Annotated in this window: 59 protein-coding genes, 1 tRNA gene and 1 riboswitch; of the genes, 27 read left to right on the top strand and 33 right to left on the bottom strand. The window is 66.2% G+C overall.

The genetic code is table 11. The features are described 5' to 3' along the window. Positions 1–216 precede the first annotated feature (216 nt). Entirely contained in the window at positions 217–483 is a 267-nt protein-coding gene (locus OXC99_02330) for a hypothetical protein (GenBank protein ID MCY4623834.1), read from the top strand. 60 nt (positions 484–543) lie between these two features. Here the strand turns inward: OXC99_02330 and OXC99_02325 are convergent. Continuing rightward, positions 544–631, bottom strand: a tRNA-Ser gene (locus OXC99_02325). Between the two features lie 173 nt (positions 632–804). Between OXC99_02325 and OXC99_02320 the strand changes: the two genes are divergently transcribed. Beyond that, entirely contained in the window at positions 805–1,080 is a 276-nt protein-coding gene (locus OXC99_02320; GenBank protein MCY4623833.1) for a hypothetical protein, read from the top strand. A 13-nt stretch (positions 1,081–1,093) separates the two neighbouring features. On the opposite strand, the gene OXC99_02315 is transcribed toward OXC99_02320, so the two are convergent. Then, entirely contained in the window at positions 1,094–1,351 is a 258-nt protein-coding gene (locus OXC99_02315) for a hypothetical protein (GenBank protein ID MCY4623832.1), read from the bottom strand. A 188-nt stretch (positions 1,352–1,539) separates the two neighbouring features. Between OXC99_02315 and glmU the strand changes: the two genes are divergently transcribed. Next, the gene (glmU, locus tag OXC99_02310; GenBank protein MCY4623831.1) at positions 1,540–2,925 is read left to right on the top strand and encodes a bifunctional UDP-N-acetylglucosamine diphosphorylase/glucosamine-1-phosphate N-acetyltransferase GlmU; all 1,386 of its coding nucleotides are present in this window, start codon (positions 1,540–1,542) and stop codon (positions 2,923–2,925) included. A 6-nt stretch (positions 2,926–2,931) separates the two neighbouring features. After that, entirely contained in the window at positions 2,932–4,176 is a 1,245-nt protein-coding gene (locus OXC99_02305) for a hemolysin family protein (protein ID MCY4623830.1), read from the top strand. A gap of 877 nt (positions 4,177–5,053) precedes the next feature. Here OXC99_02305 and OXC99_02300 read toward each other — a convergent pair. Together OXC99_02300 and OXC99_02295 are read right to left on the bottom strand one after the other, a co-directional pair. Continuing rightward, positions 5,054–5,635 carry a hypothetical protein gene (locus tag OXC99_02300; GenBank protein ID MCY4623829.1) on the bottom strand — a complete coding sequence of 194 codons (582 nt, stop codon included), beginning with the start codon at positions 5,633–5,635 and terminating at the stop codon, positions 5,054–5,056. Positions 5,636–5,795: 160 nt separating this feature from the next. Beyond that, positions 5,796–6,053: a hypothetical protein gene (locus OXC99_02295; GenBank protein ID MCY4623828.1), complete on the bottom strand. Its 258-nt coding sequence runs from the start codon at positions 6,051–6,053 to the stop codon at positions 5,796–5,798. A 581-nt stretch (positions 6,054–6,634) separates the two neighbouring features. Between OXC99_02295 and rsfS the strand changes: the two genes are divergently transcribed. Continuing rightward, positions 6,635–6,988 carry a ribosome silencing factor gene (rsfS, locus tag OXC99_02290; GenBank protein MCY4623827.1) on the top strand — a complete coding sequence of 118 codons (354 nt, stop codon included), beginning with the start codon at positions 6,635–6,637 and terminating at the stop codon, positions 6,986–6,988. Between the two features lie 19 nt (positions 6,989–7,007). On the opposite strand, the gene ndk is transcribed toward rsfS, so the two are convergent. The 4 genes from ndk to thiL are packed head-to-tail and all read right to left on the bottom strand — an operon-like array spanning position 7,008 to position 9,681. Then, complete coding sequence (ndk, locus tag OXC99_02285; protein MCY4623826.1) at positions 7,008–7,457, bottom strand: nucleoside-diphosphate kinase; 450 nt, start codon at positions 7,455–7,457, stop codon at positions 7,008–7,010. Positions 7,458–7,497: 40 nt separating this feature from the next. Next, positions 7,498–8,190 (bottom strand): tRNA (adenosine(37)-N6)-threonylcarbamoyltransferase complex dimerization subunit type 1 TsaB, encoded by a 693-nt coding sequence (gene tsaB / locus OXC99_02280; GenBank protein MCY4623825.1) that lies wholly within the window; start codon positions 8,188–8,190, stop codon positions 7,498–7,500. A 1-nt stretch (position 8,191) separates the two neighbouring features. After that, on the bottom strand, positions 8,192–8,677 hold the full coding sequence (tsaE, locus tag OXC99_02275; protein MCY4623824.1) for a tRNA (adenosine(37)-N6)-threonylcarbamoyltransferase complex ATPase subunit type 1 TsaE: 486 nt from the start codon (positions 8,675–8,677) through the stop codon (positions 8,192–8,194). Next, positions 8,674–9,681: a thiamine-phosphate kinase gene (gene thiL, locus OXC99_02270; GenBank protein ID MCY4623823.1), complete on the bottom strand. Its 1,008-nt coding sequence runs from the start codon at positions 9,679–9,681 to the stop codon at positions 8,674–8,676. Before thiL ends, tsaE begins: the two co-directional genes overlap by 4 nt. Here thiL and OXC99_02265 point away from each other — a divergent pair. From OXC99_02265 to OXC99_02240, 6 genes are all read left to right on the top strand, one after another. Beyond that, the gene (locus OXC99_02265; protein ID MCY4623822.1) at positions 9,680–10,462 is read left to right on the top strand and encodes a metallophosphoesterase family protein; all 783 of its coding nucleotides are present in this window, start codon (positions 9,680–9,682) and stop codon (positions 10,460–10,462) included. The genes thiL and OXC99_02265 overlap by 2 nt on opposite strands. A 153-nt stretch (positions 10,463–10,615) precedes the next feature. Beyond that, positions 10,616–11,401, top strand: coding sequence for a hypothetical protein (locus OXC99_02260; protein MCY4623821.1), 786 nt, complete (start codon positions 10,616–10,618; stop codon positions 11,399–11,401). Further along, complete coding sequence (locus OXC99_02255) at positions 11,388–12,083, top strand: site-2 protease family protein (protein ID MCY4623820.1); 696 nt, start codon at positions 11,388–11,390, stop codon at positions 12,081–12,083. Before OXC99_02260 ends, OXC99_02255 begins: the two co-directional genes overlap by 14 nt. A gap of 75 nt (positions 12,084–12,158) precedes the next feature. Further along, positions 12,159–13,154, top strand: coding sequence for a prephenate dehydrogenase/arogenate dehydrogenase family protein (locus tag OXC99_02250; protein ID MCY4623819.1), 996 nt, complete (start codon positions 12,159–12,161; stop codon positions 13,152–13,154). Between the two features lie 105 nt (positions 13,155–13,259). Then, positions 13,260–13,892: a guanylate kinase gene (locus tag OXC99_02245; protein ID MCY4623818.1), complete on the top strand. Its 633-nt coding sequence runs from the start codon at positions 13,260–13,262 to the stop codon at positions 13,890–13,892. A gap of 140 nt (positions 13,893–14,032) precedes the next feature. Further along, the gene (locus OXC99_02240; GenBank protein ID MCY4623817.1) at positions 14,033–15,181 is read left to right on the top strand and encodes a glycerate kinase; all 1,149 of its coding nucleotides are present in this window, start codon (positions 14,033–14,035) and stop codon (positions 15,179–15,181) included. 28 nt (positions 15,182–15,209) lie between these two features. Here the strand turns inward: OXC99_02240 and OXC99_02235 are convergent, their stop codons facing one another. Genes OXC99_02235 through OXC99_02225 form a run of 3 tightly spaced genes read right to left on the bottom strand, consistent with a single transcriptional unit; the run spans position 15,210 to position 18,080 of the window. Beyond that, the gene (locus OXC99_02235; protein MCY4623816.1) at positions 15,210–15,905 is read right to left on the bottom strand and encodes an LUD domain-containing protein; all 696 of its coding nucleotides are present in this window, start codon (positions 15,903–15,905) and stop codon (positions 15,210–15,212) included. Beyond that, the gene (locus OXC99_02230; GenBank protein ID MCY4623815.1) at positions 15,895–17,331 is read right to left on the bottom strand and encodes a LutB/LldF family L-lactate oxidation iron-sulfur protein; all 1,437 of its coding nucleotides are present in this window, start codon (positions 17,329–17,331) and stop codon (positions 15,895–15,897) included. The genes OXC99_02235 and OXC99_02230 overlap by 11 nt, the downstream gene beginning before the upstream one ends. Then, positions 17,328–18,080, bottom strand: coding sequence for a (Fe-S)-binding protein (locus tag OXC99_02225; GenBank protein MCY4623814.1), 753 nt, complete (start codon positions 18,078–18,080; stop codon positions 17,328–17,330). The genes OXC99_02230 and OXC99_02225 overlap by 4 nt, the downstream gene beginning before the upstream one ends. A 168-nt stretch (positions 18,081–18,248) precedes the next feature. On the opposite strand from OXC99_02225, the gene OXC99_02220 reads away from it, so the two are divergent. Further along, positions 18,249–18,641: an OadG family transporter subunit gene (locus OXC99_02220; protein ID MCY4623813.1), complete on the top strand. Its 393-nt coding sequence runs from the start codon at positions 18,249–18,251 to the stop codon at positions 18,639–18,641. Between the two features lie 97 nt (positions 18,642–18,738). Continuing rightward, positions 18,739–19,791 carry a sodium ion-translocating decarboxylase subunit beta gene (locus OXC99_02215; GenBank protein MCY4623812.1) on the top strand — a complete coding sequence of 351 codons (1,053 nt, stop codon included), beginning with the start codon at positions 18,739–18,741 and terminating at the stop codon, positions 19,789–19,791. 71 nt (positions 19,792–19,862) lie between these two features. Here OXC99_02215 and OXC99_02210 read toward each other — a convergent pair whose 3' ends face one another. Both OXC99_02210 and OXC99_02205 read right to left on the bottom strand, forming a co-directional pair. Further along, positions 19,863–22,235 carry a hypothetical protein gene (locus tag OXC99_02210; GenBank protein ID MCY4623811.1) on the bottom strand — a complete coding sequence of 791 codons (2,373 nt, stop codon included), beginning with the start codon at positions 22,233–22,235 and terminating at the stop codon, positions 19,863–19,865. 228 nt (positions 22,236–22,463) lie between these two features. Continuing rightward, positions 22,464–24,518: a sodium-translocating pyrophosphatase gene (locus tag OXC99_02205; protein MCY4623810.1), complete on the bottom strand. Its 2,055-nt coding sequence runs from the start codon at positions 24,516–24,518 to the stop codon at positions 22,464–22,466. Between the two features lie 184 nt (positions 24,519–24,702). On the opposite strand from OXC99_02205, the gene OXC99_02200 reads away from it, so the two are divergent. Both OXC99_02200 and OXC99_02195 read left to right on the top strand, forming a co-directional pair. After that, positions 24,703–25,056 (top strand): hypothetical protein, encoded by a 354-nt coding sequence (locus OXC99_02200; protein ID MCY4623809.1) that lies wholly within the window; start codon positions 24,703–24,705, stop codon positions 25,054–25,056. A gap of 13 nt (positions 25,057–25,069) precedes the next feature. After that, a complete protein-coding gene (locus OXC99_02195; protein ID MCY4623808.1) occupies positions 25,070–25,486 on the top strand; it encodes a VOC family protein in 417 nt (138 codons plus the stop codon). Positions 25,487–25,491: 5 nt separating this feature from the next. On the opposite strand, the gene OXC99_02190 is transcribed toward OXC99_02195, so the two are convergent. The 5 genes from OXC99_02190 to OXC99_02170 all read right to left on the bottom strand — a co-directional run bounded on the left by OXC99_02190 (position 25,492) and on the right by OXC99_02170 (position 30,346). Continuing rightward, a complete protein-coding gene (locus OXC99_02190; GenBank protein ID MCY4623807.1) occupies positions 25,492–25,824 on the bottom strand; it encodes a hypothetical protein in 333 nt (110 codons plus the stop codon). Between the two features lie 44 nt (positions 25,825–25,868). Then, a complete protein-coding gene (locus OXC99_02185) occupies positions 25,869–26,411 on the bottom strand; it encodes a GNAT family protein (protein MCY4623806.1) in 543 nt (180 codons plus the stop codon). Positions 26,412–26,424: 13 nt separating this feature from the next. Then, positions 26,425–27,354: a fumarylacetoacetate hydrolase family protein gene (locus tag OXC99_02180; GenBank protein MCY4623805.1), complete on the bottom strand. Its 930-nt coding sequence runs from the start codon at positions 27,352–27,354 to the stop codon at positions 26,425–26,427. A 29-nt stretch (positions 27,355–27,383) separates the two neighbouring features. Next, positions 27,384–29,981: a M1 family metallopeptidase gene (locus tag OXC99_02175; protein ID MCY4623804.1), complete on the bottom strand. Its 2,598-nt coding sequence runs from the start codon at positions 29,979–29,981 to the stop codon at positions 27,384–27,386. Between the two features lie 122 nt (positions 29,982–30,103). Further along, positions 30,104–30,346, bottom strand: a complete 243-nt coding sequence (locus OXC99_02170; GenBank protein ID MCY4623803.1) for a hypothetical protein — start codon at positions 30,344–30,346, stop codon at positions 30,104–30,106. A 173-nt stretch (positions 30,347–30,519) separates the two neighbouring features. Between OXC99_02170 and OXC99_02165 the strand changes: the two genes are divergently transcribed. Then, a complete protein-coding gene (locus OXC99_02165) occupies positions 30,520–31,791 on the top strand; it encodes a Rieske 2Fe-2S domain-containing protein (protein MCY4623802.1) in 1,272 nt (423 codons plus the stop codon). Positions 31,792–31,902: 111 nt separating this feature from the next. Here OXC99_02165 and OXC99_02160 read toward each other — a convergent pair whose 3' ends face one another. Further along, complete coding sequence (locus OXC99_02160; protein MCY4623801.1) at positions 31,903–32,289, bottom strand: RidA family protein; 387 nt, start codon at positions 32,287–32,289, stop codon at positions 31,903–31,905. Positions 32,290–32,394: 105 nt separating this feature from the next. On the opposite strand from OXC99_02160, the gene OXC99_02155 reads away from it, so the two are divergent. The 4 genes from OXC99_02155 to acsA all read left to right on the top strand — a co-directional run bounded on the left by OXC99_02155 (position 32,395) and on the right by acsA (position 38,064). Continuing rightward, positions 32,395–33,546: a hypothetical protein gene (locus OXC99_02155; protein ID MCY4623800.1), complete on the top strand. Its 1,152-nt coding sequence runs from the start codon at positions 32,395–32,397 to the stop codon at positions 33,544–33,546. Positions 33,547–33,721: 175 nt separating this feature from the next. Beyond that, a complete protein-coding gene (locus OXC99_02150; GenBank protein MCY4623799.1) occupies positions 33,722–35,770 on the top strand; it encodes a dihydrodipicolinate synthase family protein in 2,049 nt (682 codons plus the stop codon). Positions 35,771–35,783: 13 nt separating this feature from the next. Beyond that, on the top strand, positions 35,784–36,152 hold the full coding sequence (locus OXC99_02145; GenBank protein ID MCY4623798.1) for a PaREP1/PaREP8 domain-containing protein: 369 nt from the start codon (positions 35,784–35,786) through the stop codon (positions 36,150–36,152). Positions 36,153–36,315: 163 nt separating this feature from the next. Beyond that, a complete protein-coding gene (acsA, locus tag OXC99_02140) occupies positions 36,316–38,064 on the top strand; it encodes an acetate--CoA ligase (GenBank protein ID MCY4623797.1) in 1,749 nt (582 codons plus the stop codon). Positions 38,065–38,299: 235 nt separating this feature from the next. Here acsA and OXC99_02135 read toward each other — a convergent pair whose 3' ends face one another. Next, positions 38,300–38,509 (bottom strand): hypothetical protein, encoded by a 210-nt coding sequence (locus OXC99_02135; protein MCY4623796.1) that lies wholly within the window; start codon positions 38,507–38,509, stop codon positions 38,300–38,302. Between the two features lie 100 nt (positions 38,510–38,609). Between OXC99_02135 and OXC99_02130 the strand changes: the two genes are divergently transcribed. Then, positions 38,610–40,181 (top strand): hypothetical protein, encoded by a 1,572-nt coding sequence (locus tag OXC99_02130; GenBank protein ID MCY4623795.1) that lies wholly within the window; start codon positions 38,610–38,612, stop codon positions 40,179–40,181. A 288-nt stretch (positions 40,182–40,469) separates the two neighbouring features. On the opposite strand, the gene OXC99_02125 is transcribed toward OXC99_02130, so the two are convergent. Continuing rightward, positions 40,470–40,619: a hypothetical protein gene (locus OXC99_02125; protein ID MCY4623794.1), complete on the bottom strand. Its 150-nt coding sequence runs from the start codon at positions 40,617–40,619 to the stop codon at positions 40,470–40,472. Between the two features lie 58 nt (positions 40,620–40,677). On the opposite strand from OXC99_02125, the gene OXC99_02120 reads away from it, so the two are divergent. Next, positions 40,678–42,498: a hypothetical protein gene (locus OXC99_02120; GenBank protein ID MCY4623793.1), complete on the top strand. Its 1,821-nt coding sequence runs from the start codon at positions 40,678–40,680 to the stop codon at positions 42,496–42,498. Positions 42,499–42,768: 270 nt separating this feature from the next. Here the strand turns inward: OXC99_02120 and recJ are convergent, their stop codons facing one another. From recJ to OXC99_02060, 12 genes are all read right to left on the bottom strand, one after another. Next, entirely contained in the window at positions 42,769–44,418 is a 1,650-nt protein-coding gene (gene recJ, locus OXC99_02115; GenBank protein MCY4623792.1) for a single-stranded-DNA-specific exonuclease RecJ, read from the bottom strand. 65 nt (positions 44,419–44,483) lie between these two features. Continuing rightward, positions 44,484–45,728 carry a beta-ketoacyl-ACP synthase II gene (gene fabF / locus OXC99_02110; protein MCY4623791.1) on the bottom strand — a complete coding sequence of 415 codons (1,245 nt, stop codon included), beginning with the start codon at positions 45,726–45,728 and terminating at the stop codon, positions 44,484–44,486. Between the two features lie 175 nt (positions 45,729–45,903). Beyond that, positions 45,904–46,788 (bottom strand): DegV family protein, encoded by an 885-nt coding sequence (locus tag OXC99_02105; GenBank protein MCY4623790.1) that lies wholly within the window; start codon positions 46,786–46,788, stop codon positions 45,904–45,906. Between the two features lie 79 nt (positions 46,789–46,867). Beyond that, a complete protein-coding gene (locus OXC99_02100; protein MCY4623789.1) occupies positions 46,868–47,323 on the bottom strand; it encodes a hypothetical protein in 456 nt (151 codons plus the stop codon). A gap of 86 nt (positions 47,324–47,409) precedes the next feature. Next, the gene (locus tag OXC99_02095) at positions 47,410–47,859 is read right to left on the bottom strand and encodes a hypothetical protein (protein ID MCY4623788.1); all 450 of its coding nucleotides are present in this window, start codon (positions 47,857–47,859) and stop codon (positions 47,410–47,412) included. 36 nt (positions 47,860–47,895) lie between these two features. After that, positions 47,896–48,111, bottom strand: coding sequence for a hypothetical protein (locus tag OXC99_02090; protein MCY4623787.1), 216 nt, complete (start codon positions 48,109–48,111; stop codon positions 47,896–47,898). A 29-nt stretch (positions 48,112–48,140) separates the two neighbouring features. Further along, positions 48,141–48,401 carry a YggT family protein gene (locus tag OXC99_02085; protein MCY4623786.1) on the bottom strand — a complete coding sequence of 87 codons (261 nt, stop codon included), beginning with the start codon at positions 48,399–48,401 and terminating at the stop codon, positions 48,141–48,143. Beyond that, positions 48,401–49,207, bottom strand: a complete 807-nt coding sequence (gene proC, locus OXC99_02080; protein ID MCY4623785.1) for a pyrroline-5-carboxylate reductase — start codon at positions 49,205–49,207, stop codon at positions 48,401–48,403. The genes OXC99_02085 and proC overlap by 1 nt, the downstream gene beginning before the upstream one ends. A gap of 92 nt (positions 49,208–49,299) precedes the next feature. Further along, on the bottom strand, positions 49,300–50,334 hold the full coding sequence (pdxA, locus tag OXC99_02075) for a 4-hydroxythreonine-4-phosphate dehydrogenase PdxA (GenBank protein MCY4623784.1): 1,035 nt from the start codon (positions 50,332–50,334) through the stop codon (positions 49,300–49,302). A gap of 174 nt (positions 50,335–50,508) precedes the next feature. After that, complete coding sequence (locus OXC99_02070; protein MCY4623783.1) at positions 50,509–51,123, bottom strand: hypothetical protein; 615 nt, start codon at positions 51,121–51,123, stop codon at positions 50,509–50,511. Positions 51,124–51,221: 98 nt separating this feature from the next. After that, positions 51,222–51,683, bottom strand: a complete 462-nt coding sequence (locus OXC99_02065) for a hypothetical protein (GenBank protein MCY4623782.1) — start codon at positions 51,681–51,683, stop codon at positions 51,222–51,224. Positions 51,684–51,774: 91 nt separating this feature from the next. Further along, positions 51,775–52,530: a glucose 1-dehydrogenase gene (locus OXC99_02060; GenBank protein ID MCY4623781.1), complete on the bottom strand. Its 756-nt coding sequence runs from the start codon at positions 52,528–52,530 to the stop codon at positions 51,775–51,777. 191 nt (positions 52,531–52,721) lie between these two features. On the opposite strand from OXC99_02060, the gene OXC99_02055 reads away from it, so the two are divergent. The 5 genes from OXC99_02055 to OXC99_02035 all read left to right on the top strand — a co-directional run. After that, positions 52,722–53,477, top strand: coding sequence for an intradiol ring-cleavage dioxygenase (locus OXC99_02055; protein MCY4623780.1), 756 nt, complete (start codon positions 52,722–52,724; stop codon positions 53,475–53,477). 152 nt (positions 53,478–53,629) lie between these two features. After that, a riboswitch (SAM riboswitch) is annotated at positions 53,630–53,738 on the top strand. Positions 53,739–53,832: 94 nt separating this feature from the next. Continuing rightward, the gene (mtnA, locus tag OXC99_02050) at positions 53,833–54,858 is read left to right on the top strand and encodes an S-methyl-5-thioribose-1-phosphate isomerase (GenBank protein MCY4623779.1); all 1,026 of its coding nucleotides are present in this window, start codon (positions 53,833–53,835) and stop codon (positions 54,856–54,858) included. After that, on the top strand, positions 54,851–55,711 hold the full coding sequence (gene mtnP / locus OXC99_02045) for an S-methyl-5'-thioadenosine phosphorylase (protein MCY4623778.1): 861 nt from the start codon (positions 54,851–54,853) through the stop codon (positions 55,709–55,711). The genes mtnA and mtnP overlap by 8 nt, the downstream gene beginning before the upstream one ends. Positions 55,712–55,758: 47 nt before the next feature. Then, on the top strand, positions 55,759–56,115 hold the full coding sequence (locus OXC99_02040; GenBank protein ID MCY4623777.1) for a rhodanese-like domain-containing protein: 357 nt from the start codon (positions 55,759–55,761) through the stop codon (positions 56,113–56,115). A gap of 22 nt (positions 56,116–56,137) precedes the next feature. Next, positions 56,138–56,496 (top strand): hypothetical protein (locus OXC99_02035; protein ID MCY4623776.1); only part of this gene is annotated, 359 nt, incomplete at its 3' end.

Raw genomic sequence — 56,496 nt, 5'->3', positions numbered from 1 at the left:
TTGCTCCCGGCTCTCCGATCAAGGTCGGCGGCGGCCCGTGTCTCCCTTCGAACCGGGAACGCACAGACCCAGCAAAAACTATACTCAACCACCTATCGCCTCTACGTGGTTTTCAACCCTTCTTTTGTGGAAAATGGTATATAATTCTGTGAAGAACTCCCAGTGCATCCGGGCCGGAAACGGCTCCGTTACTCCCAACCCAGGAGGTGAGATTCGGTGAGTGCAGACCGGCGGGACCGGGAGATAGAGGCGCTGCGGGAGCGCCTGTCGCGCCTGAGTGCGGCCAGCCTCCGCATCAACGAGAGCCTGGACTTCGACACGGTGCTGCGTGCCGTGATGGGAGTGCGCCCGCGTTTGTTTGCCGTGGGACGACAGCGACCACCCGACAAAGTGGAGACCCCCACCACTACGGCAGGGGTCTCAGCCTTGTGCATCTGCCCTCGCCCTATCGGCGCGTTCGACACACCAGAGGGGCGAAGGTAAAGGACAGGACTACAGCGCCAGCGCGAACCTGATCTGAAAAGTTCTTGATTTTATCAAGTCTGGTGGAGAGAGTGGGATTCGAACCCACGATGGGTTGCCCCATACCGCATTTCGAGTGCGGCGCATTCGTCCGCTCTGCCATCTCTCCGCGCGGCCTGCACCTTCTAGGGTAGCCAGCACACCGCCCGCTGGCAATCGGCCCGATGTTAATCGGCTCGCCGTAAACTCCCGTTGCACACGCTCTGCGCACTCTTGCACCGAGATTCGCGTCCGCGTACAGTGCGAGTGTTCCCGCTTACTTGATTTTCGAGAGGACCCCCTATGCCAAAATCCCTGACCAGGCTTGAGTTTGACCAATTGCTGCAGACCAACGTCGAGTGGATCGCGGAGTCGCGGGTGATGCGTCTGATGGAGCTGCAGTTCCCCGACCTCGATCTCGCGCCCGCCGACATCGTGGAGCGCTCCGACGGCACGCTGTCGCTCAGCACGGCACGGCTGCGCGCTTACGTTGGACTCGTGGCGGGCGAGGTTTTGGCGGCCTTCGACGAGGTGTTGCTGGACGTTGTCTACGCGGAGGACGAGGCTCCTCCGGCGTAACGCAGATCCCGCGTTAACCCTCGGCGCAGGGCGACAGCTCGGCGAGGTCAATCATCCTGGCGTCTGTGCGGTTGCTGACCAGCTCGCCGTCCTGCAGCGGCGTGGCGAGAACGTAGAGCAGTTGGTTGCGATCGATGGGAATGGGGTCCGTCTCGGCGGGAACAGTGACGTCGATGCGGCGTCGGCGGTACGCATAGCCGCACGACTCGCCGGGGGCGGTCTTCGTCTTGATGACGCGCATGCCGTCGCCAGTGAATTCGGAGATTTCCATGTCTTCCTCCATCCTTGCGTTTCGCTGCCATTATACCCAGCAGGTGGGCCTCATGGCCCACCCGTGCTCCTTGACAATGGGAACAGTATTTCCCTAGCATATGTGCGCAACAGCATGCCCATGGAGGCCAACCCTTTAGTAGTCCTTTCAAGGAAGAGCCCTTCTTAGCCGGCGCCGAAACATCGGCGGTGGACGGCAGACCTGTGAGCGCCTGGCAAGCAGTCGTTCTGGCCGCGGGAACCGGCGCCCGGATGCGTTCTGCCCTTCCCAAGCCCCTCCATCCCGTCGGCGGTCTGCCCATCATCGACCACGTTTTCTCCGCGCTCGCCGCCGCCGGTCATGATGCCCCCGTCGTCGTCGTGCCGCGGGACGCCGGCGCGCTGCCGGCGCATCTGGCGGGCCGAGCGCGGTTTGCCGTGCAGGAATCCCCCACCGGTACGGGCAGCGCTCTCCTTGCGGCTGAGGGCAGCGTCGATAAGTCCACCGGGCACGTCCTCGTCATGAACGGCGACACCCCCCTCATTCCCCCCGGCGTCATCGAGCGGTTGATGGCCGCCCACGAGGCGACGGGCGCGAGTATGACCCTGCTGACTGTCGAAAATCCCCTGCAGCCCGGCCTCGGCCGCATCCTGCGAGGGGACGACGGCTGCGTGGAGGCCATCGTCGAGGAGCGCGACGCCACGCCGGAGCAGCGCGCGGTGAACGAGGTCAACGGCGGCCTGTACGCGCTCCGCACCCAGGGCCTCTGGGACGCGCTCTCCCTGCCCTCGCCTGCGCCCAACGGCGAGCTGTACCTGACGGCCCTGGCAACCCTCTTCCGCGCTAGGGGCGAGATCGTCCACGCCGTCGCAGCAGACGACCCGCGCGACGTCATCGGCGTGAACACGCGCGATGACCTCGCGCTCGCCGAGACTTCCCTGCAGGAGCGCATCCGCGAGCGCTGGATGCTGGAAGGCGTGACGCTCGTCGATCCTTCCGCCACATACATAGACATCGGCGTGACGCTTGGGCGTGACACGGTCGTGCACCCCAACACGCACCTGCGCGGCTGCACCCGCATTGGCGAGCGGTGCGTCATTGGACCGAACGCCGTCATCCGAGACTCCGTCATTGGCGACGGCTGCACGGTGGTCGCGTCGATGCTGGAGGAGGCGACGCTGGAGACAGGCGCGGACGTTGGCCCGTTCTCCCACCTGCGGCCCGGCGCGCACGTCGGCACGGGGGCGCATGTGGGCAACTTCGTCGAGATCAAGGACAGCTCCCTCGGCCGCGGCGTCAAGGCGGGCCATTTCAGCTACATCGGCGACGCCACCGTCGGCGACGGCGCGAACATCGGCGCCGGCGCCGTCACCGCCAACTACGACGGCGCCGGCAAGCGCCGCACGGAAATCGAGGCGGACGCCTTCGTCGGCTCGGACACGGTGCTCGTGGCTCCGGTGCGCGTCGGCAAGGGCGCGCGGACAGGCGCGGGCGCCGTCGTCACCCGCGACGTTGCTGACGGCGAGACCGTTGTCGGCGTCCCCGCAAGACCCATCGACGCCGGCGGCGGCGATTCGACCGAACAAGAAAGGTAGCCCTTGTTGGAAAACAACGTCCTCATCCCCCTGGTCATCTGGCTGGTCACCCTGCCGCTCTCCGCGGCGGTGATCCTGTACCGGCATGCGCTGACGCGGGTGGAGTCCCGCAACGGCGCGGCAAACGGTGAGCACACCGGCCTGTCGCGGAGCGCATTGCAGGCCCTGATGCGGAAGCCGATGGAGACTGCATTTACGCTCTTGATGGTCTGTGTGGCGCTCCACGGCATCGGCATTGTGGCTCTGACGGCGTACCTGCTGGCCCGGGACCCAAACACGTGGCTCTTTGTGCTCTCGCTGCTGGGCGGGCTCGGCATCGCGCTGCTGCTCCCGCTGGCCTTCTACCCCGTGCTCAGGGGCCGCTGGCAGCGCATGGCGTTGGCCGGTGCGCCCGTCGGCGTCGTCGTGGCGGTCGTCTGTGGGCCGGTCACCGTCCCCCTCTACCGGCTGCTGCAGTCGATCGTCGGCCGCCCCGAGACACTGCCGCAGATCACGTCCGAGCTGGCGGCACGCTTTGACCGGGTCTTCATCCCGCTGCGCAAGGAGGTGAACCCTCCCGACGAGCGCGAAATGGCGATGATCCACGCGATCCTGAGCCTTGAGGAAACGGCCGTACGCGACATCATGGTGCCGCGGCCCGACCTGGTGGCCATCGACGTCAAGGCGCCCATCACGGAGGCGCTTGCGCTGATGCGGGAGGCGGGCCACAGCCGCATCCCGGCCCACGACAACGGCATTGACCACGTCCAGGGCATCCTGCACGCCCGTGACCTGCTGCGGTACGCCGAGACCCCCAACGGCGCGGCGCTCCGGGACTACCTGCGGCCCGCCCTCTTTGTGCCGGAGGGGAAGCGCGTCGACGAGCTGCTGGTGGAGTTCCAGCGGCGCCGCGGCCACATGGCCGTCGTCGTGGACGAGTACGGCGGCACCGTCGGCCTCGTCACGCTGGAGGACATCCTGGAGGAAATCGTCGGCGACATCGTCGACGAGTTCAACCAGGAGGAGCAGGAGGTCGAGGTCATCAGCAACGATGAGGTGGTGCTGGACGCGCGGGTGAACCTGAGCTTCCTGAAGGAGCACTTCTCCGTAGACCTGGAGGGCGACGGCTTCGACACTATGGGCGGGCTCGTCTACAACAAGCTCGGCAAGATCCCCAGCCAGGGCGACCAGGTCGTCGCCGGCGGCCTCCGCGTAGAGGTCCTCAGCACCTCCGGCCGCCGCATCACGCGAGTGCGGGTGCAGCGCCAGTAGGGGTGCTGAATTAGCGCCTCCGAACTGCTTTTCTGCGGGCGGTCTGCTTCCTCAGATCAACCAGGGTTTTGAGCCTCAGATTGCGTCATACCTAACAGACTATTAGAGAATCCGGATCGTAATCAGGCCACCAGCAGTATGGCCAGTCAACCCATAGTGGTGCAGTGGCGTTGTTGCCGTTGGTGTCCCGCACAAAGAGCGTGTAGACGCCAGGCGAGAGTAACTCAGCTACTGACAGGCTTAGGCTGACAACTGTAGTGAAGGCGCTGTTTCCGTTTGCCGTCAACCCCAGTACTCCAGTGGCCCCGTCTTCGCTCAGTAGTTCGCCGTAGATTGCGTCCCCCGGCTCAAATCCAGCTCCAGTGACACGGAAATGGAACCCATCGCGATTCCAATTCCCGCGATCAACTACAATGCTCGCTGCCGTGCTTGGCCCCTCAGTCCCAGCAGGCCCAGGTGGGCCCTGCAAACCCGGGAGCCCGGAGTTACCTGGTAAACCGGGTTCGCCTTGAATGCCGGGATCGCCGGGATTGCCTGGGAGTCCTGGAAGGCCGGGGACTCCGGGCTCGCCCGGCTCGCCCGATGGTCCCTGCGGACCCTGCGCGCCGCACGCTGCCAGAGTAAGCGTTGCCATCAACAGCATGGTCCACGCGATTACGCCAACTCGCTGAAGATCAAACATGGCCTTCGGCCTTCTTTACTGCCCGCACCTGGCTTCGCAGCAACATAGTAGCCATCCTGGAATAGCTGCCTTCGCTTGGGTAGCTACAGGCAAAAATCGAGGGTTTCCGGTTGTCGCCTTTGCCGTCGTACAAACAAGAGGCCCTGGCACAATCGTGCGCACCGGGGCCTCTACGTCCAGCCCGCTGCAAACGGGCTACTTCGCCGCCGTGATCGCCAGGGGAGCGGTCGCGTTGTTGCCGCTGTTGTCGCGGACGAAGAGCGTGTACACGCCCGGCCCCAGCGCCGTGAGACGCCTGAGGTCTATGCTTGCCATGGCCGAGAATGCGCCCGATTCCGTAACCGTGCCGCCGACCATGGAGAGGGGTTCATCCCCAGTGAACAGCTCGCCGTAGATGGCGTCGCCCTTGGCAAAGCCCGCGCCGATGACCGTGAAGCTGTTCTCAGCCCCCACAACGATAGGGCCGCCGTCCAGCGAGATCACGACGCTCGCGACGGTGCTGGGGCCGACGGGTCCCCGCGGGCCCTGGAGGCCGGCGAAGCCGGGGTTGCCCGGCTGGCCGGGATCTCCGGCTGGCCCCTGCACGCCTGCGTCACCGGGGTTGCCGGGGAGGCCGGCAAGGCCCGGCTCGCCGGGTGGGCCCTGCGGCCCCTGTGCGCCCTGGGCCCCCTCAGGCCCGCACGCCGCCATGACGAGAGCCGCCAGCATCGAGAGGATGAGGGCCATGCCCACGATGCGGCTGCTCGGCTGCCATGTCGATGATCGGTTGCTTGCCATGTTTGACTCCTTGACGGGAGGATAGTGGCGCTACCCTAACAGAACGCCCTGGCAGGCGCAAAGGGGCGGCGGAGTGGTTGCCGGGATGCGCCGCCTTCCGCGCAAACAAAAGAGGCCCCCGGGAAATCTTCCCGGGGGCCTCTTGGTTGACCTTGTTCTTCTATTCCTTGGGCTTCGTCACCACGATGGGGTAGGTGGCGTTGTTGCCGCTGGTGTCGCGGACGTGGAGGGTGTAGACACCCGGCGTGAGGGTCGCCAGCGATTCGAGGTCGAGGCCGGACGTGCTCATGAACGCGCCGGACCCGTTGGCGGTTGCGCCAACGACGGCCACCGTGTCCTCGCCACCGATGGCGATCTCACCGAAGATCACGTCGCCGGCCGAGAACCCGGAGCCCATGACGGTCAGAGAGTGCTCCATACCGTCCTCAAACGAGTTCACCGGAACTGCAATCGAGGCAGCGACGGACGGGCCGGGCGGGCCCTGCTCACCCTGTGGGCCCTGGACGCCGGGGAGACCGGGGTTGCCGGGGAGACCGGGCTCGCCCTGGACGCCCTGGACGCCCGGAAGACCGGGGTTGCCCGGGAGACCGGGAAGACCTGGCTCACCCTGGGGACCTTGTATGCCTTGCGGGCCGGCGGGACCTTCGCAAGCGGCGATCAGAAGGGCCAGCATAAGTACTGCGATGATAGCAATCCCACTGATGCGCCTGGGTGAATACCGTTCCATGAGATCCCCTTTCGTTTTACGAGGTGTTTGGGGCCTTGCTGCATTCACAGCAACCCATTCAGAATACCGCACCCTATAGTAGGGGCGCGTGTAAGGCGTGTCAACCCCTGCTATGCGCACCTTGCAACCGGTTTTGCCGCAGATACGCAGCCTTACTTGAAAGAACGAAACGCGGGCCCCGGATGTTCCCTTGCCCCCGCTTCCAATCTTCTCTGTGAGCGATGCCGCCGGTTCCACTGGACGTACTGGTGAAGCGTACTATAATGCCTGTGATGGCTAACGCAGGACCGCTACACATTGCACAGCGCGCAGTGGAAATTGCCAGCGACAAGCAGGCGTCGAACATCGTGTTGCTGGACATCCGCGAGATCGCGGACTTCGCTGACTACTTCGTGCTGCTGAGCGCCGATAACACACGGCAGATCAACGCCCTCATCGAGGACATCACGTTCGCGCTCAAGGGCGAGGGCATCCCGGTAAACCACCGCGAGGGCACCGTGCAGTCCGGCTGGGTGCTGCTGGACTACGGCGACGTCCTCATCCACGTCTTCTCGCCCCAGGAGCGTGAGTACTACCGCCTCGAGCAGCTCTGGCGCGAGGCCGTGCCCCTCGTGCACGTGCAGTAAGGCGATTCGCGAATCGCCCCTACTCGACGATCCACCCCTCGACGTTGCGCTCCCAGTCGACGACCTCCTCCGGCGCGAAGAAGAGCGCGACCTCGCGCACCGCCGCTTCCGGCGAGTCCGACCCGTGGATGAGGTTGCGCCCGATGTCGATGCCGAGGTCGCCGCGGATTGTGCCTGGCGCCGCTGCCGCGGGGTTCGTCGCGCCTACCGTCTGCCGCACGAGCTCGACGCTGTCCGGCCCGCGCACCGCCATCGCGATGATCGGGCTTGACGTGATGAACTGCACGAGTCCCGGGAAGAAGGGCCGTTCCACATGGGCCTCGTAGTGCAGATGGGCCAGCGCCTCGTCCACGCGCATGAGCTTCATGCCCACCAGTTGCAGCCCGCGGCGTTCCAGCCTGCTGATGATCTCCCCCGCCAGCCCGCGCTGAAGCCCGTCCGGCTTGATGAGCACAAGGGTTGTCTGGATGTCTGCCAAGTCGTTCCTCCTGGTGCTTGTTGTTCTCAGCCTATTGTATATTTGTCCGCCCGGACGGCATGGTGATGCTTGGCGGGCGCAGGTAGTTGGGCTCCAGCGTCTGCCGGTCCGGCGCGCCGCCGGATGCCAGCGCCGCGTGCCCCAGCGCCGCCAGCACGGCCGGCGACCGCGTCGGCGGTTCCAGCGCGATGACCCGCTCGTCCGGCGCGAGCTCCCGCAGGCGATCGGCCGTGTGCCATGCACCCTCGCCGCAGTAGACGGCGTCCGGCAGCGCGGCCTCGACCATTTCTGCGACCGTTGTGACCCGCTCCTCCGTCGTGCGCCGCCAGCCGTCGCCGTCGTGCTGGTACACGCACCACGCCACGCGGTCGCGCCCGACCTCCAGCAGAGGCAGCAGCGGCCCTGGCTCGGCCTTGAAGTGCCGTGCGGCCTCGACCTCCAGCGCGCTCACCGGCGCGATGGGGATGTCCAGCGATTCAGCCATCCCCTTTGCGAAGCCGAGGCCGACGCGCAGCGCGCTGAACCCGCCCGGCCCGATGATTGCCGCGATGCCGGTGATCTGCTTGGCGTCGGCGCCCGCATCCTTCAGCAGCTTCAGGACGGTGGGCGCGAGCTCCGCCGTGTGGTTGTTGCGGCTGTGCCACGAGGTCTCGGCGATGACGACGCCGTCCACGGAGAGGGCAACGCCCGCGTAGCGCGTGGCGGTGTCGATGCAAAGCTCCACGCTAGACGCTCCTCGCGGCGGACGTCTGCTCCAGCCACTCGGCGACTGCCGGGTTGCGCGGCTCGGCGCACGAGACGGTAATGTCCCTGCCGTCCTCGCCTGATGCCTGCAGGTCGACCCAGAGACTGTGCGCGGGGAAGGCGTGGGGCGCGCGGTCGGCCCACTCGACCACCGTGACGCCGTCGCTGATCAGGTACTCGTCCAGGCCCAGTTCGCCCAGCTCGCCGAGGTCTTCCACGCGGTAGAGGTCGAGGTGGTAGAGCGGCAGCCGCCCCTCGTACTCGGTCGCCATCACGAACGTCGGGCTGCGCGGCCGTTCCGGCACGTCGAGGCCCAGGGCGATGCCCTGCGTCAGCGTCGTCTTGCCCGCGCCGAGGTCGCCGGTCAGCAGCAGGGCGTCGCCGGGCTGCAGCCGCCGCCCCAGCTCCGCGCCGATGTGCAGCGTCTCCTCCGCGCTCCCGCTCGCTATGTGCAGCCTGACGCTCATCCGAAGTGGTCCCATCCCTTGCGAGGAGGCGCCATCGCATTGCCCTTATCATCTACCACGACAACTTCTCCGGATGTCCCTGAGATTATCTCACCAACAACGTGAACGCCGCAGGCTGGCCCGCTCCCAATCGACGCCATCAGCCGCGGCGGCGCGGTGAAGAGCAGCTCGTAGTCCTCGCCGCCGTTCAGCGCCATCGTCATCGCCTCGTCCGGGAACGCGGCGAGCGCGGCGGCGTGCACCGGGACGCATGCCGCGTCGAGCCGGGCGGCGCATCCGGCGGCCGCGCACAGCTTGCCCAGGTCGTCCACGAGCCCGTCCGTTATGTCCATCGCACTCAGGACGCCCGCCTCGGCGAGCGCCGCGCCCTCGGCGACGCGCGGCCACGGGCGGCGGTGTGCGTCGAGCAACGGCTTGGCGTCGGCTCTCCCGGCAGTCGATGCCCCTTGCAGCACGGCGAGCCCCGCCGCCGACGCGCCCAGCGAGCCCGTCACGGCAATCAGGTCGCCCGGCCGCGCCGCCGAGCGCAGCATCGGCTCATGTTGCAGCGTGCCCGTCAGGGCGACAGTGATGAACAGCGTCGGCGAGGCAACGACATCGCCCCCGGCCACGCTCGCGCCGAACTCTGCCGCGGCCTCCAGCAGGCCGTCGTACAGCGCGTCGATGTCCTCCACCCGGGTGTCCGGCGGCAGGCCGAGGGTCACGACCGCCGCGCCCGGCCTGGCGCCCATCGCGGCGATGTCGCTCAGGTTCGTGGCCAGCGCCTTCCAGCCGAGATCGTCCCAGCCCGTCGTGGCGAGCGTGAAGTGCGTCCCGTCGACGATGGTGTCGGTGGTCAGCGCCTCAGCCGCGCCCGCAGTGTCCCACACGGCAGCGTCGTCGCCGATGCCGACGCGCACGTGGAGCGGCGGCTCCTTGCGTTGGGATGCGCCGGCGGTCGAGGCGGACACGCGCCGGGACAGGCGCGCTATGAGGCCGAACTCCCCAAGTTCCCGTACCAGCATGAACCGAATTATACTTGAGCCGCCAGCTACGGCCAAGGTGAGGAACATGCGCTGCCTTGTGGTGGCCGATGTGCACAGCAACCTGGAGGCCCTCAACGCGGTCATCGCACACGCGGAGGCGTCCGGCGGTTTCGTGCGCGTCCTCTGCCTGGGCGACGTCGTCGGGTACGGGCCGGACCCCGGCGAGTGCCTCGCGTTGCTGCGTTCCTACCCCCACGCCGCGGTCGCCGGCAACCACGATCTGGCCGCCATCGGCGAGCTTTCCGTCGAGACGTTCAACCCCGCGGCCCGCGCCGCTGCGCTGTGGACGCGCCACCGGCTCACGCCCGGCGAGCAGGACTACCTTCGCTCGAACCTGCTCCGCCACGAGGAGGCCGAGGCCACGCTGGTGCACGGCACGCCGCGCGAGCCGGTGTGGGAGTACTTCCTGCCCTGGCTTATGCCCCCGGAGGTCACCGGCGAGTGCTTCAGCCTCTTCGACACTCCCCTGTGCCTGCTCGGCCACTCGCATCTCCCTTTCGCTTGCGACGAGTCCGGCGTCGTCACGCCGCTCCAGCCCGGCATGTCAGTCGCCCTCGACGGCGCTCGCTTGATAATCAACCCCGGCAGCGTCGGCCAGCCCCGCGACGGTGACCCTCGCGCCGCCTACGCCGTCTATGACACCGCAGCCCGCACAATCACCCACCACCGCGTGCCCTACGACATCGAGCGGACGCAGGTGAAGATGGCGGCCGCCGGCCTCCCGGACTCGCTGGCCGCGCGGCTGAGCTTTGGGCGGTGAGCCACCGTGAGACCAGGCACTGATGCCTTGCCATCAGGCGCTTGCCCCCCTGCGCCATGCCCGCGCCCAATCTCGGTGTGCTACCATACGTGTAGCCTCTCGGCGAACCGAAAACCCGCGCACCGCCGACGGGCACTCCACCTGTGAGGCAATATGAGCAAGCTGATTCAACGTATTGAACGTCTGGGCAAGGATGCGCCCGCGCCCATGGGCTTTGGCGCGGCCGCCCGGCGGCAGCCGATGCCCACCATGCTCCTCCTCGCGGCCACCGCCGAGCCGCGAGCCGTCGCCAACGCGGACGGTATCGCGCTCGACGGCGTCATCTTCCGCGGCGACGGCGCAGATGCGGCCGCCGCGTCGCAGGCCATGCAGTCGCTGCCCGGCGTGCCCTGGGGCGCGCAGGTCAACGCCCTCGCCGCTGACGACGTGAGCGCCCTCGTGGACGCTGGCGCCGACTTCGTCTCCCTGACCGGCCTCACGTCCTCGCTGGATGCGCTGCGCAACGAGGACGTCGGCAAGCTTTTGGTGATTCCGGTCGACCTGAAGGAGGAGCACGCGCACTCGCTGGAGGTCATGCCCGTCGACGCCGTCGTCTATGCCGACGCCGTCGCGTCTCCGTTGACGCTGGAGGTGCTCATGCACCTGGCGACGGCCCGCTGCGAGATAGGCCGTCCGTTCCTGCTGCCTGTCCATGGCGCGCTGACCGCGTGGGAGCTCGAATGCCTCCGCGAGATTGGCGTCGAGGGCGTCGTCGCGGACCTTGAGACCACCAACGCCGACGCCTTGAAGGCGCTCTCGGAGGCGATCCGCGGGCTGCCGCGCCGCAAGTCCCGCAGCGAGGGCCCCTCTGCGGTGCTGCCGCGCATCAATAGCCGCTCCCACCCGCAGCACGACGATGACGACGACTTCGACCCGGACGACCCCGATGATCTTCCGTAACATCGGCATCCTGGGCGAGGACCCGGCGGCCTTCTTCATCTTCACCGCCATGCTCCTCCTGGCGGTGGTCGCCAGCGTCACCTTCCACGAGTTCAGCCACGCCCTGACCGCCAGCTCCCTCGGCGACGACACCGCGCGGCGGCTCGGGCGGTTGTCACTGAACCCAAAGGCGCACCTGGACCCCGCGGGCAGCATCATGTTCTTGCTGGCCGGTTGCGGCTGGGGCAAGCCGGTGCCGGTGAACGGCCACGCCTTCGGAGCGAACGCGCTCAAAGCCATGATGCTGGTCGCCTTCGCCGGCCCCCTGTCCAACTTCGTGCTGGCCTTCCTGATTGGGCTGCTGTTCAAGCTGGGCATCGTGGAGTGGCCGTACAACGTCGTCTTCACGCCGCTGGAGTCGGGGGCGCCGGTGTCGATGGTCATCGGGCAGTTCTTCGCCATGTGGCTCTTCCTGAACCTCATCCTCGGCGTGTTCAACCTGATTCCGCTGGCCCCGCTGGACGGCTCCAAGGTTGCGGCGGGCCTGCTCCCCCGCGCCCTCGCGATACCTCTCCTCCGGCTGGAACCCTACGGCCCGGGCATTCTACTCGTCGTCATCATGCTGGACATCATGTTTGGCGTGGGCATCCTCGCATGGATCATCGGCCCGCCCATCCGCTTCCTTCAGGGCATCGTCCTGTAGCACGCCTTGCCGCAAGAACCAAATACCCGCGTATAATAGGTGCACGAATCGAGCGCCGGGAGAATGGGAGCCTTCATGGACAAGATCGCCATCATCGGACTGGGGCTCATCGGCACGTCCATGGGCCTCGCCATCCGGCAGACGCAGAACAAGGACTTCGAGGTCGTCGGCATCGACCTGGAGCCGTCCTACACCTCGACGGCCCGGAAAATGGGCGCCATCGACCGGGAGGCGCGCACGATCCCCGATGCCGTGCGCGACGCGAGCATCGTCATCGTCGCTATCCCCGTCCTCGCCATGCGCGACCTCTTCGAGTTCATCGCCGAGTTCCTCTCCCCGGGCGCAATCGTCACAGACACCGGCAGCACCAAGGCTGACGTGGTCTCATGGGCGGAGGAGTTGCTTCCGGACGGCGTGAGCTTCGTCGGCGGCCACCCGATGGCGGGCAAGGAGACCTCCGGCCCCAAGGAGGCCGAGGCCGCCTTGATCAACGGCGCCGTCTACGCCATCTGCCCGGCCCGCAGCGCCACTGCGGAGTCGGTGCAGGTCATCGTCTCGCTGGTGCAGGCCATCGGCGCCAAGCCCTACTTCGTCGACCCCGCGGAGCACGACAGCTACGTCGCCGCCGTGAGCCACCTGCCCTTCATGCTCTCCGTCTCGCTGGTCAACACGGCGACTAGGAGCGCCGGCTGGCGCGAGATGGGCAAGCTGGCGTCGAGCGGTTTCCGCGACATCTCCCGCTTGGCGTCCGGCGACCCCGTCATGCACCGCGATATCGCCGTGACCAACCGCGACGCCATCGTGTACTGGATCGACGAGCTCATCAAGGACCTGCACCGGCTGCGCGGCATGGTCAAGGACGATCAGGCCGCGCTGGAGCGGGCGCTCGTCGAGGCGTGGGAGGCCCGCGCTCGGTGGATGCTCGGCCGCGAGGGCGAAGAGGACTCCCCCACCGAGGGCCTCAAGGCCTCCGACCAGTTCATGGGCATGCTGCTGGGAGACACGGTGGCCAGGCGGTTCCGTGACATGGGCCAGGAAAAAGAGGACCCGACGATCTACAGGCGGGACTAGGCTGCCACTCGGCGGCAATGCGGGAGTGAACGGCATGATCGTGGCGACAGCCCCGCCGGCCTGCCCCCGGATCCAACGCCCCACGCCGCGCCCGGGCGGTGACGCGTGACCTCGCCCAATGACGCAACGCTCCCCGTGGCGCTCGCGCCTCATCCCCTGATGATGGTCGTGTCCGGCCCCTCTGGCGTCGGCAAGGACGCCGTCCTCCTGCGCCTCCGCGAGCGGAAGTACCCGGTGCATTTTGTCGTGACGGCAACCACGCGTCCCCGGCGGCCCACGGAGACCGACGGCGTCGACTATATCTTCCTCGACCGCGATGCCTTCGAGCAGAAGCTTGCCGAGGGCGGCTTTCTGGAAAGCGCCGAGGTCTATGGCCATCGCTACGGCGTCCCCAGGGACCAGGTGAGCGATGCGTTGGCCAGCGGGATGGACGTCATCATCAAGATCGACGTCCAGGGCGCGCAGACCATCAAGCGGCTGGACCCTGATGGCGTGTTCGTCTTCCTCGCGCCGCCGTCCCTGGAGGAGCTGGAGCGCCGCCTGCGCGCCCGCGAGAGCGAGCTGACCGTCGACCTGGAACGCAGGCTGGAGACCGCCCGGCACGAGATGGAGCGCGTGCCCATGTTCGACTACGTCGTCGTGAACGAGAACGGCCGCATCGACGACACGGCGGAGGCCCTTGAGTCCATCATGCGCGCCGAGCGTTGGCGCTACCCCCGCCGCTCTACTGCGCTCTAGGCCCCCTCGTCGTTCCTGCGAAGGCAGGAACCCCGGCAAACCCTCCCCGCCCACCTCCAGGCGTAGGGGCGGTTCGCGAACCGCCCGTCCCGCGGCAGCGGGAACTGGCCCACCGGCCCGCCGACCGCTACCCTGTCCCTATGAAGATCGTCATCGCCCCGCAGGCGTTCAAGGGCACCCTGTCCGCCGGGCAAGCCGCCGACGCCATGGCCGAGGCCGCCCGCGCCGCGTACCCCACCGCCGGCATCGTACGCTGCCCCATGGCCGACGGCGGCGACGGCACCCTCGACGCCCTCGTGGAGGCCACCGGCGGCGCGTACCACGCCGTGGACACCACCGGGCCCCTCGGCGAGCCGGTCACCGCCCGCTGGGGCGCCCTCGGCGGCGGCGACACCGCCGTCGTCGAGACCGCGCAGGCGTGCGGCCTCGCCCTGCTTCCCCCCAACGTCCGAGATCCGCTCCACGCGACCACCTACGGCGTCGGCTCCGTAATCCGCGCCGCGCTGGACGTCGGCTACCGGCGCATCATCCTCGGCATCGGCGGCAGCGCCACCAACGACGGCGGCGCCGGCCTCGCAACGTCGATGGGCGTCCGCCTCCTGCGCGCGGGCGGCGAGCCCATCGCCCCCGGCGGCGCAGGCTTGCTTGACCTCGCCGCCATCGACGCCTCTGGGCTGGACGCGCGGCTCCGGGACACGGAGCTGATCGTCGCCACGGACGTGACCAACGTCCTGTGCGGCCCCGCAGGCGCGGCGGCCACCTTCGGCCCGCAGAAGGGCGCTTCTCCCGAGGACCTCGCGACGCTGGACCGCGCGCTGGGGCGCGTGGCGGACATCGCGCGACGGGACCTTGGCGTGGACGTGTCCGGCATTGCGGGCGGCGGCGCGGCCGGCGGCATGGGCGCGGGGTTGGTGGCCTTCCTCGGCGCGCGCCTCGCCTGGGGCGCCGACATCGTCGCCGAGGCCGTCGGCCTCGACGCGCGGCTGGAAGGGGCGGCGCTCGTGGTCACCGGCGAGGGCCGTCTCGACTGGCAGACCGCCTACCACAAGGCCCCCGCTGTCGTCGCGAACCGCGCGGTGGCACGCGGCATTCCCGTGCTCGGCGTCGGCGGAAGCCTCGGCCCCGGCTGGCGCAAGCTCTACGCCGAGGGGTTCACGGCGCTGACGGGCATGGCGACGGGCGCAGTCTCCCTTGAAGACGCGATAGCGCACCCAAGCGAGCGCCTGGCGCGGGCGACGTTGCGAGGGCTGCGTGCGATGCGGCGTCGCAGCCGCCTCCGTTCGTCCTGAGCCTGTCGAAGGGCGCTGGACCGCGGCGCTACTCCTCGATGATCACCAGATACACCACCCCCGGCCCGTGCACCCCCACCACCAGTGTCTGCTCGATGTCCGCGGTGCGGCTGGGCCCGCTGACGAGGTTCATGTACCAGGTGGTCTCCTCCGCCGCCGCGAGCTCGGCAAGGCGCATCGCCAGCACGTCGTCCAGCGTCCCGACGACCTGGTCCGCCGTCGCGACGGCCACATGCACCGGCGGCAGTAGCGACGCCTGCCGGCTCATCCCCTTGCGCGGCACAAGCGCCACAGAGGCCGTCTCCGCGATGACGGCGTCCACGCCCGTGACGCCAACCGCCGCCGCGGCCGCCGTAGCCTGCCGCTGCGCAGCGTCGAGCCCGCCGGGGCCCTCCGCCAGCACGACACTCTCCATGCCCGCGCCACTGAGCGCGTCGTCGAGCGACATCCGTTCTAGCACGTCGTGGGCCGTCCGCACGACCGTTCCCGCGCCGTGCCCCTTCGCGATCTCGACGACACGGGCGGTTGCTTCATCCGCATTGGCCGCTCGTACGAAATGCCAGCTCTGCAGCCCCGCGCTCCGTTCGAGCTGCGCGAGCAGTTCATCGCGTGACGGCGTTGACGACGCGGCCGTCGGCGGTGCTGCGCTCGGCGGCGCGGCGCTGCTCGGCCCCGAGGCCAGCGCGGCGCGGATTCCCGCGAGGAACTGTTCCCTATCCGCCACGGCTGCCCCCATCCTTGCGCCAGCGAGCGCGGAATGGCCGCATGGCGGCGCGGGGGAAGTCCCGCGTGCGCGTCCAGCCCGAGAGCGGCGGCGGAAGCCATCGCAGCACACCCTGTCGCGAGAGCGGCCACTGCGCTGCGGACGTGACCTTCCCCGCCAGTGTGAACAGACGCGGCCCGGCCACCGTCTTCCGCCATGCACGCATCATCAACGACTCCACACTTCGGGGCACCCGCGTTTCCGGCGGACCCTCGACGGCGTCGCTGCGCAGCTTGAGCAGCATCCGAGGGATGTCGATCTTCAGCGGGCACACGTCGCGGCACGCGCCGCACAGCGTCGACGCAAAGGGCAGGTCCTTCGCCTTTGGCACGCCCACCAGCGACGGCGTTACCACCGCGCCAATCGGCCCCGGGTACACCCAGCCGTAGGCGTGGCCGCCCACCTTGCCGTACACCGGGCAGGCGTTCAGGCACGCGCCGCACCGGATGCAGTACAGCGCCTCGCGCAGCTCCGGGTCGGCCAGCATCCGAGAGCGCCCATTGTCGAGAATGACCAGGTGGAACTCCTGCGGCCCGTCCTCCTCGCCGCTGCGACGCGGGCCCGTGACGAAGGAGACGTAGCTCGAGATCCGCTGCCCCGTCGCCGAACGCGTCAGGAGCGGCAGGTACGTCGCGACGTCGCGGAGGCGCGGGATGACGCGCTCCATCCCCATAGTCGCCACGTGTACACGCGGCAGCGACGAGCACATGCGCCCGTTGCCCTCGTTGGTGACCATGACGATGGTGCCCGTCTCCGCCACCCCGAAGTTGGCGCCCGTCATGCCCATGTCCGCTTCCAGGAACTTCTCCCGCAGCACCTTTCGCGCGACGCCCGCCAGCGCCGTTATGTCGCTCTCGGCGGGCGTGCCCAAAATGCGCTCGAAGAGCTCGGACACCTCCTCCTTCGACTTGTGCAGCGCGGGCGCGATGATGTGGTAGGGCGCTTCGCGCGCTAGCTGAATAATGTACTCGCCCAGGTCCGTCTCCACCGGCTCGATGCCCATCGCCTCCAGCACGTCCGCGATGCCCATCTCCTCGGACACCATCGACTTGCTTTTGATGACGGTCTTGACGCCGTTGTCCGCCGCCACCTTGGCGACGTACTCGTTGGCCTCCGCCGCGTCCCTCGCGAAGAAGACGTGGCCGCCCGCCCGTTCGACGTTGCGCGAGAGTTCGTCAAGGTAGTAGTCGAGGTGCTCGAGCGTCTCCCGCTTGATCTCGCGTGCGCTCTGGCTGAGAGCGTCCCACCGCTCCTGCCCATACTCCGCGATGGCGTCTACGCGCCCCTGCCGGAAGTTCACCAGCCGGTCCAGCGACTCCTGGATCGTCGCGTTGCCGAGGGCCTCGGCAGCCTGCTCCTTGAAATGTTCCGAGAGCACGTCCGTCATGCCCGCTCCCCCTCGATGCCCTCGCACAGCAGCTCCGCGAGGTGCACCGCCCGCGTCCGCGAGCCCTGCCGCCGCAGCGCGCCGCCCATGTGCATCAGGCAGCTCGAGTCGACGGCTGTGAGCACGCTAGCGCCTGTCACCTCGACGTTTCGCAGCTTCTCGCGCAGTATCGCCGACGAGATGTCCGCAAACTTCACCGCAAACGTGCCCCCGAAGCCGCAACACGATGCCGAGTCCTTCATCTCGGCAAGCTCGGCGCCGTCGACTGCCGACAGCAGCTTGCGCGGCTGGGCGCCCACGCCGAGGTCCCGCAGCGCGTGGCAGCAGTCGTGGTACGTGACCCGCGTCGGCGACGGCAGGTGTGCCCCCACGTCCTCCACGCCAAGCACGTCCACCAGGTACTGCGAGAGTTCGTAGGTCCGCGCCTGCAACGACGCGACCTCGGCAGCAAGCTCCGGGTAGCCGCGCAGCAGGTCGGCGTAGTGAGTGTGGATGGTTGCGACGCAGGACCCTGACGGCGCGACGATCGTCTCGCTGTTGCGGAAGACCTCGATGAAGCGCTTGGCGACGGCTGTCGCGTGCGAGCGGTAGCCGCCGTTCAGCGCGACCTGCCCGCAGCACGTCTGGTCGGCAGGGAAATCGACCTCGACGTTGAGGTGACGGAGGAGCCGGACCGTCGCCTCTCCGACCTCTGGGTAGAACTGGTCCACAAGGCACGTCACGAACAGGGAAACGCTCTTTTGGGCCATAACACTCCCGCTGGAAAAGGTCTAAGTACCCTAGCAGGGGCGGCAACCTGTCGCAAGGGCAAGGTGAGCCGGAAAGGCACGCATAACAGGGCCAAAAGCGCGATGCTGCAATGGCATTGGACAATGCGCCCGGCTACAATGTCATGGCCGCCAGTGCAAAGGAGTCCCATGGACGAGCTGCAGAAAGGGTTTGAGATCGCGGGCACGGGTGTCGGTGTGGTGTTTGCCGCGCTGGTGTCGCTGGCCATTGTGACGGCGCTCCTCGGCAAGGCGCTCATGCGAGGTGAAGCGGAGCCCGTATCGGACAGCGCGGCGCCCGCGCCCGTCGTTGCCGATGCCGGCGAAGCAAGCGCCCCCGCGGACGACCGCCCCGTCGCCCCCGCGATGGTCGCGGCGATGGCGGCGGCGGTGCAATTCGTGCGGCGCAGTTTCGGCTCGGGCCAAGCCTCAACGCCGCGGCGAGAAACGGCGGAGGCCGCCGGCGCATGGCGCGTGCAGGGGCGGCAGGCGTTCATGTCATCGCAGGGCAACCGTGTGCGCCCTCGGAATGCCCGGGACTGACCCCATCTCCACCTGAAGGAACACAGTGCTAACCGGCGAAATTCCCTTCGACAGCCAGTTCTTCAGCGAGGTTGTGAGCCTCTGGAAGAACGGCGTGATGGTCCTGATTGCGCTGGGATTCATTTTCCTGGCGATCCATAAGGGCTTTGAGCCGCTGCTGCTCATCCCCATCGGCGTGGGCATCATGCTGGCGAACGTCCCCTTTGGCGGCCTCGGCGAGGACGAGGGCCTCCTGGTGCTGCTCAAGCGTTACGGCCTGAGCACAGAGCTCTTCCCGCTGCTGATGTTCCTGGGCCTCGGCGCGCTCACGGACTTCACGCCGCTCATCCAGCGGCCCTGGATGGCGCTGCTGGGCGCGGCGGCGCAGATAGGCATTTTCGGAACGCTGCTGGGGGCCATTGCGCTCGGGTTCACGCTGGAGAACGCGGGGGCCATCGGCATCATCGGCGGCGCGGACGGCCCGACGGCAATCTTCGTTTCCATTCGCCTCGCCGACGAGGCGCTGCTCGGTCCAATCGCCATCTCGGCCTACTCCTACATGGCGATGGTCCCCATCATCCAGCCTCCCATCATGCGCGCGCTCACGTCCAGGTCCGAGCGCATGGTCGAGATGCCCTACGAGCCCCGCCCCGTCCCGAAGCTGCTCAAGCTGCTTTTCCCGCTGACCGTGCTGCTGCTGGCGGTCCTCTTCGCGCCGGGCTCCATCCCGCTCATCGGCATGTTCATGTTCGGCAACCTGCTGCGCGAGAGCGGCGTTGTCGAGCGCCTCTCCTCCACGGCGCAGAACGAGCTCATCAACATCGTGACCATCCTGCTCGGCCTCACCGTGGGCGGGACGATGGTGGCCGACGCCTTCCTGGACGTCGATACGTTGAAGGTGTTCGGCCTGGGGCTGGTGGCCTTCTCGCTGGCGACGGCGGGCGGCGTGGTCTTCGGCAAGATCATGTACTTGGCGTCAGGGCGAAAGGTCAACCCGCTGCTCGGGGCCGCCGGCGTCTCCGCCGTGCCGATGTCGGCTCGCGTGGTGCATCGCGTGGCGCTGGAGGCCAACCCCAACAACTACCTGGTCATGCACGCGATGGGGCCGAACGTGGCGGGCGTACTGGGCTCGGCAATCGCCGCCGGAGTTATTCTGAATATGGTGGGGTAGCAAGGCGGCGACCGCCGCCAGTGTCATCCTCAACATGGTTGGCTGGCAGCCGGGCGAGCAGCCTCGGCGCGCTACGGCAGCAGCAGCCCGATGTCGCGGAGCTCTGGCGAGCCCTCGTTCCAGTAGGGCAGGCCGGTGATCAGCCGGGCCGAGACCAGCGACTCGATGGCGCCGATTTGCGCGCTCGCGTTCCCCAGGATCCGCGTCACGTAGAGCCGCGCCTCTCCCGGCGAGAAGTCCACCAGGTAGTCGAAGACCTCCCGTGCCGTGTCCGCCGGTATGGCGAGGTTGTTCAGCAGCACCGTCCGCTGCCGGCGCAGTTCAGGGTCGGACAGGATTGCGAGCCACAGCACCAGTTGGCCGCGAGCGTGCTCGCTGGTCTCGGCGCTGGACCGCAGGTTGCCCACGCGCATCTGCACGAAGTTCTCGTAGCCGCTGAGGCGCGGGTAGAGCAGCAGGTCCAGGCCCGCCAGGGACTCCAGCGTCCGGAAGAAGACCGCCTGGTGCGCGTATGCCTGCGCCTCCCGCAGGGCCACGACGTTGATGTCCGGCTGGTCGTTCAGCGAAGTGTTGGCCTGCGCCTGCAGGAAGTGGCCGAGTTCATGCGCGATGATGCTCACCACGTCCATGGGCGTCCTGTTGCTGCGGACGACGATGCGCGCCGCGCCGCGCCAGTCCGAGTAGTAGCCGGCGAATCCCTTGGCCATCGCGCACCGCTGCAGGTAGATGTCGCGGGCGCTGCCCGAAAGGTTCGGCGCGACGTCATTGCACTCGGCGTCCACCCACGCGGTGAACTCCTCGTCCGTGATGATGCTGATGCCTAACGCCTCCTCTTCCAGGGAGCGGTTGTAGATGGACTGGTAGACCATGTCCACGAGGTCGATGACGTCCTGGCGCATCTCATCTGAGCTGCTCAAAAGCGCGGTGGACGACCGGATGCCCTCCAGGGCCGCCAGCCGGCTGCGGCGTTCGGCGTCGTCCAGCGGGGCGCCCCCGCGCGGAGGCGCAAAGCCGGTGCGCCAGTTGGTCGGCCTGCGGGCGAGGGGAGTCTCCTCGCCGTCCGATGTGCGCATCCGCAGCTCGACGCTGTGGATACCGGGCGCGAACGCCGCCGGGATCGGCTCGTCGACGATGATGTCGATGGCGCCGGCGTCCAGGCCCTCGCGCTCCCACGTGTGCACCACCTCGCCGCTGATGAGGAGCTCGATCGTGTAGGGGTCGGTGACCGCCGCGCCCGCATTCCTCACGGCCCAGTTCGCGTAGGCCTGTGAGTTCAGGTAGGCGTTGCTCGCCTGCGAGGTCTCGCCGAGGTAGCTGCTGACCACGAGGGACCCGGACCACCCGGAGAGCGTGTAGCCGGTGACCGCCGGCTGCCCGGCAATGGCGGTCTGCGCGGGCGCGGGTTGCGCGACGGCAGGCCCGGCCCAGGTGAAGTCCACGGAGATCACGTTATCGGTCTCGTCGGCCTCGGTGACGAGTCCCGTCGGGTCCAGCGCCAGGGTCAGGGTGTGCCGGCCGGGCGTCACGTGAATGGTGTTCAGCAGTTCGTGCCACGGCGGTGAGACAACGGCCTCATCGGCGATCAGGCCGTGCTGGTTGAACTTGGTGACAAGCACGCCGTCCAGGTAGACGTACACCAGGAAGAACCGGCTGATGCTGGAGAGACCGCCGTTGCGGTAGGCGATCTGCAGCGCCGGGTCGGCGCCGTTCACCGCCGCGCTTATCGATGCGGGAACGCCCTCCAGCCTGACGGCGTCCTGCCAGCCCTCGGGCAAGTAGGGCGTCAGGTTGGGCAGCCGCTCCGGAGCGATCGTGGTGGCGCCGTTGCCGTTGGGCAGATCCGGCCACTCAAAGGTGACGGAGACGCTGTTGCCCTGCATGTCCAACGGCTGCAGGTAGCCGGTCGAGTCCACCACCAGCTCCAGCGTGTGGCTGCCCGGCGACAGGTGGGCGCGCAGCGGCAGATTCTCCCAATCGCGGACGGTCTGCACTTCGCCCGAGGTTAGCCCGAAGGAGGCCCACCGCTCCACGGGCACGCCGTCCACCAGCAGGTCGACGGAGAAGGGCACGGACGCGTCGTCGGGCCCGCCGTTGGTCACGGCCCAGCTGACGTACATCTGCCCGTCGGGGCCGATGGGCCCGCTCTCAGTCGCCTCAGGCTGCCCGGACACGATGAGCGAAGACGCCCAGCCCTCGGGCTTCGCGGGCCGGAGGGAGACGGCGAAGGGAATCGGCGAAGGGAAGATGCCGTTCGCCGAGCCGTTGCCAACGGGCGTGGACGCATCTACGAGAAGCGGCGACGGCGAGGGCAGCGGTGCGACGGCCGTGGGTGTAGGCGGCAATGGCGTGGGAGGGGCGGCTGTGGTGATATCGCAGCCCATGGGCAGCATTACAATGAATACCGCCAAGGCCGCCAGCGCAAGCGCTGACTTCGACTTGACCATGATGGCCCTGCCTTGTTATCTACAGCGGGAGTAATCAAAGGGAGTGGGTCCACTCCCAGTGTACCACGCCGCTAACTGTGGAACGCTGTCCGTCCCAGTTCTCCGGATGGCCCGCCAATACGTGCCGGACCACGCTTCACCCAATATCTTGGCCGCACCGCACGTGCTTGTCAAGTTCTAAGAAAGTTCTTATATCGTGACCAGTGCGGTGCGGCCTTTCATGCACCCCTAGATGAATTGCGGCGCAAACACCAGTGCCACAATTGACATCAGCTTCAACAGGATGTTCAGGGACGGGCCGGAAGTGTCCTTGAACGGGTCGCCGACGGTGTCGCCAACCACAGCGGCCTTGTGCGGCTCGCCACCCTTGCCCTCTAGGGCGCCTGCTTCGATGTACTTCTTGGCGTTGTCCCAGGCTCCGCCGCTGTTCGCCATGGTGATGGCGAGCAACGACCCGGCGGCGATGGCGCCGATGAGCAGACCGCCCACTGCCTCTTTGCCGAGGAATGGGGTCATCCCAACCGCAATCGGAACGATGACCGCGAGCAGTCCCGGTACGATCATCTCGCGCAGCGCGCCCTTGGTGCTGATGTCCACGCAGCGTGCGTACTCCGCGCGCACGCCCTCTTTCCCTTCCCGGAGCCCCGGGATCTCGTTGAACTGCCGCCGCACCTCTTCGACCATGTCCTGCGCGGCGCGGCCCACAGCTTCCATCGTGAGCGCGCTGAACACGAATGGCATCAGTGCGCCGATGAGGAGGCCCACCAGCGTGGAAACCTCCAGCAGGTCAATGGCCTCGAGTCCGACAACATTGGCGTAGGCTGCCATGAGCGCCAGGGCCGTGAGGACGGCCGAGCCGATGGCGAATCCCTTGCCCGTGGCGGCCGTAGTGTTGCCCAGGGAGTCCAGGGCGTCCGTCCGCTCCCGGACCTCCGGGTCCAGGTGGGCCTGCTCCGCAATCGCGCCTGCATTGTCGGCCACGGGCCCGTAGGCGTCAGTGGCCAGTGTGATTCCGAGGGTGGAGAGCATGCCGACGGCCGCGATCGCGATGCCGTACAGTCCCGCAAGCTCGTGAGCGCCGATGACGGCGGCAGCAATGACGAGGATCGGGATGACGGTGCTGAGCATCCCCGTAGCGAAACCGCTGATGATAACCGTTGCGGGGCCGGTTACTGCGCGTCCGGCGATGCCGCGGGTCGGCTTGTATTCATAGCTGGTGTAGTACTCAGTGCTGACGCCGATGATGACCCCGGCCCCAAGTCCGACGGCTACCGCGCCCCAGAGCTGCCAGACGCTATCCATTCCCAGACCGGCCTGAGACTCTATCACCCAGTAAATGGCCCCGAACGAACCGGCGAGCGCCAGGATCGCGGCGGCAAAGATACCCCGCCTCAGGGACCAGAGGAGACTTCCAATGTTGGTGGTCTCGCCCGTGCGCACGAGGAACGTGCCGATGATGGACGCCACGATGCCGACTGCGGCGATGGCGAACGGGAGCACGCTCAGGGGCGCCTCGCGTGAAATCGTCTCCGGCGCGCCGAGGAACGCCGCCCCGGTGGCTGCCAGCGCGAGGCTAGCGATGATCGAGCCGACGTAGGACTCGAAGAGGTCGGCCCCCATGCCGGCCACGTCGCCGACGTTGTCGCCCACGTTGTCGGCAATGACGGCGGCGTTGCGCGGGTCGTCCTCCGGGATGCCCGCCTCCACCTTGCCCGCGAGGTCGCCTCCCACGTCGGCGGCCTTGGTGTAGATGCCCCCACCGACGCGGGCGAAGAGCGCAATGCTGGATGCGCCAAAGCTGAACCCTGCGACAACGTTGGGGTCCTCGAAGATGATCCAGAGGATCACCGCGCCAAGGAGCCCGATGCCGACTACGGTGACGCCCATGACGCCGCCGCTGGAGAAGGCAATTCTTAGGGCACGATTCAGGCCGGTGCGCGCCGCTGAAGCGGTTCGCATGTTGGCTTTCACCGCGATGCGCATGCCCGCAAAGCCCGCCACCGCGGACGCTATGGCGCCCACAAGGTAGGCGTAGGCCGTCCTCTCGTCCTGACCCTCACCATAGAGTCCTAGCGCCAGCAGGACGATGAAAACAATGACAACGAATCCAGCCAGGACCGTATACTCGCGCTTGAGGAAGGCATTCGCGCCCTCCTGGATGGCTGCGCCGATCTCCTTCATGCGATCGGTTCCTTCGTCCGCAGCAAGGACGCGCATAGCCAGGAACGCAGCAAAAACAAGTGCAGCCAAGCCCGCCACAATGGCCAATATCAGGCCGTCCAAGGGAGTCACCTCCGTATCGACTTTGGGTGTCTGTCTCAGGCAATTGCCGAAAGTATCACGAAATTCGTCGCGGGTCAAGGAAACTGAGCTATGCGCAGGTAGGGGTTTTGGCGTGGGGAAACGCTATACTGCCCTCACCAACAAACTGAGTCGCGGCTTCACCTAGACATCAGGAGGCGCCACCATGCACGTCACGCGCATCTACACCGGCGACGACGGCAAGTCCCACTTCGAGGTAGTCGACCTCGACTTCAACCCAAGGGGCGATGGCCAGTCCGAGGCAACCCCGCCCTCGAACGCCAAGCACGCCTTCTTCACCCGCCAGTCGGCCGGCTACGTCCTCGACTGGCACTGCGCGCCCGGCCGCCAGTACGTCATCACCCTGGAGGGCGAGGGCGAGATCGAGGTCGGCGACGGCGCCACCAAGCGCTTCGGCCCCGGAGACGTCCTCCTCGCCGAGGACCTCACCGGCCAGGGCCACGTCACCCGTGTAGTAGTCGGCAAGCCCCGCACCATGATGTGGGTCCCGCTGGATTAGGGAGGGCAACTCCATGATCGACAAGGAACGATTCAGTCCGCCGTCTGCCGGCGGCATTGTCCTTAATTCCGGTGCCGTAGTGTTGGATGTCAACGACATTGAAAGGGAAGCAGCATTCTGGAGTGTAGTAATTGATGAGGAGCCGGGGCCTCTTCGTGGTGATGGTGGATGGCTAACGGTAGGTGAACTCGCTCCCGCGATGTGGTTGGTGCTTCAGAGAGTCCCTGAGGCTAAGTTGGTTAAGAACCGCTGCCACCTTGACTTTCATGTTACTGATGTCGACGAAGCACTTCGAAAGATAATTGTTCTCGGTGGAAGCCAAGTTGGCGAAATCCGGCCTGGAGGCGGAGTCACCTGTGCTGACCCTGAGGGTAACGAGTTCTGCATCGGAGCGTTTAAACGCGATAAGTCAGGAAACAGAGTCTACTAGCCCCCTTAGTCCTTCAGCATCATGATGAACTGCGTACATTCCGTCACGTCCTCGTGCGTGTGCCCCTTGCCGGTGACGTCCTCCATCAGCCGAACGTCGCCGGGGCCGAATCGCTGCTTCGTGCCGTCGCTCAGCCCGATCTCGATCTCGCCCACGAGCTGAATGATCAGTCGCCGCTCCGGCAGCGGGTGGAAGTCCATCCACCGCAGCTCCGAGTAGTGCCGGATGCCCGCTTCCGTGACGTTGTTGAACGCCTCCAGGTAGGCATGGTCGTCCAGCGACAGCGGCTCGATGTGGCTCTCCCCGTTCTCGTCAGGGAACACGCGGTACATCGCCATCGTTCACGCTCCTTCCGATTGCCGGCCGCCCGCCGCCCGCTCGGCTACGGCCGCCACTCGTCCCTCAGCGCCGCGAACAGCACGTTGTCGAGCGCCTCGTCCTCCTTCATGCTGGCCTTGCGCAGCAGCCCCTCGCGCTGGTACCCGGCCTTCTCCAGCACCCTCGCCGACGCGTGATTGCGAGCGAAGATGTGCGCCTCAATCCGGATGAGTCCGAGCGACTCGAACGCGTAGTGCGTCAAGGCCTTCACCGCGGCGGTCACGATGCCCTGGCCCCAGAACGGCTTCCCCAGCCAGTAGCCGATCTCGGCCGAGTGCCGGTAGTCGGCGTCCCGCAGCGTGAGTCCGGCGCTGCCGATGGGCCCGTCGGCGTCGCAGATGGCGAAGGTTGAGAGCGTGGTCCGTCCGGCATTCAGCGCAATCCACTCGTCGGCGTCCGCAGACGTGTACGGGCGGGGGAAGCGGTCGTACAGCTGCCTCCAGACGTCGTAGTCGTTGGCAAACGTGACGAACCGCTCCCGGTCGGCGTTCTCCCACGCCGACGCCCAGTCGCGCAGGGCGAACCCGTTGCCGATCTCGATGTCCATGGCCGAGCGGCGCCTACCCCGCCGGCATCGGCCGCGACTGCCGCCCCGGCCCGCCGGTGCCCTCGCGGATGTCCTTGGCCGTCGCCTCGTCGACGCCCTTCGGCCAGCGGCGCTTCAACGGGTCGCTCACACTGAACGTGAAGCTGCCGATGCCCTCGATGCCCATCTCGATGGTCTCGCCGTCCTGCATCGCGCCGAGTCCCTGGTGATTCGTGCCCATGAACAGCACGTCGCCGGCGCTGATCTCCTCGATCGCCGCCACGTACTCGATCGACTCCGCGATGGAGTGCGCCAGGTCGCTCGTGTTGTAGTTGGGCCGTACCTCACCGTCGACCTTGAGCGTGACCTGCAAGTTCTCCGGGTCGGCAATCTCGTCCTTGGTCACGATGCACGGGCCCATGGGGCAGAAGGTGTCGTAGGACTTGTGCTCCGAGATCGGCATCGTGTTCGGCACCCGGCCCCCGCCGCCGGACATGCGCGCCGAGACGTCCACGCCCGCGGTGTAGCCGAAGACGTGGTCCATCGCCTCCGACGCCGGGATGTCCTTCCCGCCCTTGCCGAAGACCAGCAGCAGCTCCGCCTCGTGGTGGAAGATGTTGGCGTCGACGTCCGGCAGTACGACGGTGTCGCCCGGCCCGATGATGCTGTCGAGCGCCTTGGTGAATCCCCACATCGGCGATGGCTCCCGCGCGCCAAACTCCCGGAAATTGCCGCCCATGCAGAGGACCTTGTTGGGGCGCGGCAACGGGGCCCGTAGCTGCGCGCCCTCGACCGGCGTACCCTCCGCGGCCCGCGCCTCGAGCTGCCCTTTCAGGTCGTCGTAGTTGGTGATCAAGTGGACCATCGCGGCCTGGCCGCCGCCGGGACTGATGTCGCTTACGTCAATTACTCCCGCATCGGTCAGGATGCCCGGCTGGTTGTCGTTGTACATCACGAGCTTCATTTTTTCCTCCTAGTCTTGCGTCGTCCGAATTATCGCCCCGCGAACCAGTCCGCAACGTCGTCCTTGTTGCGCTCCACCCACGCCACGTTGAGCTCCAGCCCCTCGATGGTCTGCCGCACCGACCGCTCCGCCGCCGGCGCAGGGTGCGACTCGTAGAACTCGCGCACCTCGTCGAGCTTCTCCCGCGTCGTAAAGCCGCGCGGCAGCCCGACAATCCGCATGAGCATGAACCCGCCGTGTCCATAGCGGTCCATGAAGGTGTCCCAGTTGTCCTTCAGAAAGTCCCACGCGAGCTCCTTGCCCTTCGGGTTGGCCGAGACTGCGCCCACCACGGACACGGTGTCCTGCGACCGGACGTCGTCGGTAAGCGAGCGCTGCAGGACGTCACTGATGAGCTCCGGGTCCGGGATGCGCGTGAGCGAGATCAGCAGCCGGACCTTTTCCTCCTGCGACTCCGCGCTCTTCTGCAGTTCCCACAGCTTGTTGTACGTGTCCGTGTCGCCCTGCTGCGCCGTAAGGCTGAACACAACCCCGCGAAGGTCAGGCCGCAGCGTCGACGGGTCCTCCAGGTACAGCTCGAACCGGCGCCGCGCCTCCGCGAGCACCGCCGGGTCGTCGTAGTAGCCCGCCTGCCCGAGGGCCACGCTGCGCAGGATCGCGTCGAGGTGCCCATCGCCCGGCTTCGGCTCCCAGCCCATCCGCTCGGCGAGGGGGCTGAACAGCCCCTGGCACAGCGCCTTGAACGCCGGGTAGCACGCCTCGTCCGAAAGCAGCGTGTCGAGGTCGCCGAGGTTCCCCGCGAGGTCGCGCCACACGCTGGCGTCCGTCTCGTCGCGGTACCCCTCGGCGAGTGCGAGGAACTGGCTGATCGGCAGGTACCCCGCCCGCGCAAGCGCGTACGCGTCGTTCTGCAGGCCGAGCCGGTCCGTGTCCGACAGCGCGCGAGACGTGACCGCGGGGATGAGCGCGTCCCAGTCGCGCGGGCTGAGGTTCACCCGGTAGAAACCGGTCTGGCCCGCGTTGACCTTGAACCATGAACCTTCGGTGCTGGGCGCGGGCGGGAGCACGATGGTGTCCTCGCGGGACTCCATAAGCGTCGCCAGTCCGCCGTCGTCCCAGGACGCCGCAACGTTGAGCGGCACCTTCCACGAAGATTCGTCGTCTCCAACGTCCTCCGCGATGTTGCTGAGCAGGAACCGCGACTGCGACACGTCCAGCTTCACGCCGTCCGGCTCGTGGCGCGACCCGACGGTGAGCACCGGGTAGCCCATCTGCCCCGTCCAGGTGTCCATCAGCGCCTTGACCGGCTTGCCCGACGCATCCTCAAGCGCCGCCCAGAGGTCGGCCGTGCGCGCGTTGTCGTACTGGTGGGCGTCCAGGTAGCGGCGCAGGCCCTCCCGGAACGTCTCCTCGCTCAGGTAGTGCTCCAGCATCCGGATGGTGGACGCGCCCTTGCTGTAGCTGATGGCGTCGAAGAGCTCCTCCACCTCGGCCGGCGTGTGGACGGTCGCCTCGATGGGGTGCGAGTTCTTCAGGCCGTCGAGGTTGAAGGCGCGGATCGTGTCGTTGGCGACAAACTGTGTCCACATCTTCCACTCGGGGTGGATGTGGTCGACCGCCTTGTCGCCCATCCACGAGGCAAAGCTCTCGTTGAGCCACAGGTCGTCCCACCACTGCATCGTGACGAGGTCGCCGAACCACATGTGCGCCATCTCGTGCGATACGACCTCCGCCACGCGCTGACGCGTCGCCGCGGGGCTGATGGCCGGGTCGACGAGGAGCGCCGTCTCGCGGTACGTGATGATGCCCCAGTTCTCCATTGCCCCCGCCGCGAAGTCCGGGATGGCGATGTGGTCCAGCTTCTCCAGCGGGTACGGGATGCCGAAGTAGTCGTTGAAGTAGGTGAGCAGCGCGACCGAGGTCTCCAGCGCAAACCGTCCCTGTTCCTCCTTGCCGCGCGTCGTCAGCACCCTGATCATCGTCCCGTTCGCCGCCTCCTGCTCGATGGAGCCCAGCTCCGCGACCACGAACGCCAGCAGGTACGTCGACATGACCGGCGATTCGCCGAATCGCACCGTCTTGGTGTCGCCGTCCACCGTTTCATCCACTGCGGGCATGTTGGAGATGGCGTCCATGTCCGACGGGACCGTCAGCGTGACCTGGAAGCTCGCCTTCATGGCGGGCTCGTCCCAGCACGGGAGCGCTCGCCGCGCCGACGACGGCTCGAACTGCGTGGTCGCCATCGTCCGAGGCGTGCCGTCCTCTCGCGTGTAGGTGCTCCGGTAGAAGCCGGTGAGCCGGTCGTTGAGCTCGCCCGTGAACGAGATGCGCAGCACGGCGGGCCCGGGCTGGACGGCCGAGGGAAAGCGGATCGCGACCGTCTCGTCGTCGGCGTTCATCTCGATGTCGGTGGCGTCGACCTGCGCGTTCCCGGCGTCCATCAGGCTCGCCGAGTGCACGGTCATCTCGCACGCGTTCAGCACGACGGTGTCCGTCGCCTCCAGCACCTCGATGTCGATGGACTCCTCGCCGTCGAAAGTGAAGGCCTCCAGATCGGGCGTCAGGTGGACGGCATAGCGCAGCGGCCTGACGTTCTTGGGCAGTAGTACAGCTTGCGATTCGGGCATGTGCCGGGGTCCTCCTTAGTTGGCGGTGTGCCCGCCGCGCTACGTCGCATCACATAGCAATCCGCACAAGCGAGGGGCAACCCTAGCTTACACGCTGACGCCCAATGCTGGAACCCGTCTCCTCACTCCGCCGTATACCCCATGCCGATGAGCTCCTGCCGCACCCCCGCAAGAAACTCCGCGAGTGGCGACGTCAGCGGCAGCGTGATCTCGATCTCGCCATTGCTGCTCTGCTGCACCGCGCCGGGGTCCTCCTTCGTGAGCTCCACGCTGATGCTCTCCCGGTCGATGGAAAGGGCGTCGGTTACGTCAAATACGGCGGCCATGTCCGCCATGGTGATGATGTCGCTGTGACCTTCGGTCATTCCGTTCTCCCTGCGTGCCGCTCACGACGCCGCGCTCACGGGCACACGTTGATGTCAATTGACACGCTGTCTGGGCCGCGCTAGCATCGCCCTAGATTCTACCCCGAATTCGAGAACGAGACCCGTACAGACCAGAAGGAGGAATCGTCGTGCTAAGTGTCGAAGAAAATGACATGCTCACGCAAACAGGCCCCGGCACCCCCATGGGCGACCTGTTCCGCCGCCACTGGATCCCCGCGCTCCTGGCCGAGGAGATTCCCTCGGCGGACTGCCCGCCCGTCCGCGTGACGCTGCTCAGCGAGAAGCTCATCGCCTTCCGAGACTCCAACGGCAACCCAGGCCTCGTCGACGCCTACTGCCCCCACCGCGGTGCGCCGCTGTTCTTCGGCCGCAACGAGGAGGCCGGCATCCGCTGCGTCTACCACGGCTGGAAGTTCGACGTCTCCGGCAAGTGCGTCGACCTGCCCAACTCGCCCGAGGGTGAGACCTACAAGGACAAGGTGAACGTCAAGGCCTACCCGTGCTTCGAGGGCGGCGGCATGGTCTGGACCTACATGGGCCCGGCGGACAAGGAGCCCCCGAAGCCCGGCTTTGAGTGGCTGGAGTTCGGCGAGGACCGCCGCTACGTCCGCAAGTACCACCTCCGCTGCAACTACTTCCAGGCGCTCGAGGGCGACTACGACCCCTCCCACGCCTTCTTCCTCCACAGCACGCTGGACAACAACGAGGGCAACCCCGGCCGCCGCTTCGGCGCGGGTGTGTTCAACAGCTTCCTCAACCGCACCTACGCCGACTACATCGACACCGACTACGGCGTCATGAACGTCGCCGTCTCCCGCACCTCCGACGGTCAGCAGCAGGCCAACGTCGGCCACTTCTACATGCCCTGCTACAGCTCCGCCGGCATCTCCGGCCCGGACGTCTACTCCAGCAACATGCGCATCCCCATCGACGACGAGAGTTGCTACATGTACCGCCTGCGCTGGAGCTACAACCCCTTCACGCAGCAGCAGGTCATGGAGGACAAGTACGGCGGCTACACCTACCCGGAGCAGATACCGGGCTCCTTCATGGCGAAGGAAAACAAGGACAACGACTACCTCGTCGACCGCATCGCCCAGAAGAACTATTCCTACACGGGCATCAAGGCCTTCCCCATCCAGGACCTCGCCCTCGTCGAGGATCAGTGGGGCCCGCGCGCCGACCGGAGCAAGGAGCGCCTGGTAAGCTCGGACGAGTCCATCATCAAGGTGCGACGCCGCCTCATAAACGCCGCCCGCGCACTGATGGAGGGTGTCGAGCCCTCAGGCCCCACGAACCCTGAGGCCTACCGCGTCCACACGGCCCGCGTCACCGTCCCCGGCGACATGCCCCCGCTGGAGGCGGTCGATCTGGTCAAGTCCAGAATGGCCGGCCCAACGACCTGGGTGCCCACCAAGGCCTAGCGCCGGTCATAGCCATGCACACCACAGGAGCGCCTTGCCGGACCGGCAGGGCGCTCCTCTTTCGATCTGTCATTCCGGCGAAAGCCGGAATCCAGAGGCGGGGACGCCTCCCTAAAACACAGCCGTCGCCTCAATCTCCACCTTCATCGTCGGCTCCGCCAGCTCCGCGATGCCTATGAGCGTGTTCGGCGGATAGTTCCCCTGAAAGAACTCCTCGAAGATCTCGCCAAGCTCCGCCCCGTGCGACCGCCACTCACCGATGCTCGTCACGTACGTCACCAGCCGCACAATGTCGCCAAGCGACTGCCCCTCGCGCTCCAGGATGCGCCGGATCCGGTCGAGCGTCACCCGCACCTGTGCCGGCAGGTCGCCGTGCTCCGACTCGCTCCCGCCCGCCGTCGTCCCCGCGAAGAAGAACAGGTCGCCCGCCCGCGCCGCTCGCGAGTAGTTGCCAATCGTCGGCGCAATGTCCGGGTAGTTGTGATAGCTTTTCTCCACAGGTTCCTCCTCTATTAGCGGTTTTCGGTGAATGTAGTCGTTGATCACACCGCCGTCAAAGAGGGTGGGGGTCGGAGGGTGCTACACTCTATCCGGAGGGGATTCATGGCAAACAGAATCTACCGTAGAACTGCCAATGGGCTTGAGTCGTTGGAGGAACAGCCATTTTCCTCGGAAGATGAGCTCCAGGAGTTGATTGCCACCCATATTGAACTTCTGGACGGGGAGCAAATCACGCCCGGCAATCCGCGACGTTGGATCCTCATCAAACGGGAGAAGGGAATCCCTCAGTCTCCCAATGCCGCAGATTGGTGGTCAGTCGACCACCTTCTTGTTGACCAGGACGCCACGCCGACTTTGGTCGAGGTGAAACGTGGTGATAATTCTCAGGTGCGGCGCGAGGTCGTTGGGCAGATGCTTGACTACGCCTCCCACGCTGAATACTGGACAATCAACGGTCTTCGCACCGCCTTTGAAGAGTCGAACGTCGACCCTGAAGCTGCACTACGAGATCTTCTTGGTCATGACGTTGAGGAAGCGGCTGATTGGGATGCTGCGAAGAATGCATTCTGGGAGAATGTGGGTACAAATCTTGCCGCCAGGCGACTTCGTCTGCTCTTTGTGGCCGATACTATCCCCGTCACACTCGCAAATGTAGTGACATTCCTCAACGAACAGATGCCGAACGTTGAGGTACTAACGGTCGAAGTGAAACAGTACAAAGGGCCGGCCGGGCAAACCTTGGTGCCGAGAGTATCCGGCCACAGTGCCGTAGTGAAGCCCCATACGAGCCCGCGCACGAAGATCACCCATGAGGAGTTTCTGGCCCAACTCCCGAACGATGACACGCGAGTCGCTGCTGAACGCCTGTTGAGTGTTGCACGCAAACACGGCGCACAGATTGACGCTGGCGTTCGTGGCTACAGCGTCCGAGTCGTCATGCCCAAAGATGTGTATTACGCTCCAGTGACGGTTGCCTGGTTCTTTCCCGTGCCGGACGCGCCCATGTGGGCGGGCCTGAGAAACTTCACATTCGGGGCCGCGTACCCCTCGTACGACGATGAGAAGCTGGACGACCTAATGGACTCATGGGTGGAGCAGTTTAGAAGGGATGACTTCGGATTCAGCTACACACTCGATAAACGTAAGGCTGACACCACCAGAATTCTGTCCCACGCAGAGGTGGTCGCGCATCAGGATACTCTTGCTGAGAGGTTAGCAGCCGTAATTGATGATTTAGGCGCGCTAGGAACGTAGCCTTAAGCATGGCTGCATGGCCTCTGGACACGCGGGGTTGGGCCTTCTACGGACTTTAGCTGAAAACTAGTGGCAGGGTCAAAGCCGCGCAATTGACACTGCATATGCCCCAAACTAGACTCAATCTAGCTCCACGCACCTCCCGTGCGTGGCAAGCCGTGTGACGGAGGGGACAATGGCGCACTACAAGGCGCATGAAGCACAGGACTGGGCATGGGAAACGCTGAAGGGGCAGTGGAGCACGCTGATCACGCCCTTCACGGACGACGGTGACCTCGACGAGGACGGCTTGCGCCGCAACGTACGCCACGTGCGCAGCCTCGGAACGCGAGGCGCCGGCTGCACCTGGGGCATGGGCGAGTTCTGGAGCCTGACCCACGACGAGCGCGTCCGCGTCATGGACATCGTCGCGGAGGAAGCCGCCGGCCGATGGCCTGTCGGCGCGCACGTCACCCACACCTCGGCCCGCGAGCCCCTTGACCTCGCCCGCCACGCCGAGGATGCCGGCTTCGACCTCCTCATCGTCGCCGCCCCCTACATGGAGGCCAAGACCGAGGATCAGGTCATCGACTACGTCAAGACCCTCAGCGACAACACCAACCTCGGCATCATGTTCTACAACTCGCCGCAGTTCGGCATCGTCATGAGCCCGCAGGGCCTCCGCCGCATCTGCGAGCTGCAGCAGGTCGTCGGCGTCAAGGAAGCCAGCTTCAACCAGCAGCTCTCCATCGAGACCCACCTCTCGCTCGGCAAGGACTACGTCATCAGCACGCCCGACGAGTGGATCTACCCCTTCGCGCAGGATCTAGGCTTCCAGCAGCAGGTCATGTTCGCCAACACCTCCGACTGGCGCTTCGACACGCCGGAGTGCAACTACTACGTCCAGTTCATCGAGAAAGCGTCCGTCGGCGACTACGATGACGCCTTCTACGAGAAGCACCTCCGCCGCCTCAAGGAGCTGAACGACACCTGGTGGACGCGCACCATGGACAAGAACGGCGGCGCGCTCCCCGTCGCGATGGTCAAGTACTGGGGCGAGCTCATGGGCATGGCCGGCGGCCCGACCCGCCAGCCCCTGCCGCAGCTCACCGCCTCCGAGAAGGCCCAGCTCAAGTCCGAGCTCGAGCCCCTCAAGCCGAGGCCCCCGCAGCCCGCAGTCTCCGTGCAGCCGAGGGCCGCGTGGCTCACCGGCAACAACAGCCCCTTCTTCGCCACCGGCATGCTGCTCATGGTCAGCGTCCAGGACGTCGCCGAGGCCCTCGAGGCCGAGCGTGGCGGCGCCGATGTCGTGGACGTGAAGAACCTGCAGGAGGCGCTCGTCGGCTCCGGCCACCCGAACACCGTCCGCCAGGTGCGCGCGATGATCCAGCCGGAGAACCACGTCAGCGTGACCCTCGGCGTCGTCCCCAACCAGGCCGGCACCGTCGCAATGGCCGCCTACGCCGCCGCCGTCATGGACGCCACCTCCGTGAAGGTCGGCTTCATGCAGGCCGACTATGACGTGGCCGTCGAGGTGCTCCGAGAGTCCCGCCGCGCGATGGAGGGCTACAACACCAAGCTCGTCGGCTCCCTCTTCGCCGACAACCTCCTCTACGAGGGCGGACTTGACCCCCACCTGATGGTGCAGCTCGCCAAGGACGGCGAGTGCGACGGCTTCCTCATCGACACGCTCATCAAGGACGGCCGCAACCTCTTCGACTTCCTGAGCGAGGAGGAGCTCCGCGACATCGTGCTGGAGGGCAAGAAGCTCGGCATGAGCACGGCCCTCTCCGGCCACCTGAAGATGGACGACCTTGACGAGCTGGCCCGCGTCAACCCCGACATCGTTGGCGTGCGCGGCGCAGTGTGCGCCAGCGGCGACCGCGGCCGCGCCGTCGCATGGGAGTCCGTCGCCGAGTTCAAGCGCCAGGTCGACCTGCGCAAGACGGGCGCAATCAACGTCCGCCCGGACCTGTATGTGCCCGGCAACGGACACGCGCCGGTCGTCACGCAGGGCGCCGGCTGGGTCGTCATCGACGGCCGCGGCAAGTCCTGCGCCGGCGTCATCGCCGCCCTCGCCAAGCAGACAGAGGCCGACCACCATTCCATGGTGGAAGCCATCCTCGGCGACGCCCTGAACATCTTCGACGTCATGCTCTGGTCGGAAAAGGAAGGCCACACCTTCATCAACCGCCGCGACGAGGGCGACGGCACGGTCCGCGTGCTCATCCAACCAAAGGCGTAGAGGACGGAGCAGCATGGAGCACGAAAACCACCAACAGACGGCGCGGGACTTCCTGACGGCCTCAGACCGTGAGTTCCTTGACGGCGACAAGCTGCAAGCCTCAGAGAAGCTTTGGGGCGCAGCAACGCACGCCGTCATGGCTGCTGCCGTACAGCGCAACTGGCCCTGCCGCACCCACCGAGCCCTCAAGCTCGCCGTAGACCAGCTTGCGGACGAATTCGAGGATGAGTCGTTGCCTGGCGGGTTCGGGCTTGCTGAGAAGTTCCATAAGAACTTCTACCACGATGAGATGGAAGACTATGAGATCGCCACTGACCGTCCGCGAGTCCACCGCTTTGTACACCACCTGCTTGCCCTGATCGATCGCAACGGCGACGGGTAGGGTTTGCCTCCGAAAGACACGGAGCTTGGACAGCATTGCTCGGCGCCTAAACCTCCGCCTTTCAACGCCTTGCCCTCCCCCACCTTGACGCCCCCATACCCCTTTTGTAGTCTGAGGCCAACCTATCCCCTCGCACTTGATGTGCAACCGCAAAGGAGGCGTCATGGAGTACCAGACCATCGGCAAACCGCCGGCGGAGGCCATGGCCGTAACCCCGAACTTGCCCGACCTCGACGCGGCGAAAGAGGGCTTCCAGTGGGCCGACATGTACAAGGAGATCAGCTGGCTGCCCGGCGGCTACCTGAACCAGGCCCATGAGTGCATTGACCGCCACGTCGAGGCCGGCAACGGCGACAAGACGGCGATGATCTGGGTCGGCAAGAACGGCGAGGAAGAGCAGTACACCTTCAGCGACATGAAGCGCGAGACCGCCAAGTTCGCCAACGTCCTCGAGAGCCTTGGCATCGAGCACGGCGAGCGCGTCTTCATCTTCATGGAGCGCCTGCCTGAGCTCTATTTCGCGATGTTCGGCGTCCTCAAGCATGGCGCCGTCGTCGGCCCGCTCTTCTCCGCCTTCGGCCCGGACCCCGTCCGCGACCGGATGGAAGACAGCGGCGCGACGGTGCTCATCACCCAGCCCGACCTCCGCAAGCGCATCGCGGAGGTGCTGCCCGGCCTTCCGGCGTTGCAGCACACCATCATCGTCAACAAGAACGGCCGCTCCCAGGAGCCGCTGGTCGAGGGTGACCTCAGCTACGAGGCGCTCATGGCCGACGCCTCGGACGATTACCAGACGGCCACCACCAGCATGTACGACTACTCGGTTATCCACTACACCTCCGGCACCACCGGCAAGCCGAAGGGCGCCGCCCACCGGCACCTCGCCGTCGTCCAGCAGTACGCGACGGGCAAGTGGGTGCTGGACTTCCACCCGGAGGACCTCTACTGGTGCACGGCGGACCCCGGCTGGGTGACCGGCACGTCCTACGGCATGTTCGCGCCGTGGTCCAACGGCGTGACCCAGCTCATCTACGAGGGCGGCTTCGGGGCCAGCGCCTGGTACCAGCTCATCGAGAAATACGGCGTGACCGTGTGGTACACCGCGCCCACCGCCGTCCGCATGCTGATGAAGGCCGGCGAGGAGGTCCCCGGCCGCTTCGACCTCTCCTCGCTGCGGCACATCAACAGCGTCGGAGAGCCCCTGAACCCGGAGGCCGTCGTGTGGGGCACCAAGGTATTCGACCAGCCCATCCACGACAACTGGTGGCAGACGGAAACCGGCGCCATCATGGTCGCCAACTACCCCTCGATGGAGGTGCGCCCCGGCTCCATGGGCCGCCCCATCCCCGGCATTGAGGTCGCCATCCTCGACAACGACTACAACCCGCTGCCCCCCGGCAACGAGGGCTACCTCGCCGTGCGGCCCGGCTGGCCGTCCATGTTCCACACCTACTGGAACAACCAGCCGATGTACAACACCAAGTTCCACAAGGGCTGGTACATCTCCGGCGATCAATCGCGCATGGATGAGGACGGTTATGTCTGGTTTGTTGGCCGCGCCGACGACGTCATCAACACTGCCGGCCACCTCGTAGGCCCGTTCGAGGTCGAGAGCGTCCTCATCGAGCACCCAGCGGTCGCGGAGGCCGCGGCCATCGGCGTCCCTGACGACCTCGCGATGGAGGTGGTCAAGGGCTTCGTCGCCCTCAAGGACGGCTACGAGCCCTCCGAGGAGCTCCGCCGCGAGATCCTCGGCCACGGCCGTCAGCGCCTGCAGGCCATCGCCCCCCGCAGCATCGAGTTCCGCGCCTCCCTCCCCAAGACCCGCAGCGGAAAAATCATGCGCCGCCTCCTGAAGGCAGAGGAGCTTGGCCTCCCGCTCGGAGACACGTCAACGCTGGAAGACGACTAGGGGGCTGCAAACTGAACATCAAGTACCCCTCGCCTTCAAGTCGGCGATAGCGCGATAGACGAGACTATTCGGACAGTAAAGAAGGGGATGGTGAGGTGATGGCGTTCTTTGTGCCGCACAGTCTGCGGGAGGGGATTCGCTGGATCCTGGCATTTGGTCTGTTGGCGGCGCTTGGCTCCGCGTCTCTGGCCGCATGCACTGATGAGCCTGGACTTGAGGGAACAGCGCCGTCTACTCAAGTTCCAGCCCCTGCGCCCACGACCGCCCCCGCGCCGATGCCCACCCCTGCGCCCACGGCCGCCCCCACGCCGATGCCCACCCCTGCGCCCACGATCGCCCCCACACCTGTACCCACGATCGCCCTCACGCCCACGCCGGTGCCTGCGCCTACGGCCACACCCACCCCCGCGCCCACGGCCACCCCGACGCCTGTACCTACGCCCACACCCACTCCCACACCCGAACCTTGGCCCGTTCTACCGCCGCCTCCAACAGCAAGCGCTGAGGAGACGACGGATTGGTCCTCTTATCCCAGGGCCGATCAGTTGAATGACGACATTGAGAGGATGATCAGGGATCTGCCCTGGGTCAAGGATGGCCTCAGCAGCAGGGAAGTAGAGGGCGTAGAAGTATTGATCTATCTGGCGCTCTACTTCGATGACGTCTTCTTTGATCTATTGCAGGAACCATGGGTTTTGGAAGGCAATGACAGGCTCTCGGTGAATGCCATGAATGCAATCGCGTGGTTGGCCTATCATGAACGGGATACGTTGGACAAACTCTTTGACATCGGCGGCGACGCCCTGAGGCTCCTTGCACCGTTGGCTCAGGCGAACACGGAGCTTTTGGACACGGTGATAGCCCATCCTACCATCGCCGACGGCATCACTGACGATGAGGGAAAGATATTCGTCGTCCTCAGCAGCGCCGCGCGATACAACCCGCCACTCATAGACGTTCTGCTTGACCCGGACCGGGTGATGCTGGAGGAGCGGACCGTCTTCTTGCCTCTGGCCGGGGACGTGGACCTCACAATGATTCGCACCAAACCTGGCATGGAACGCAATATGGACTTGCTGGAGGACGCCGTGCTGGCCATCGAGAACTTCATGTCGTTCCCCTTCCCGAAATCGCAGGTGATCTGGCTGTTTGAAAGAGCGGTGCGCCCCGGCGCCAATGGATCGAACTTCGGAACCCACGTGGTGACTGTCCCCGAGTATTACGACGTTGCCTCAACGATAAAGAGTCCCTTCCGCCACTTCATACACGAAGCATCTCATTACTATTGGAGAGGCAATTCCGCAAACTGGATAACGGAGGGGGCGGCCACGTTCTTGGAAACCGTCATTGAATCCAGGGCAACAGGGTGGCCGATTGCCATGGAGCGGCAGCCGTGCCCATCCGCCCGCTATATCGCCGAAGATGTCGAGGGGGACTGCGATTACCGATTTGGGGAGCGGCTGTTCCACGATCTCTACCGGAACATGGATGAGACCGCATTCAGGATGGCCTTCCGGCAGCTATACTTGCTGTCCGAATACGACGACCCCAACGACGGATGCGATGGCACCAACCTCGGCATTTGCCACGTCAGGGCAGCGTTCACGGCGGACGTCTCTGCGGATACGGTGGCCGCGGTGGAGAAAGTGATTGCCCGCTGGTACGACGGGAGCGAACCGTTTGACACCAGCCATCAGGACACATCTGCGCCGGACCCGGTCATCGCGTTCATGCACAGCCATATAGAGCGAGCTTGGGTCAGTGACGGTCCGCGCCCGATAACCGCCAAGGCCTATCCTGGCAACCGCTTGGATTTCAACATAGAGTACTCCTGTCAGCACGAGTCTCTGTGCACGCACATACTGCCGTTGACCATCATCCAGTATTTTGAGGGGGATGGGTTCAATTTCAACCCCAGGCACTATGAGGGCGAAAGACTCAGCTTCAGTTTGGAAGGCCATGTATCGCATGTGGAACGCGTGTCGGGAGACAGGTACGCACAACGGTTTAGATTGGGCAGTTACGCCAGCGGAGGGCCGGAGGGCCGGTATTGGGTGTACGCGTACTTGGGAGACCAGAAGATCGCCGAAGCCTCGTACGAGATTGGGAGATTGTGATTGCCATGAAAGGCCTCCCCCTCGGAGACACGTCAACGCTGGAAGACGACTAGGGGGCTGCAAACTGAACATCAAGTACCCCTCGCCTTCAAGTCGGCGATAGCGCGATAGAAGAGACTATTCGGACAGTAAAGAAGGGGATGGTGAGGTGATGGCGTTCTTTGTGCCGCACAGTCTGCGGGAGGGGATTCGCTGGATCCTGGCATTTGGTCTGTTGGTGGCGCTTGGCTCCGCGTCTCTGGCTGCATGCACTGATGAGCTTGGACTTGAGGGAACAGCGCCGTCCACTCAAGTTCCAGCCCCCGCGCCCACGGCCGCCCCCACGCCGATGCCCACCCCTGCGTCTACGACCGCCCCTGCGCCCACGACCGTCCCCACGCCGATGCCCGCCCCCGCGCCCACGACCGTCCCCACGCCGATGCCCACTCCTGCGCCCACGGCCACCCCCACGCCTGTACCTACGCCCACTCCTGCGCCCACGCCCACCCCCACAGCGGTGCCGGGCACCGACTACGACGCTGACGACGACGGCCTGATCGAGGTATCGAGTGCGGCGCAGTTGAATGCCATCCGCTGGGACCTGGACGGCGATGGCGCACCCGCTTCCGCGAACGCGTCGGACTATTCCTCGGCGTTCCCGAACGCGGCAACTGGCATGGGGTGCCCGTCCTTAGATTGCACCGGCTACGAGTTGACGTCCGGCATAGACCTGGACGTCGCTCCGTACAACACGGGCGAGGGCTGGCAGCCTGTCAATGTTGGGCGAGCGGAGTTCACCGCCACGTTCGAGGGGAACGACAACACCGTCTCTGGCCTGTTCATCAACAGACCGGCGACCGCTTATGTTGGGCTGTTCGGCAGTGTGGACGACACGGGCGTGATACGTAATGTGGCGCTGACCGGGGTCAGGATCATCGGTGGAGAGTTCGTTGGCGGGTTGGTCGGTTCTAACGGTGGGATCATCACTGCCAGCTATGCAACGGGGACGGTGTCCGGTGCTCGCTGGATCGGCGGACTGGTAGGGTGGAACGCAGGGACGATAAGCGCCAGCCATGCCGAAGTAGAAACACACGGCAGTGAGTTCATGGTTGGTGGACTGGTGGGTAGGGACAATGGGGGAACCATCACTAACAGCTATGCGACGGGGATGGTGTCCGGCAATAACTCGATCGGCGGTCTGGTGGGTCAGAAATTCAATGTAGGGACCATCATTGGCAGTTACGCAACGGGGACGGTATCCGGCAATTATTTGATCGGCGGTCTGGTGGGCGATAACAGTGGAACCATCACTGAAAGCCACGCAACGGGAATGGTGTCCGGCAATGAAATGATCGGCGGTCTGGTGGGTGAAAACGATGGGAGCATCACTGCCAGCTATGCAACAGGGGAGGTGTTTCGCAGCGGAGAGCCCGCTGGCCATAAAACTTCCTTCGGCGGTCTGGTGGGTCGTAATAGAGGAACCATCAGCGCAAGCTATGCAGGGGGGACGGTATCCGGCAGTGTAGCGATCGGCGGTCTGGTGGGTGGTAACAGTGGAACCATCAGTGCCAGCTATGCAACAGGGGCGGTATCCGGCGGCAGCGGCATCGGCGGTCTGGTGGGCGGTAACGGTAACGGGGGGATCATCACTGGCAGCTACGCAACGGGGACGGTATCCGGCGCCAGGAGCATCGGCGGTCTGGTGGGTGGTAACGCTAACGGGGGGATCATCACTGGCAGCTACGGAACGGGGACGGTATCCGGCACCAGAAGCATCGGCGGTCTGGTGGGTGAAAACGATGGGAGCATCACTGCCAGCTATGCAACAGGGGAGGTGTTTCGCAGCGGGGAGCCCACTGGCCATATAACTTCCGTCGGCGGTCTGGTGGGTGTTAACAGTGGAACCATCAGTGCAAGCTATGCAGGGGGGACGGTATCCGGCAATCAAGAGATCGGCGGTCTGGTGGGTGTTAACAGTGGAACCATCAGTGCAAGCTATGCAACAGGGGCGGTTTCTCGCCTTTACCGGGGCGGCGCCCTGGGCGGGCTGGTTGGAGACGACACCGTAATCGGACTAGACGCTGGGACCGCAACGGCCAGTTACTGGGACACGCAGACATCCGGTCTGTCTACCAGCAACGGCGGAATGGGCAAGACCACCAGCGAGTTGCAGTCGCCCACCGGTTACACCGGCATCTACGCCGATTGGAACGTGGACCTGGACGGCGACGGCACTGGCGACGATCCGTGGGACTTCGGGTCTGCGTCTCAGTATCCCGCCCTGGATTACGGAGGGCTGCGTGTGTCAGACCAGCGCGGCAGTGGAAGCAGCGCTTAGACGACCGCCACACCACCCCTACGCCACGTCGGCCCCCACGCCATCACCGGCGACCGCGCCTACGGCGACTCCCACCGCCTCCCTCACCTGCCGCCCGCGGGTCGAGCGCCCGCAGCGGCAAGATCATGCGCCGCCTCCTGAAGGCGGAGGAGCTCGGCCTCCCCCTCGGCGACACGTCCACCCTGGAAGACGACTGGGAGAGAAGCCACAGGTCCAAGACGTCACTTAATGGCGCGGGGGAGGCTGACTGCTCAGGCAGTGGCGCCCCCGCTAGCCGTCCCCCGCCGCCCGCAAGTCCACCACCCGCATCTGCAGCCGTGTGCGCCCGTTGAATGTGTTGCTCTCGGGCGTATACACCACGTCAATCGCCCCCCGCTCGTCGAAGTCCTCCGGCCACGACTGGTTGAACGCGACGGCCTCCCACGTCGTGCCGTCTTGTCGAAGCTGCAGCCGCATGTGTTGTCCCTCGCTGCCCATCCGGCGCACGCCGGTCACCGCGACCTCCCTTGCGAGGAACGCTGGCGGCGGGTTTTCCTGCCCGAACGGGGCCAGCCGTTGGAGGAAGCCCATCGTCTGCCCCGGCATCTCGGCGAAGCTTGCCTCGGCGTCCACGCGCAGCGTCGGCTCCAGCGTCGCGTCGTGGAGCCGCTCCCGCGCGAGCGCCTGCAACGACGCGCGGATGGCGTCGAGGTCATCCGTCCGCGCCACAAACCCGGCCGCAGCCGGGTGCCCGCCGAAATGCAGGAAGCGCTCGCCGCATTCCGCGAGCGCGTTGGCGAGGTGAAAGTCCGCGATGCTGCGCCCGCTCGCGCGGGCAATGTCACCGTCGATAGCTACCACAATGGCGGGTCGCGAGAATCGCTCGACAAGCCGGCCGGCCACGAGCCCGCTGACGCCGGGGTTGAACTGCTCGCCCGCGAGGAACAGGAGCCGCTCGCCATCCGCCACCTGCGGCCCCGCCAGCCGCATCCCCTCGTCCAGCAGCTCCTGCGTGAGCGCCCGCCGCTCGCGGTTGAGCATCTCGATGCGCGACGCCAGCTCCTGCGCGGCGGACGGGTCCTCCTCCGTCAGCAGGCTGAAGGCAAGGTCGGGGCTGTCCATGCGCCCGGCGGCGTTGAGGCGCGGCGCGATGATGAACGGGATCGACTCGTGGTCCAGCGTCTCCCGCGACACGCCCGCCGACGCAAGCAGCGCCAGCAGGCCGGGCCGCTCCGTCTCGCGCAGTCGCTCCAGCCCCAGCGTCGCTATCGCCCGGTTCTCGCCGAGCAGAGGGGCCATGTCCGCAACCGTGCCCAGAGATGCAAGCTCCAGCGCGCCGGCGGGCACGGGCGTCTCCATCCGGCTGTGGATGGCCTGCACCAGCTTGAACGCCAGCCCAGCGCCCGTGAGGAACGGGAAGGGGTAGGCCTCCGTGGGCGTGACCATGGCGAACGCCTCGGGCGGCGTCCCTATGGGCGCGTGGTGATCCGTCAGGATGACGTCCATGTCGAGGCCTTTGGCCAGCCGCACCTCCTCGCCAGAGGTGATGCCGCAGTCGACGGTGATGATGAGCGACGCGCCTTGTTCCGCGATGGCCGTCACCGCCTCGGCGTTCAGCCCGTGCCCGTCGCGCACCCGGTGCGGCAGGTGGACGAATGCGTCCCCTCCTGCCGCGAGCAGCGATTCGTACAGCAGCACGGACGCCGTGACGCCGTCCGTGTCGAAGTCGCCGAAGATGGCGATCGTCTCCCCCTCAGTCACCGCCAACATCACGCGGTCGACGGCGGCATCCATCTCGGAGAAGAGGAACGGGTCGTGCAGCGCGTCCTCTGAGGCGTGCAGGAGCTCCCACGCCATGTCGCGCGTCTCGATGCCCCGGTTGTAGAGGAGCTGCGCCCACAGCCGGGGCAGCCGCAGCGCCTCAACGGCCTCGTCGGGCACGCGGGGTGCAAGCGCCCATCTGGGGCGGGGCGGTAGTGAGTCACCCGCCATTCGGGGCGGCCCGGCTACGCTTCGAACCGATGGAAGAGCAGTGAGGTGTTGTGGCCGCCAAACCCCAGGGAGTTGGTCATGGCCACGTCCACCTTCGTCATCCGGGCGTTGTGCGGCGTGTAGTCCAGGTCGCACTCCGGGTCCGGGTTGGTCAGATTGATGGTGGGCGGGATGGCGCCGCGTTCGATCGCCATCACGCAGATCGCCGACTCGATGGCGCCCGCGGCCCCCAGCAGGTGCCCCGTCATCGACTTGGACGAGCTGATCGCCACCTTGTGTGCGTCCTCACCCCAGACGGACTTGACGGCGTCCGTCTCCGCCTTGTCGTTGATGGGCGTCGATGTGCCGTGGGCGTTGATGTAGTCGACGTCCTCCGGCTTGAGGCCCGCCCCCGCGATGGCCTGCCGCATCGCCCGCGCGCCGCCCTCGCCGAAGGGCGCCGGCTGCGTGATGTGCGACGCGTCCGAGGTGACGCCGTAGCCCCCAAGCTCGACGATCGGCCGCGCGCCGCGCGCCAGCGCGTGCTCCAGCCGCTCGATGATGAGGACCGCCCCGCCCTCGCCGATGATGAAGCCGTCGCGCTGCGCGTCGAAGGGGCGCGAGGCCGCCTCAGGCACCTCGTTGTTCCGCGAGAGCGCGCCCGCCGAGTTGAAGCCCGCTACGGCAATGGGGCAGATGGGCGCCTCGGAGCCGCCGCAGATGGCCACGTCGATGTCGCCCTTGCGGATGAGGTCCATGCCCATGCCGATGGCGTCCGCGCCACTGGCGCATGCGGACACCGTGGCGAAGCTGGGTCCGCGCGCGCCGTAGGTGATCGAGACGTTGCCGCCCGCCATGTCCACCAGCATCATGGGGACAAGGAACGGGCTGATGCGCTTCGGGCCCTTCTCCCGCAGCACGTCGTACTGCTCGGACAGCGTGATGATGCCGCCCACGCCGCTCGCGATGAGCGACGACACCCGGTCGCCCAGCGGCTCCTCGCGCAGCAGGTCCGCCTGCCCCAGCGCCTCCCGCGCCGCGGCAAGCGCAAACTGCGAGAACCGGTCGGCTCGGCGGGCTTCCTTGCGGTCCATGTAGTTCGTCGGGTCAAACTCAGGGATCTCCGCGGCAATCGTCGTCTCAAACCCCTCCGGGTCAAAAGCGCTGATGCGCCCGACGCCCGACTTCCCCGCAACCAGCGACTCCCACGTCGCGTCCGCCGTCAGGCCGATGGGGCTGACCACGCCTATCCCTGTCACCACTATTCTCGCGTCCGTCACGAATCGCTCCTTACCAGCGTTGCGCTGATGCGTTCATTGGCCTCGACAGGCCCCCCTGTATTGCCTGCTGGCGCAGTCCGGCGGCTGTGGCCGTCGCTGCGATTATATCAGGGTGGGATGGGCGACGGAACAAGCCAAAACCCGTTCTCTTGATAACGACGCAATGGGAGCAGGCCTACTCCTCCGCGTAGAAGGCTACGCCCAGCAGGCCCGGCCCCGTATGCGCGCCGATGACCGGCGTGAACGGCACGATGAGGCTCTCCCTGCACTCGAACCGCTCCGAGATCCGGCGGTGTATCTCCTCGGCGTCCTCCGCGGCGGCAGCGTGCATGACCACCACGCGCACCGGCCTCCCGCCGGTCTCCTCGGCCATGGTGTCCAGCACCCTCTCGATGGCCCTTGCCCTTGTGCGGGGCCGCGCCACCATCCGGACCTCGCCCTCGCCCGGCCAGATGCCCAGGATCGGCTTGATGTTCAGCAGCGACGCCGCCCACATGGCCGCCCGAGGCACGCGCCCGCCGAACTGCAGCCGCCGCAACGACTCCAGGATGCCGATGAAGTACACCCGCCCGACGATACTCCTCGCGACCTCTTCCACCGCCTCGAGCCTCGCGCTGTCGGCCGCCAGTCGCGCAGCCGCCAGCGCCACGAGCGCCTCCGCGCCTCCCGCAGTCGCGCTGTCAATCACGACGCCCCGGCGCTCAGGAAATGACGCCAACGTGAACTCCAGCGCGGCCGTCGCGATGCTGTACGTCGCGCTCAACTTCGAGGTGGTCGTAATGCAGAGCACGTCTCGACCGGCGGCAAAAGCGCGCTGGAACGCGTCCTCGAAGGCCGCAGGCGGGGGCGCGGCCGTCTGCGCCGGGACGCTGTCGTCCCTGATCAGGCGGTAGAACTCCTCCGCTGTGATGTCGACGCCGTCCAGGTAGTTCCGCCCGCCAACGCTCACCTGCATCGGGACAACCTCAATCGGCAGGTCGCCAATGTGCGCAGCCGTCAATGACGACGTGCTGTCCACGATGACCGCTACGGCTGCCGTGCCTTGTGGGGTGCGTTCCATCGGCCACAGATTGCAGCAAATGCGAGGAGAATGGAAGGGATGCGATTGCGGCGTTAGAGGAGTTCGACCGTCTCGGAGACTACAGTGGCGCGATGATGTACGCGCCCTCTCCCATCGCGGCCAGCCCAACAGGAATCCAGACCGCCAGCCGTAGCGCGCGGTTCGGGGCGTCGCCCCCGATGATGAGCCTCTCGACAACGGAAAACAGGATGCCCGCGGCCACCCCGCTGGCGGTGAGCAGCAGCCAGTTCGCCGTCCACCCGCCCACGATGAGCCCCAGCGTGAATGCCAGCGTCGTGAACTTGAGCGTCACCGAGCGGACGCCCTGCGGCCCGCCTTCACCCCGGAACGCGTCCCTGACAAAGCCGGCCCCAAAGAGAATGGCGAACAACGCGAAGAAGTTTCTGGCTGCCTGCTCTTCAACGGCCCCATTGGAGACCAGGACAATCATCGCAATGACCACGACAATCATCGCCAGGGCAATGACTACAACGGCATTCCTGCCGCTGACGGGCAATCCAGCTACCGCGGGCACGCTTCCTCCCTGCAGGCGCGGCATCGCCTTGCTTCTCGCTCAGCAGCAGCGCGGCCCGCTCCTGCGATGCTATCGGCAGTCCGGCGTTACAGGAGCGTCGTCAGCTTGTACACGCCCTCGCCGATGGCAGCCACGCCCACAAGGTTCCACACGACCAGCCGGAACACGCGAGGAGGCGCATCACCCGTCCGAATCCGGCCTTCCACCAGCGCGACGACGATGCCCACGAGCAGCCCGCCGATGGTGAGTTGCCACCAGTACTCGCCCCAGTCGCCGGCGATGAGCCCCAGCGTCAACCCCAGCGACGCGAACTTGAACACGACCGCAAGGAACGCCTTGGGCGCGCCCTCCCGCTTGAACGCGTCGGTGATGAAGCCGATGCCGCCCAGTATCGCGAAGACCGAGAAGAGCCCCAGCCCCCAGTTCTCGCCGATCGTGTCATTTGAGACGAGCACGACCACGACGATGACGGCAACGGCAGCAGCCAGCGCGAATACGGCGATGGCGATCTTCCCTGCGAGTGGAATCCTGTCCATGGTGTTCGCTTCCCCCAGTTTTGGCGTGCTGCCGCCCTAGTCCTCGCGAAGCAGCAGCGCCGCCCACTCCTGCGCTTCCTCCAGCGAGTCAAAACCCTCCGCGGAGAGTCCCATGCCCGCGCTGCTGATAGAGCGCACCACGGAGACCTGGTATGTGCCGTTGAACTTGTTGAGATGGATGACCACGGTGTTGTCGTTCTTCTTCCACCGCCACATCTCCCCGGTCTGTGACTGCTCCCACTTCATCGGCATGTGAGCACCTCCTCGGACTTGGGTTGGAGCTAGACCCCGAACAGGGCGCGCATCAGCGGAACGATGAGGAAGATGATGACAATGATGGTGATCATCGGGCTCAGGTCCAGCATGCCGAAGCGGGGCATGTAGCGTCGGATGGGGCCGAGGATCGGCTCCGTGAGCTGGTCCAGCGCCATCTTGATGGGATTGTTGGGCGAGATGGGAAACCACGTCAGAATCGAACGTATGAATATGGCAAAGACAAACAGGTACAGCAGGTTGATGAGCAGGGCTCCGATAGCTTGCACTAGTCCTCCTCACCAAGCTGCACAGCCTTCTCGTATGCAGCCTCCACCGCTTCCATCACCGCCGCGCGGAACCGGTTGCTCTCGAGCGACAGCAGCCCCTCCGCCGTCGTCCCGCCCGGCGAGGTCACCGCGTTCCGCAGCTCCGCCGGGTGCCGGCCGCTCTGCTGCAGCAGCTGCGCGCTCCCGAGCACCGTCTGCGTCGCCAGCGTCGCGGCGATGTCTCGCGACAGCCCCACCTGCACGCCTGCGTCCGTCAGCGCCTCGATGAACAGGAACACGTACGCCGGTCCGCTGCCGCTCAACCCCGTCGCCATGTCGACGTACTTCTCGCTCGGCACGTACACCTCTTTGCCGATGGCCTGCAGCAGCTCCCGCGTCTCCTCGACGCGCTCCGGCGGCGTCTTGTCCGTCGCCGTCCACACGCTCACCCCCGCGCCGATTTGCGCCGGGGTGTTGGGCATGATCCGCACGATGCTGTCGTGGTCCAGCCCCCTGCTGATCGACTTGATTGTCGCTCCCGCCACGATGCTCAGCGCCGCCTGCTCCTCTGACAGCGACTTCCGCAGCCCCTCCATCGCTTTCGGCAGGTCCTGCGGCTTCACCGCCAGCAGCGCCAGGCTCCCGTGCTGCGCCGCCGCCACGCCGTCGTCCGTCACGACGACGCCGTACCGCTCCGAGAGGTACTCGCGCCGCCTCTCGATGACCTCGGCCACCGCAATGTCCTCCGCAGACGCCAGCTCGCGCTCCAGCACGCCGCTCAGAATGGCCTCCGCCATCGTCCCCCCGCCGATGAAACCAATGCGCATTGATACTCCCGCTCTCGTCATACCGGCGAAGGCCGGTATCCAGCGTCCCCCGTTCGCCCTGTTCCTTTTGAAGGGCTAACTTTGGGCCCCGATTACCCCACCGGCCGCGCGATGCCCTCGCCCGTGACGAGGTCTGCCGCAGCACGGATGGACTCCACCATGCTCGTCGCGTCCGCCTTGTTCTGCCACGCGATGTCAAACGCCGTCCCATGGTCCACGGACGTGCGGATGAAGGGGAGCCCCAAGTTCACGGTGATGCTCTCCTCGAACCCGAACATCTTCACCGCGATGTGCCCCTGATCGTGGTACATCGCGAGAATGGCGTCATAGTCGCCGCGAACGCCCTGCAGGAACACGGTGTCCGCTGGCACGGGCCCGACGGCGTTGATCCCCTCCCCGAGAGCCGACTCGACCGCGGGCGTGATCTCCGTCGCCTCCTCGTCCCCGATGAGCCCGCCGTCGGAGGCGTGCGGGTTGAGCGCCGCCACGCCTATGCGCGGCTCCGGGACTCCCCACGTCTTGAACGACGAGTCGGTCAGACGCAGCGCCGTCAGGATGTTGTCGTGCGTGACGTACTCGCAGGCGCGCCGCAGTGAGCGGTGCGTGGTCAGGTGCACCACGCGTAGCCCCTTCGACATCAGCATCGTCAGCACCTTGGGCGCCTCCGCCAGCCGCTGCAGCACCTCCATGTGGCCAATGTCCACGTACCCCGCAAGGCTCGCGGCCTCCTTGTGCAGCGGCGCGGTCGCCATCGCCGCGACGGTCCCGTCGAGGCACAGCTCACCCGCGCGCACCACCCACTCCATCGCCGCCTTGCCGGCAACCGCCGAGATCTCCCCAGCCACCATGCCAGCAGCGTCGTAGTTGCCGATGTCCAGCACCGTGACCGAGCCCTCGCCGCCCGCCGCCATAGCGGCGACCGAGGCATCCTCCACCGACTCCACCGCCCGCACGTCGAGACCCACGCCCGTCAGCTCCACGGCCCGCCGCATAATATCGGCGTTCCCGATTACCACCGGCGTGCACAACTCAGCCACCTCAGGCCGAGTCAACGCCTTCGCAATGACCTCCGGCCCAATGCCGCAAGGGTCCCCCATCGTAATCGCGATAATGGGCTGTCCAGCCACAAGCATGCCCTCCGCAACAGCTTCGCCCTCTTCAGGACTTAGTGCTAAGTATACAGCCCAAGGCTGACGGGGTGAAACGGCGGAAAGCGGGCAACGCATGGAGCATTGCGTCAGAAGCCCGCGCCGCACGAAGGCGGCACGGGCTAGGAGAGGCGGAAGTGCCTAAGCGGACTACTAGCAGACTCTGGCTATACCTTCATCAATACAGTACTGCGTCCAGCCGCCGTCCGAATTCCGATTGCTCAATACCATGCCATCAACGGTGCCGCCCCATAGCGTTGCAGACTGGCTGCCGTCGCTGGAGTACCACTCGATTGCGGCGACCGTGCCCCCAGTTCCACCCTCAAGACGGAGGTACCCGCCGCTGTTGTCACTCCGCACGATCAGTTCTTCGACTTCCAGCACCTTGGGAATCTGAGCGGTGCCCTGCGGGCCGGTCGCACCCGCTGGCCCCGCTGCCCCTGGATCACCCTTAGGCCCCTGCAGACCAATCGGCCCTGCCGGCCCGACGCGCCCCTGCGGCCCCGTTGCACCCTGAGGCCCTTGCGGCCCGGTCAACCCCTGTGGCCCCACCGGCCCGACCGCCCCTTGCGGTCCCTCGACGCCCTGTGGCCCTTGCGGTCCCTGTTCGCCCTGGTCCCCCTGGGGTGCGGGCGGCACCAACGCCACCTGCCGCTCGACTTCTGCCGCAACCAACGCCGCCAACTCTTCCTCCGACGGCCCGCACGCTCCAGCCGCGACGACGATAAGGAGCATGAGCGCCGTTACTGTCAATTTCAATGAAGACATGACATTCCTCCAATGTGCTGTTTTGGAAAAAAGCGCACCCCAGCCGATATCCACGAGAAATAGGGAATCGGAGAACGGGGTCTATTGGAGGAGTGGAGTTATTCCAGTTGAGGAGAAGCGCCGGGGAAGAACCCTGGTGCGGAGATGGGCGTCTGTGGCCGGACGGCCAATCGCACACCGCCGAGGGCCGCCGGGACTGTCAGGGTCGCCGTCTGGCCCCCCAACGTCTCAAAGAGTAGAGCGACTCGAGGCAAGAGGCTGAACAGGCTGGCCGTCAACGTCCGTATGGCCATCCTGGTCTCCACCGGGTCGCTTAGGTGACAGAGGATGACGGGGCCTGCCATGACCATCACGATGTACGCTTGGACGAACACGAACAGCTTGAACACATCGTCCAAAACGCCCGTGGACTGATCGTTTCCTTGGAGACCCGCCGCCCACCAGATCACCCACGCACTGGCCAGCAGCAGCGCCGGAAACATCACGAAGACCTGCACCAGTACCGCCTTGCCGTCGCGGCAGATGGTCGCACGTTGTTGGTCGCTTATGAATGGAAACATTTGTCTTACTGTACCACATCACAGAGAAATGCAACCCATCCAGTGCGGCCACTTTCCATCGGTTTCGCTGCGTCGGATGGGCCTTCCCCCCCTAAAACGCCGTCATCCCCCCGTCCATCACCAACTCGCTCCCCGTCATGAACGACGACTCCTCCGACGCCAGGAACAGCGCCCCGTTCGCGATGTCCTCCACCGTCCCGATCCGCCCCAGCGCGATCCTCGCGACCGTCTCCTCGCGGCTCCGGCCCGGGTCCTGCCAGACGAGCTGGATCATCTCCGTGTCGATGGGCCCCGGGTGAATCGAGTTCGCCCGGATTCCCTCGCGGCCATATTGCAGCGCCGTCGACTTGGTCAGCAGCCGCACCGCGCCCTTCGACGCGTTGTAGGCGGTCGTGTTAAAGGAGCCCACCAGCCCCGACGTCGAGGAGATGTTGATGATGGAACCGCCCCCCGCCTTCCGCATCTCGTCGATGACCGCCTTCGTCCCGAGAAACACGCCCTTCGCGTTAACATCGAGCACAGCGTCCCATTCCGCTTCCGTCGTGTCCTCTACGCGGCCGTTCATCAGGATGCCCGCGTTGTTGATCAGCACATCCACCTTGCCGTACTCCGACACCGCCGTCTCGACCGCCGCCCGCCAGTCGGCCTCGCTCGTCACGTTGAGGTGCACGTACGTGCAGTCGCCGCCCATCTCCGCAATCTCCGCCGCCACCGCCTGCCCCTCGGCGTCCAGCAGGTCGCCGATGACGATCTTCGCGCCCTCCTTGGCGAACATGCGGGCCTCCGTCGCCCCCTGGCCCTTTGCCCCGCCGCTGATGAGCGCCACCTTGCCGTCCAGCCTGCCCATGCCGTGCCTCCTCGTTCAGCCTGTTCTGCGCCCCACTATACGGCCAGCAAGAACGCTCCAAAAGGGGTAAGACTCAGAAACTGGACATTGCGAAGGACCGCCCTATCCTCACACAAGGTTCCACGTTCTATTCAGGTAGAATCGTGAGAACGGATACTCAGTGCCGGATCGGCAACTGGACTGGAGTGAAGTTGAAAGCCATCAGGTTCATCGTTCTAGCCTCACTGCTGTCGATTGCGCCGGCCTCGGTCGCGTGCACGGATGCTTCGAGCGACCCAGACGCCGCGGGAGCATCCGTGGCGGGCGCACCGTCCTCCTCACTCGAGCCCGAGTCTACCGGCAGTTCAGTCGGCTCCGTCGATGTCACCCAGCCCTCGTGTGACCTCACCCCTCGGCAAACGGAAGGCCCGTTCTACTTCGACCCGGGCATGGAGCGGCGCGACATCACCGAGGGCAAGCCAGGCACACCCCTTGTAGTCGAACTCCGTCTCGTGGAGGCGGAAACGTGCGTGCCGATTCCCGGCGCTAGCGTTGACATTTGGCACTCGGATGCGCTTGGCCAGTACTCAGGCTACACGGGCCAGGGCGTTAACAACGCGGACACCAGGGGAGAGACGTTCCTCCGCGGCACGCAGATCACGGACTTCGGCGGCTTCGTCGAGTTCGAAACGGTCTACCCTGGCGAGTATTCCGGCAGGACAGCCCACATTCACTTCAAGGCCCGCACAGATGAACGGGACCTGATTGCGTCACAGTTGTACTTCCCCGACGACATCACGGAAACTGTCGCCGCAACGGAGCCCTATTCGGCGCTGGGTGTCCGCACTACGACCAACGCAAACGACAGCGTTCTCCGCGACGACCCCGTCGAACTTGGCCTCCTGGGCAGCGTGACACAAGTAGGCGGCGGCTACGCCGTTTCGCTGACAATTGCGGTCAACCCCTGAGTCTGAATCAGCGTCTCCCGGCGCCCACATCGCCGCATGGCGTTGTAGCCAACAATATAAGCGTCAGCGTTGGTAAACCATATGCAGTATTTCCTTGACACACTGTAGGCCCTCAGCTACTATGGCACCAACAATCAGATACCGGCGCACTGCTCTTATCCAGAGTGGCTGAGGGAACGGCCCGACGATGCCCGGCAACCGGCCCCAAGGGGACACGGTGCCAACGCCGTCAAGCTGCAGGGTGGCTTGAGTCGATGAGAGTGTTCTTCTGTCAAGAGCTTCTCTCGCCGGGAAGCTCTTTTTGTTGCCCGGCGCGCGGGGGGAAACAATTACGACAATCGCCAGGACCGGACAAGTGAGGCCGATCGAGTGGACCGGCGGCCGCCTGCGCCTGCTCGACCAGCGGCTGCTGCCCGCGCGCGTCGAGCTCGTCGAGCTCGAGCGCTGGGAGGACGTCGTCGTCGCCATCCAGTCGATGCAGGTGCGCGGCGCGCCAGCCATCGGCGTCGCAGGCGCCTACGGCCTCGTCCTTGCAGCGCGCACCCTCGCCGCGCGAGCGCTCTCCCACCTCGACCTTCCGGCATTCCGCGAGCAGCTCGCCACCGCCGCCCGGCAGCTTGCCGCCGCCCGTCCGCCCGCCGTGAACCTGCGATGGGCCGTCGCCCGCGCCCTCCGCGCCGCCGACGCCGCTGCAACCCCGACCGACGCCGCTGAGCGCATCCTCCGCGAGGCCCAGGCCATCGAGGCGGAGGACCTCCGCGCGAACATGGCCATCGGCGCGCACGGTGCGGCGCTTCTGCCGCTGCGCGCGCGCGTGCTCACCCACTGCAACACCGGCTCCCTCGCGACGGCCGGCTACGGCACCGCCCTCGGCGTCGTCCGGGCGGCCTGGGAGCAAGGGAAGCTGAAGGATGTCGTTGCAACCGAGACGAGGCCCCTCCTGCAGGGCGCGCGCCTCACGGCGTGGGAGCTCTCCCAAGAGGGCATCCCCACGACGCTCATCGTCGACAGCGCCGCGGCCTCCATCCTCCGCGATGGCGGCATCGCCGCGGTCATCGTGGGCGCCGACCGCATCGCGGCCAACGGCGACGTCGCCAACAAGATCGGCACCTACATGCTCGCCGTCCTCGCGAAGGCCCACGGCGTGCCCTTCTACGTCGCCGCGCCCTCCAGCACCGTCGACGTGGACACCCCCACGGGCAGCGCGATACCCGTCGAGCAACGTGACCCGTCCGAGGTGGCCGCACCCGACGGCGTCGAGGTCTCCAACCCCGCATTCGACGTGACCCCCGCCGACCTCGTCACCGCCATCATCACCGAGCGCGGCGTCTTTACGCCCCCTTACGCCGAGAGCCTGCGATCGGGGGCCGCGAATGCCTAGCGCGATCATCGGCGTCATCGGCGGCACCGGCCTCAGTGAGTTGTCGGGTCTGACGGACGTCCAGGAGATCAACGTCAACACGCCCTTCGGCGCGCCCAGCGGGCCCATCGTCGTCGGCAGCTACCACGGTGTCGAGATCGCCTTTCTCTCCCGCCACGGGGTGGGGCACCGGCTCACCCCGACGGAGCTTCCCGTCCGCGCCAACATCTACGCCCTCAAGCTCCTCGGCGTCGAGCGCGTCATTTCCATCAGCGCCGTCGGCAGCCTCAGGGAGGAAATGGCCCCCCAGCACATGGTGGTCCCCGACCAGCTTATAGACAGGACACGCCAGCGCGTGTCCTCGTTTTTTGGCGACGGCATCGTGGCCCACGTGAGTTTCGCCGAGCCCTTCTGCCCCACCCTCCGCCACCTCCTCGTCGACGCCTGCCGCGAGGCCGAGGCCACGGTCCACGACGGCGGCGCCTACGTCGTGATGGAGGGCCCGGCCTTCTCGACGGTTGCCGAGTCGCAGTTGTACCGTTCCTGGGGCGCGGGCGTCATCGGCATGACCGCGCTCCCGGAGGCGAAGCTCGCGCGGGAGGCTGAGCTGTGCTACGGGACGCTCGCCTGCGTGACCGATTACGATGTATGGCATCCGGACCACGATTCGGTCACCGTCGAGGTTGTGCTGCGCAACCTGCACCACAACGTCGCGACGGCGCAGGCCGTGCTGCAGACCATCGTGCCGCAGCTCACCGGCGACCGCGACTGCCCCTGCGGCCACGCGCTCGACATGGCCGTCGTCACCGCGCCGGACGCGCGGCCCGAGGGTGCGAAGCAGCGGCTGAAGCTGCTTCTCGGTGATAGGGCATAGCCCATACGATAGAGGACGGGACACAACGACCCTGAGGGAGGACAACCATGCCAAGGAAGAACCCGGGCGAGCCCTTCTACCGGATCAGCTCAGAGGAAGCCAAGCAAATGGTCGACAGCGACCCCAACGTCGCCGTCGTCGATGTGCGCAACCCGGACGAGTACACCGCCGGGCATGTGAAGGACGCCCTCTGGGTGCCCGTCGACCAGGTGCTGGCCCGCTTCGATGAGCTGCCCAAGGACAAGACCCTCCTCTTCATCTGCGCCATGGGGCAGCGGAGTGCGCTGGCGTGTGAGATGTCGGCGGCAATGGGCTTCGACCCCGAGAAGCTGTACAACATTGAGGACGGCACCCCCGGCTGGGTCAATCGCGATTACCCCGTCAGCTACGGCGACGAGCCGTAAAGTCAGAGTCGAAAGGGAGACGATGTACAAGAAGAGCAGGGTTTCAGCCCTCAAGCACCGCAGCACCAGGAAAAAGCAGCATGAGCGTCGGCGTCTGGCGCGGCGGTTGATCAAGGGCGACATCACCATTGACCAGCTTGACCGGCTGGCGGGGCCCGCCGGCAACGGCGTCCTGCGCACGGTCAACTACCTCAGCGAGAGCGAGGGCGTGACCCTCTCGCCGACGCTGGCCCAGGCCGTCGCGGCCGCGGTCGCGCCGGTCTCCAGCGGCGCCTCGATCGCCCCGCGCCGAGCGGCGGCCGCGCCGCGCCCGACCGCTGCCCGACCGGCGGCCCCCCCCCCCGCGGCCGCCGCGCCCCCCCGCGGTCAAGCCCGCTCCCC

Source organism: Chloroflexota bacterium, from assembly GCA_026713825.1.
Taxonomy (GTDB): Bacteria; Chloroflexota; Dehalococcoidia; order Lucifugimonadales; family UBA1127; genus UBA1127.
This window is presented reverse-complemented; position numbering and strand designations above follow the sequence as displayed.

Excerpts from the sequence above, each read along its gene's own strand:
- OXC99_02320 (MCY4623833.1), top strand. The coding sequence starts at position 805 with ATGCCAAAATCCCTGACCAGGCTTGAGTTTGACCAATTGCTGCAGACC.
- OXC99_02315 (MCY4623832.1), bottom strand. The coding sequence starts at position 1,351 with ATGGAAATCTCCGAATTCACTGGCGACGGCATGCGCGTCATCAAGACG.
- OXC99_02300 (MCY4623829.1), bottom strand. The coding sequence starts at position 5,635 with ATGGCAAGCAACCGATCATCGACATGGCAGCCGAGCAGCCGCATCGTG.
- OXC99_02295 (MCY4623828.1), bottom strand. The coding sequence starts at position 6,053 with ATGGAGCACTCTCTGACCGTCATGGGCTCCGGGTTCTCGGCCGGCGAC.
- rsfS (MCY4623827.1), top strand. The coding sequence starts at position 6,635 with ATGGCTAACGCAGGACCGCTACACATTGCACAGCGCGCAGTGGAAATT.
- tsaE (MCY4623824.1), bottom strand. The coding sequence starts at position 8,677 with ATGAGCGTCAGGCTGCACATAGCGAGCGGGAGCGCGGAGGAGACGCTG.
- OXC99_02265 (MCY4623822.1), top strand. The coding sequence starts at position 9,680 with ATGAACCGAATTATACTTGAGCCGCCAGCTACGGCCAAGGTGAGGAAC.
- thiL (MCY4623823.1), bottom strand. The coding sequence starts at position 9,681 with ATGCTGGTACGGGAACTTGGGGAGTTCGGCCTCATAGCGCGCCTGTCC.
- OXC99_02260 (MCY4623821.1), top strand. The coding sequence starts at position 10,616 with ATGAGCAAGCTGATTCAACGTATTGAACGTCTGGGCAAGGATGCGCCC.
- OXC99_02255 (MCY4623820.1), top strand. The coding sequence starts at position 11,388 with ATGATCTTCCGTAACATCGGCATCCTGGGCGAGGACCCGGCGGCCTTC.
- OXC99_02250 (MCY4623819.1), top strand. The coding sequence starts at position 12,159 with ATGGACAAGATCGCCATCATCGGACTGGGGCTCATCGGCACGTCCATG.
- OXC99_02240 (MCY4623817.1), top strand. The coding sequence starts at position 14,033 with ATGAAGATCGTCATCGCCCCGCAGGCGTTCAAGGGCACCCTGTCCGCC.
- OXC99_02230 (MCY4623815.1), bottom strand. The coding sequence starts at position 17,331 with ATGACGGACGTGCTCTCGGAACATTTCAAGGAGCAGGCTGCCGAGGCC.
- OXC99_02225 (MCY4623814.1), bottom strand. The coding sequence starts at position 18,080 with ATGGCCCAAAAGAGCGTTTCCCTGTTCGTGACGTGCCTTGTGGACCAG.
- OXC99_02220 (MCY4623813.1), top strand. The coding sequence starts at position 18,249 with ATGGACGAGCTGCAGAAAGGGTTTGAGATCGCGGGCACGGGTGTCGGT.
- OXC99_02215 (MCY4623812.1), top strand. The coding sequence starts at position 18,739 with ATGGTCCTGATTGCGCTGGGATTCATTTTCCTGGCGATCCATAAGGGC.
- OXC99_02210 (MCY4623811.1), bottom strand. The coding sequence starts at position 22,235 with ATGGTCAAGTCGAAGTCAGCGCTTGCGCTGGCGGCCTTGGCGGTATTC.
- OXC99_02200 (MCY4623809.1), top strand. The coding sequence starts at position 24,703 with ATGCACGTCACGCGCATCTACACCGGCGACGACGGCAAGTCCCACTTC.
- OXC99_02195 (MCY4623808.1), top strand. The coding sequence starts at position 25,070 with ATGATCGACAAGGAACGATTCAGTCCGCCGTCTGCCGGCGGCATTGTC.
- OXC99_02190 (MCY4623807.1), bottom strand. The coding sequence starts at position 25,824 with ATGGCGATGTACCGCGTGTTCCCTGACGAGAACGGGGAGAGCCACATC.
- OXC99_02185 (MCY4623806.1), bottom strand. The coding sequence starts at position 26,411 with ATGGACATCGAGATCGGCAACGGGTTCGCCCTGCGCGACTGGGCGTCG.
- OXC99_02180 (MCY4623805.1), bottom strand. The coding sequence starts at position 27,354 with ATGAAGCTCGTGATGTACAACGACAACCAGCCGGGCATCCTGACCGAT.
- OXC99_02175 (MCY4623804.1), bottom strand. The coding sequence starts at position 29,981 with ATGCCCGAATCGCAAGCTGTACTACTGCCCAAGAACGTCAGGCCGCTG.
- OXC99_02170 (MCY4623803.1), bottom strand. The coding sequence starts at position 30,346 with ATGACCGAAGGTCACAGCGACATCATCACCATGGCGGACATGGCCGCC.
- OXC99_02165 (MCY4623802.1), top strand. The coding sequence starts at position 30,520 with ATGCTCACGCAAACAGGCCCCGGCACCCCCATGGGCGACCTGTTCCGC.
- OXC99_02155 (MCY4623800.1), top strand. The coding sequence starts at position 32,395 with ATGGCAAACAGAATCTACCGTAGAACTGCCAATGGGCTTGAGTCGTTG.
- OXC99_02150 (MCY4623799.1), top strand. The coding sequence starts at position 33,722 with ATGGCGCACTACAAGGCGCATGAAGCACAGGACTGGGCATGGGAAACG.
- OXC99_02145 (MCY4623798.1), top strand. The coding sequence starts at position 35,784 with ATGGAGCACGAAAACCACCAACAGACGGCGCGGGACTTCCTGACGGCC.
- acsA (MCY4623797.1), top strand. The coding sequence starts at position 36,316 with ATGGAGTACCAGACCATCGGCAAACCGCCGGCGGAGGCCATGGCCGTA.
- OXC99_02105 (MCY4623790.1), bottom strand. The coding sequence starts at position 46,788 with ATGGAACGCACCCCACAAGGCACGGCAGCCGTAGCGGTCATCGTGGAC.
- OXC99_02095 (MCY4623788.1), bottom strand. The coding sequence starts at position 47,859 with ATGGACAGGATTCCACTCGCAGGGAAGATCGCCATCGCCGTATTCGCG.
- OXC99_02090 (MCY4623787.1), bottom strand. The coding sequence starts at position 48,111 with ATGCCGATGAAGTGGGAGCAGTCACAGACCGGGGAGATGTGGCGGTGG.
- proC (MCY4623785.1), bottom strand. The coding sequence starts at position 49,207 with ATGCGCATTGGTTTCATCGGCGGGGGGACGATGGCGGAGGCCATTCTG.
- OXC99_02070 (MCY4623783.1), bottom strand. The coding sequence starts at position 51,123 with ATGTCTTCATTGAAATTGACAGTAACGGCGCTCATGCTCCTTATCGTC.
- OXC99_02065 (MCY4623782.1), bottom strand. The coding sequence starts at position 51,683 with ATGTTTCCATTCATAAGCGACCAACAACGTGCGACCATCTGCCGCGAC.
- OXC99_02060 (MCY4623781.1), bottom strand. The coding sequence starts at position 52,530 with ATGGGCAGGCTGGACGGCAAGGTGGCGCTCATCAGCGGCGGGGCAAAG.
- mtnP (MCY4623778.1), top strand. The coding sequence starts at position 54,851 with ATGCCTAGCGCGATCATCGGCGTCATCGGCGGCACCGGCCTCAGTGAG.
- OXC99_02040 (MCY4623777.1), top strand. The coding sequence starts at position 55,759 with ATGCCAAGGAAGAACCCGGGCGAGCCCTTCTACCGGATCAGCTCAGAG.